A 44,611-nucleotide genomic window follows, 5' to 3' on the forward strand; every position below is an offset into this window, starting at 1 on the left:
AGACGGACTCTCCAAGAAAGAGATCATCCGCTGCCTCAAACGCTACATCGCCCGCGAGCTCTACCAGCTCATCACCACACCAAACGATCACGATCTAGCCGCTTGACATCCATAGGAGCATCCTCTACGGCGCGATCAGCGGCCGGACGTCGCGGCTACTCGGGCGAGGAGCGGAGGTACGTCATGAGGGCCTCGCCGCGCGGGGAGAGGCGGTAGCCGGTCTCCAGGCTTTCGGTGAGGCCGAGGGCCTTGAGACGGCGGACGTCGGCCTTGAAGGGGAGCTTGTCGCGGTCCAGGCGTTCGGCCAGGTCCTGGGCGCGCAGGCCGGGGTGCTCCTCGATGAGGCGGAGGATCCGGCGGGTCCAGGGGCCGCGGCGGCTGCGGGCGTCGACGGTGTCCAGGGCGGTTGTGAGGTCGGCCAGTTCCCGGTCGGTCAGGTCGGTGTTCGCGGCCAGTTCCGATCGGGGGTCGGGGCCGCCGAGGTGGAGCATGACGCGGTGGTAGCCGCCCTGCTTGGTGCTCTTGGACAGGGCGGTGAGGAGGGCCGCGCGGTCTTCGAAGCCCGACCGCACGGCGTCCTCCTCGGTGATCTCCTCGGGGGTCACGGGCGTGACCGAGTCGACCACGATGATCCCCGCCCAGGTGCGCTGGGTGCTCCCCGCGCGGACCCGGGGCTCGGCCCACACCCGGAACACCCGGTCGATCCGTCCGCCCGCGATCCCCTCAAGGACTTCCCGCCTGAACAGCATCGTTCCCTCCCGGATGAGTGGACGTCGTTATCGGCTTGCCGGAGCGGGGCCGGTGAACCGGGCGATGGCCACCCGGCCGTTGCCGAGTGATCGGCTGTGGACGGTGGGGGAACCGAGGCGCCGGGCGAGGCTCAGCAGGTCGGCATCCTGTTCGACGGTGAAGCCCCGCGCGGCCAGGAGTCCGGCCATTGCGGCGGGTGTCCACGTCGAGCGCCATGGTTCGTCCGCGGTGGCGGTGTCGATGCGTCCGAGGCGGGCGACCAGGTTGACCAGGCCCCGGCCGATGCCGGCCCTCAGGGACGGGGTCTGGTAGTTCACCACCAGTACGCTGCCCGGGGCCGACTGGCGCGCCACCACGGTCGCCGTCGCGACCACGTCGGCTTTGCGCAGGTAGGGCACGACTCCTTCCCAGACCCAGACGGTCGGTGCCGTCCGGTCGTGGCCGGCGGCTCCCAGTGCGGCGTCCAGAGGCTCGGTGATCAGGTCGACCGGAGCGAACACCAGCCGCCGCGCCACGGGGGTGAGTTCGGCGGCTCGGGTTCGGGCCTCGGCCTGAGTGGCGGGGTGGTCCGCGGAGAACACCTTCGCCGACTCCAAGGCCGGCAGGCGCCATGGACGGGTGTCCAGTCCGGCGCCGAGCAGGACGACCTGCTGGACGCCCTGGCCCGTTACGGCATCGGCCACCGCCTCGTCGATCATCACCGTGCGGGGGGCCATGATCTCGGCGCAGGCGCGGACGGATTCCGCCGCCCACCGCTCCCGTCCTTCGAGCCGCCGGGTGGTTCCGTCGCGTACCGCGTCCACCGGTCTCAGCTCGTCGGGACCGAGCAGCCGTCTCGCCACCGCGTCGCTGAACCGGCCCACGGCCATGCGGCCGTCCGCCACCGCGCGCCCCTGGCACACGAAGATCGCCGTTCGACTGCCTTGGCCCGGTTTCACAGCACCCCTCTCACCGTCACGGCGTACCCCGAAGAACGTACTCGCCTCGTGGGGGGACGGCCGGGGGGCAGAAGGCGCGGGGGAGGCTGGTGGCGCCGTTCACGAAGCCGGTGCCCTGCGCGGGTTCGCTGTGGCCAGAAATCCATGTCGGACAGATCATTGGTCACCGCTATCACCGTTCCCGATTTCCATCGTCGCTGCTGTGGGAGCCGTGGCGATACGCATCCTGTTAGGGACACCGCGTCCGTCCGTCCACGTCTACATGTTTCGCTGGCCTGCGCCATCAAGGAAAACGCCTGCATTCGGCGCCGCCCGCGGTGGCGGCCTGCGGCGGCGGCTGGAAACGGCCACTGGCGGATAGGGGACAATGCCCGGTCCGCGCGGTTCTCTCCAACTATCCTGGCAGTCGGTCGGGGGCGGTTCACCCCTTGGAGGGTCTCGTGAACACGATCAGGTCTCGGACCCCGGAATCCTCGGTGGACGCCGCTCAGCGGACCGCCAGGATCGCCGGCGTCTGGTTCATCCTCACGTTCGCCTTCTCCATCCCGGCGGCGTTGCTGTACGACCCGGTCCTCAATGACGCGAACTACATCCTGGGAGCGGGCGCGGACGCGCAGGTGCGGCTCGAAGCCCTCCTTGAGATTCTGACCGCCATCGCGAACATCGCCACCGCGGTCGTGCTGTTCCTCCGGCCCGCCCCGCTCATTACCGAAACGGCATCCGGGAGCGCGCGGGAGGCCGACCCGGCGTGACGCGCTGCCTCAGCCGACCCACGATCAAGCGCGGTGATCTGCGCATACCGAGGTCCCGCGGGTCGGGAATCATGAGAGATCCCGGTTTTCGCCCTCTGCTTTGATCGCGCCGCCGACCTCCGCAATCTGCCGATCAGCTGACAAGCTTTTCACATCGCCGTGATCGGGGGATCAACGAACGCGGTCGGGAAGTGCCCGTCCGGCCGATGATTCGGAGAAGAGGCCCGGCTATCGTCCGCAGCACCCCGCCAAAAGCATTCGCCATGCCCGGACGTCCTGAGGCAGCATGGAAGAGCGGCGGCACGGAGGGCGGGGATGGCTGTGCCAGGAGTATGGGGCGGCTCCAGGAACGGCCGGTCGATCCGGCAGCGAGCGATTCTGCTCGCGTTGCGCTATTACTGCGATGTACTGCGCCGCCAGTGGCGTATCGCGCTTCCGGCGCTGACCTTACCGGCGCTCGGCAATACCTGCCTGTTCTACCTGACGCCGCTGATGGTGGCCGCCCTGGTGGGGCACCTGGCCGGCGGCGGGGAAAGCGATCTGGGCGCGCTCCTCCCTTACGTTCTCGGCTTCGCCGGCCTGCTGTCGGCGGGCGAGGCGCTGTGGCGGGCGGGGCTGCACTTCCTCAACCGGACGAACGGCCGCGGCATCGAATCGCTCGGCATCGCCGGCATGGACGAGTTGCTCGCCAAGGACGCCGCGTTCTTCCACGACAACTTCGCCGGTTCGCTGACCAAGCGGATACTGAGTTTCTGCGGCGGCTTCGAGAACTTCGCCGACACCCTCACCTTCTCGGTCGTGGCGAACGTGATCCCGCTGTCCTTCGCCTCGGTGATCCTGTGGCGGTACCACCCGCTCCTGGTCATCGTCCTCGTGGGGCTGATCATCTTCACCGGTTTCGTCGTCGCTCCGCTCATCCGCCGCAGGCAGGCGCTGGTGGACGAGCGCGAGGCGGCCAAGGTGCGGGTGTCGGGGCATGTCGCCGACGTGCTGACCAACATGGAGACGGTCCGCGCGTTCGCCGCCGAGGAGCGGGAGGCCGCCGAGTTCCGCGACCGCATGGCCGAACAGCACCGGCTGGCGCTGCGCTCCTGGGACTACGCGAACCTGCGGGTCGACACGATCGTCGCTCCGATGTCGATCCTGACCAGCGCCCTGGGTCTCCTCGTCGCGGTGGCGCTCCGCGGCGGGCTCGGGGTGGAGGCCATCGTGGTGACGTTCTCGTACTACTCCAACGCGACGCGGATCATGTTCGAGTTCAACCAGATCTACCGGCGGATGGAGAGCACGCTCACGGAGAGCGCGCAGTTCACCGAGTTGCTCCTGGTGCCGCCGACGGTGGTGGACCCGCCCGATCCGCAGCCGCTGCGTCCGGTCGACGCCGCGGTCCGCTTCGAGGGGGTGCGGTTCGCGCACGGGGACGGCCCGCCCCTGTTCGAGTGCCTGGACCTGGCCATTCCCAGCGGCGCCAAGATCGGCCTGGTGGGCCGGTCCGGCGGCGGCAAGACCACCCTCACCCGGCTGCTGCTGCGTCTCATGGACGTCGACGGCGGCCGGATCCTCATCGGCGGCCAGGACATCGCGCGGCTGCGCCAGAGCGACCTGCGCAACCTGATCGCGTACGTCCCGCAGGAACCCGCGATGTTCCACCGGTCGGTGCGCGACAACATCGCCTTCGCCCGGCCGGGCGCCACGGAGGCCGAGATCGTCCGCGCCGCGCGGGCGGCGCACGTCACCGAGTTCGTCGAGAGCCTTCCGGACGGTTTCGACACGCTCGTCGGCGAGCGAGGCGTCAAGCTCTCCGGGGGCCAGCGGCAGCGCGTCGCCCTCGCCCGCGCCATCCTCCGGGATACCCCGCTCCTCCTGCTGGACGAGGCGACCAGTGCGCTGGACTCCGAAAGCGAACTGCTCGTCCAGGAGGCCCTCTGGCATCTGATGCGCGACCGCACCGCGCTGGTCGTCGCGCACCGTCTGAGCACGGTCGTGCGCATGGACCGGCTGGTCGTCCTCGACCGCGGCCGCGTCCTCGAAGACGGCTCCCACCGGGAACTCCTCCAGGCCGGGGGCCCTTACGCCCGTCTGTGGCACCACCAGTCCGGTGGCTTCCTCACCGACGACGCCGCTCTGGACGCGTCGAGCGCCGCCCCGCTCGGCCGGAAGCCTCAGTCGGCGGCCGGCTGACGCCCCGAGTCCGGGAGTGGAGCCAGGGCGCCCGGATGCGGCGCGTCCCGAGCGATCGCGACCGGCGTGCCGGAAAAATCTGGGTGGAGATCCGGGGAGCGGTGTCGGATCGAGGCGGTGGCGTTCGTAGCAGGGGTGAGGCCGCCCACGAGGCGCCCCCGAGGAGAAGGGACCCCGATCATGAAACTGACGACCAACACGCAGGTCTCCGTCGACGGAGTGATGCAGGGCAACGGCGGACGGCACCCCGACCTCGACCCCGGTTTCGAGCGCGGCGGGTGGGCGCGGCCGCTGTTCGACGACGAGTCCTTGGCGTTCGTCAACGAGTTCTACCAGCGCGCCGACGCCTTCCTGTTCGGCCGGCGGACCTACGATCTCTTCGCCGGCTACTGGGGGACGATGGACGCGGGCAGCGGCCCCATCGCTGACGCCTTGAACACCCGGCCCAAGTACGTCGCGTCGAACACGCTCACCGGCCCGCGCTGGGCGGACACGACCGTCCTCTCCGGCGACGTCGCGGCGGCCATCGGCGAGCTGAAGGCCGAGCCCGGAGGCGAGTTGCAGGTGCACGGAAGCGGCGGCCTGGTCCGCTGGCTGCTGGCCAACCGGCTGGTCGACGAGATCAACCTGCTCGTCTGCCCGGTGATCGTCGGCGCGGGCGCGCGGCTGTTCCCCGAAAGCGGCCCGGACGCGGCGCTGGAGCTGGTGGAGTCGCGCGCCTACCCGAAGGGGATAACGCTCCAGGTCTACCGGCCCGCCGGGCGTCCGCGGTACGCGGTCTGAGGCCCCGACCACCACAGGAGTTGAGATGCAGTACCTGGTTTCCGTGATCAACGACAGCGGCGACCTCGCCACCTCGGACGAACAGGTCGCGATCGACGTGTTCAACGACCGGCTCAAGGCCGAGGGGCACTGGGTCTTCGCGGGCGGGCTCGGCGCGCCCGGCACGGCGACCGTCATCGACAACCGGGGCGGGGAGGCGATGCTCACCGACGGGCCCTTCGTGGAGACGAAGGAGTTCATCGTGGGCTTCTGGATCCTGGACGCGCCGGACCTCGACGTCGCGCTCAGGCTCGCCGCCGACGGGTCGCGGGCCTGCAACCGGAAGGTCGAAGTGCGGCCGTTCCTGTGAGCGGCGACGGCGTCCGGGAGGCGATCACCCGGGTCCACCGGGAGGAGTAGGCGCGGGTGGTCGCCTCCCTGAACCGGCGGTTCGGCGACCTCGACATCGCCGAGGAGGCGGCCGCGGAGGCGTTCGCGACCGCCGTCGAGCGGTGGCCGGACGACGGCGTGCCGCCCAACCCCGGCGCCTGGCTGACCACCACCGCCAACCGCAAGGCCATCGACCGGATCCGGCGCGAGAGCAAGCGCGACGACAAGCACCGGGAGGCAGTGATGCTGGACGACGACCCGCCCGGCGGCCCTCCGGACGCCATCGGCGACGACCGGCTCCGGCTGCTCTTCACCTGCTGCCACCCGGCGCTCGCGATGGAGACCCGCGTGGCGCTGACGCTGCGCATGGTCGGCGGCCTGACCGTGCCCGAGATCGCCCGCGCGTTCCTGGTCGGGGAGAGCGCCATGGGGCAGCGGATCACCCGCGCCAAGGCCAAGATCAAGGCGGCCCGGATCCCCTACCGCGTGCCGTCCGCCGATGATCTCCCGGCCCGGGTCTCCGGCGTGCTCGCCGTCCTGTTCCTCGTCTTCAACGAGGGCTACCTGGCGACCGGCCCGGACACCGATCCGGTACGTCCCGGCCTGACCGCCGAGGCGATCCGGCTCAGCCGCCTCCTCCGCGCCCTCATGCCGGACGACGGCGAGGTGGCCGGGCTGCTGGCGCTGATGCTCCTCACGGAGGCGCGCCGCACCGCCCGCGTCTCGGTGGGCGGCGACCTGGTCCCGCTGGACCAGCAGGACCGCGGGTCCTGGGACAAGGCGCTGATCGCCGAGGGCCACCGGCTCGTCCGCGAGCGCCTGGCCGCCCGGGAGGCTCCGGGCCGCTACCAGATCCTCGCGGCGATCAACGCGGTGCACACGTCCGCCCGCGACATGCGCGACACCGACTGGTCGCAGGTCGTCGCCCTCTACGACCAGCTCGTCCACCTCGCCCCCTCGCCGGTCGTCGCGCTGAACCGGGCCGTCGCGGTCGCCGAGCTCGACGGCCCGGAGGTCGCGCTGGCGTCCGTCGACCGCCTCGCGGACGCGTTGGACGGCTACCGCGCCTACCATGCGGCCCGCGCCGACCTGCTGCGCCGGCTGGGCCGCGGCCGGGAGTCGCGCGCGGCGTACGACAGGGCCATCGAACTGGCGGGCAACCCCGCCGAGACCGCCCACCTGGCGCGCCGCCGCGACCAGCTGGGATGACGACCTGCCGCATCGGCCTCGCGACGCGTCAGGAACCCGGGCCGACTGCTCGCGCGGTGCGGCTAGGGACGGGTCCAGTGGTGGTAGGCGTCCAGGTCGACGTTGCTGCCGCAGATGATGGTGACCAGGCGGCGGCCGGCGAAGCGGTCGGGGTCTTCCAGGACGGCGGCGACGCCGAGGGCCGCCGAGGGTTCGACGACCAGGCCCGCGTGCCGCAGCAGCATCCGCATGCCGGTGACGATGGACGCCTCCTGGGCCAGGACGGCATCGTCGGCCACTTGCAGGAGGTCGTCCAGGACGGCGGGGATGGGGTGGCGGCCGGCGACTCCGTCGGCGATGGTGTCGGTGGAGTCGGTGGTGACGACGCGGCGCTGCCGGAAGGAGCGGGTCATCGCCGGAGCGCCCTCGGGCTGGACGCAGATCACGTCGACTCCGGGCGCGAGGGCCTTCAGGACGTGGCCCACGCCGGTCGCCATGGCGCCGCCGCCGAGGGCGATCAGGACGGCGTCGAAGGAGGACGCCCGTTCCGCCAGTTCGAGGCCGATGGTCGCCGCGCCCTCGCAGGTCTCGATGTCCAGGCTGTCCTCGACCAGGCGGATGCCGCGCTCCCGTGCGATGGCGGCGGCGCGCTGCCGGGCCATGTCGAAGTCGCCGTCGACCAGTTCCAGGGCCGTCCCGAGGGCGCGGATCCGGTCGAGCTTGGCGGCGGGCGCCCGGTGCGAGGCCACGACGGTCACGTCCAGTCCGTGGCGGCGGCCCGACCAGCCCAGCGCCCAGCCGAGGTTTCCGGCGCTGGCGCACACCGCCGCCGTCCGGCCGTGGTCGCGCAGCCCGCTCGCGACCAGTTCGGTGCCGCGCCCCTTGAAGCTGCGGACCGGGTTCGCCGTCTCCAGCTTGATGCTCACCGCGCAGCCGAGCGCGCGTCCGAGGGCCTCGCATTCGTACAGGGGGGTGTCGAGGAACATGGGGTCGATCGCGCGGCGCGCCGCGCGAATCCGGTCGAGATCCAAGCGCGTCCTGAGCACGACGTGACAACGTACCCCACGGGCGGCTCGGTGCACGTGCCATGGACCCGGTGAACGTGACGCGCGCGCCCGTCGCACCGCTTACGCTGAAGCCATGCCGGACGACGGGAGTCGGCCCGCCCGGGTCGAGGACGTGCACGAGATCGCCCTCGCCATGCCGCATGTCACCATCTATCCCGGCACCGAGGACAAGCCGGTCTACCAGGTGGGCGGGAAGTCCTTCGTCTTCTTCCGCAACCCGCGCCCCGACGCCGTCGATCCGGAGACCGGGGAACGGTATCCGGACGTGATCGTCTTCTGGGTCGCGTCCGAGGCGGACAAGCGGGCGCTGGTGCTGGACGAGTCGTCGCCGTTCTTCACGACCGCGCATTTCAACGGCCACCTTTCGGTGCTGCTGCGGGCGAGCCGCCTCGGCGAGTTGTCCCGCGGCGAACTGGCGGAGATCATCCAGGACGCGTGGCTGTCGCGTGCGTCGGCCCGCCGGGCCGCCGCCTGGCTCGACGCACACCCTCCCGCGTGAGCGCAGCGGCACTGCGGGGGCGGCTGCGGCACGTCCGCTGGATCGGCGGCGGCAGCGGCGCGGGCAAGTCGACCGTCGCCCGGCGCATCGCCGACCGGCACGGCCTGCGCGTGTACTCGACCGACGACGCGATGCCGGACCACGCCCGCGCCAGCACACCGGAAGAGGCCCCCTACCTGGCCCGATTCAAGGCCATGGGCATGGACGAACGCTGGGTGGCCCGCTCCCCGGAGACGATGCTGGAGACGTTCCACTGGTTCCGGGGCGAGGGCTTCGGCCTGATCGTCGAGGATCTGCTGCGCCTCCCGGCGGACACCGGCGTGATCGCCGAGGGCTTCCGCCTGCTGCCCGGCCTGGTCGAACCGCTGCTCGACGAGCCGGGCCACGCGGTCTGGCTCCTGCCGACGCCCGAGTTTCGGCGTGCCGCGTTCGACGGGCGCGGCTGGGAGATCCCGGGCCGGACCAGCGACCCCGACCGGGCCCGGCACAACCTTCTGGAGCGCGACCGCATGTTCACCGACCGCCTCTCCGCGGAGACCCGGCGCCTCGGACTGCCCGCCATCGAGGTCGACACCACGATGAGCGAGGACGCGCTGGCCGGACGGGTGGCGAGCGCGTTCGGGCTCTGAAAGGGGTGCGGAAGGATCTTCGGGGCAGAATGCCCTGCATGACGCGAACTGTGAACCTGCCTGGTGGTACCGCGCTTCCGCTGATCGGTTTCGGAACCTGGGAGCTGTCGCCCACGACGGCGTACGAGTCGGTGCGCGCCGCCCTCGAGGTCGGCTACCGGCATGTCGACACCGCGACGCTGTACAGGAACGAGGCGGACGTCGGCCGTGCCGTGAAGGACAGCGGCCTCGACCGGGAGCAGGTGTTCATCACCACCAAACTGCGCCCGCAGGACGCGCGCCGCGCCCGCCGCACCCTGGAGTCGAGTCTGCGCCTGCTCGACACCGACTACGTGGACCTCTGGCTCATCCACTGGCCGACCGGCCGGAACGAGTTCGTCTCGACATGGCGGGAACTCCTGGACGCCAAGGACGCCGGACTCGCCCGCAACGTCGGGGTCAGCAACTACAGCCCGGAGCAGATCGACGAGCTGACGGAGGCGACCGGCCGGCAGCCGGCGGTCAACCAGATCCCGTGGAGCCCCGGTCAGCACGATCCCGCCCTGCTGGACGAGCACCGTCGCCGGGGCGTCGTCGTCGAGGGCTACAGCGGGCTGAAGAACACCGACCTGGGGGATCCGGTCCTCACCGGGATCGCCGAGCGGTACGGAGTCACGCCCGCTCAGGTCGTCCTCCGCTGGCACCTGGAGCACGACATCGTGATCCTGCCGAGGTCCTCGCGCCGCGAGCGCGTCGCCGGCAACTTCGACCTGGACGGCTTCAGCCTCAGCAAGGAGGACGTCTCCGCCATCGACGCCCTCGGCCGGTAGTGCGGCGGGGAAGTCGCCTTGGGCGCCCGCGCTACCGGCTCGTCCTCGCGCGCAAGCCCGGCTGACGCGCCCGCGCCGGAGGCGTCAGAAAGTGATGGCCACCTTGCCTCGGGCGTGACCGGGTTCGATGTAGCGCAGCGCGTCGGGGAGTTCGGCGAACGGGTACGTCCGGTCGATGACGGGCTTCACCTGCTCCTTCTCCATGAGCTCGGCCAGGAACCGCAGGTCCGCCGAGTTGGGCTTCCACTGGACGGTGACGATGCGCTGGCGGACGAAGGGCGCGGCCAGGGAACCGCGGAGCACCTGCGCCGCCGGTCCGAGCAGCCCGCCGCGGGCGGACGCGATGCCGCCCACGATGACGAGCGTGCCGCGCGGGGCCAGCGGGCGCCGCAGCCGGGCCAGTGACCGATCGCCGACGATGTCCATGAGCAGGTCGTAGCGTCCCTCCCGCTCGGTGAAGTCCTCGCGGGTGTAGTCGACGACGTCGTCCGCGCCCAGGGAGCGGACGAGGTCGACGTTGCGGGTGCTGCACACGCCGGTGACCTCGGCGCCGAACGCCTTGGCGAGCTGGACGGCGAACGTGCCGATGCCGCCGGAGGCGCCGTTGACCAGGATGCGCTGCCCGGCGGCGATCCCGCCCATGTCCCGGAGCCCCTGCAGCGCGGTGTGCGCGGCCATCGACACCGACGCCGCCTCCTCGAAGGAGAGGCGGGCGGGCTTGCGGGCCAGCCGGTTCTCGGGGACGGCGACGGTCTCGGCGAACGAGCCCAGCTCGACCTCACCGAACACCTCGTCGCCGGGGCTCAGCCCGGTCACCTCCCCGCCCACCCGCGCGACGACGCCGGCCAGGTCGGCCCCGGGGACCAGGCCCGGCTTCGGCCGCCGCAGGCCGATGCTGAGCCGCACCAGCTTCGGGTCGGCTCCCACGTGGCGCCAGTCGTAGGGGTTGACGGACGCGGCCCGCACCCGGACGAGCACTTCGTCCGGGGCGATGCGGGGTTCGTCCATGTCCTTGAGGGTGAGCACGTCGGGCGGACCGTAGCGGTCCCAGCTCCAGGCCTTCATTGCGTCGTCCTTCCGATGGGGGTGCCGCCCGCGGCGGACGAGGAGGAGGCCGCCGCCCCTCTCGTACGCCGTAAAGTTGTCATACATCGTAAGGTAATCATACGGCGTAAGGCAGTCAAGGGCCGCGGCGGAGGAAACCGGTCGGCGACCGGAGGCGACGGAACGTCATGGCCGGGTCAGCCGGCGGCGCGGCGCCGCTCCAGGCCCTCCAGGATCAGGTCGAGCGCGAACTCGAACTCGAACTGGTCGTCGCAGAAGCCCAGCGTGCCGTCCTGGTCGTCGTGGAGGGCGCCCGACAGCATCCAGACGATGTTCGGGAAGCGCCCGGCCATCTGCTCCATCATCTCCGCGGCGGCGGCGTCCGCCGTCCGGGCGCCGTCGGGCTGGAACAGCTCCTGCGTGAAGCCCAGCGCGCGGCTGCCCAGGACGTGCAGCGCGCGGTGCGCCAGGTCGAACGAGAACCCGCCCGCCCGGAGGACGGCGAGGACGTGGTCGAGGTAGGCGATGACGGCCGGACTCGCGTCCGGACGGGACCCGAGCACCTGCGGGGCCCAGCGATGGCGCAGCAGGACCTCCCGGGCGGCGAGGATCCGCGCCCGCAGCGCCGCCTGCCAGTCGTCCTCGGGGGCCGGTGCGTCGACCCCGTCCACCGCGTCCATGATCTCCGCGAGGACCACCTCGACGATGCCGTCGAAGACCGCCTCCTTGTTGGCGACGTGGTGGTACAGCGACATCGCCTCGACGTCCAGCTCCTGCGCGAGCCTGCGCATGGTGAGGGAGTCGAGGCCGTCCCGGTCGGCGAGCCCCACGGCGGCGCGCAGCACCCGCCTCCGGCTCAGCGGAATGCGCGGCTGCTCGGTCAGCTCGTCCGCGCCGGTCCGTGGGGTCATGGATGCATCGTCCTCCGGCCGCACTCTACCCGTACACGGTAAGCCTCCCCCTGGACGGCTTCGAGGACGGTGGTGGTGACGGCGCGCAGGACGTCGTTCGGGCCATGTCCCTGGGTCAGGCCCCGCCGGCCGACGGAGTGCGCTGGAGCTGCTTGCGCGAGGTGATGCCGAGCTTGCCGAAGGTCTTGCGCAGGTGCCATTCGACGGTGCGCGGGCTGATGAAGAGCCGCGCCCCGATCTCGGGGTTGGTCAGGCCCTCCCGGACGAGCCGGACGATCTGCGCTTCCTGCGGGGTCAGCTCCCCGGCGCTCTCGGCGGACTTCCTGCGGACGTGCTCGCCGGTGGCCGCCAGTTCGTGGGCGGCCCGTCCGGCGAAGGCCTCCATGCCCATCGCGTCGAACGACTCGTGGGCGGTGCGCAGCTGCTCCCGGGCGGCCCGCTGCCGGCGCCGGCGGCGCAGCCACTCGCCGTACAGGAGGTGCGCGCGGGCCAGCTCGCCGCGGACGCCGGCGCGCCCGAGCCGGTCGATCGCCTCGCGGTAGAGGTCCTCGGCGGCGGTGTCCTCGCTCAGCAGCGCCCGGCAGCGGGCGTGGACGCCGAGGGCCCAGTCCGTGCCCGCCGGGACCGTCGCCTCGCCGAGCCGCCGGAGCGCGACGGCGCCGTCCCCGGACCCGCCGCCGCGGGCCGCCGCCTCGATGTACTCCACCAGCGCCCACGGTTCGCTGCCCAGCGCCGCCGGACGGTCCGCGGCGGCCTCGGGGACGGCGTCCAGCGCGTCCCGGTAGCGGCCGAGGCCGTTGCACAGCAGCGCCTTCGCCCACGCGCCGACGACCGGGCCGCCGCCCTCGCCGCGGCGCCTCGCCTCCGCCTCGGCGGTCCGCAGCAGCTCGGACAGCGCGGCGGCCCGGCCCTGCCACGCGGCGACCAGCAGGCCGCCGTAGGGCGGGTCGGGTATGCCGGTCGCCTCGGACACCGTCGTGACCTCCTCGACCAGCCCGGCGGCACCGGCCAGGTCGCCCGCGAACACGTCCACGGCGATGTGCTGGGTCAGCGCGAGGGGCAGCGCGGCGGTCTGGCCGGACTCCCTGGCGAGCCGGACGTGCCGGTCGGCGAGCAGCCGCCAGGTCTCGTGGTCCCACAGGGCGGCGGCGGTCACGCCGGCGAGCCAGAGTCGGCGCAGGCCGTCCTCCCCGGACAGGCCGGGGCCGCGGAAGGCCGCCAGCGCGGACCGCAGCGCCGGCGCGGCGGCGGCGAGGCCCTCGCCGATCCGTGCCGCCAGGCCGTCCAGGAGCAGGTCGGCGGGGCGCGGCGGGTCCGGGGGCGGCGGCGCGGACCGGGCGGCCTCGGCCGTCTCCCGCTGCCCGGCGCCGTCGGCGAGCGGGCCCGCGAACAGCGCGGCGCTGATCGCCTCCAGGCAGGTGTCCCGCGCGAGCGGCGCGTCGTGCGGTGCGAGCCGCGCGGCGGCGCTGAGCAGCAGGCCGGGCGCGTCGCGGCCTCGGTCGACGGCGAAGGCGATCTCGGCGCGCAGCAGGTCGACCTCGCCGCGCGGCCGCCGGTCGAGCGGGCCCGCCTCGGCGACCGACAGCAGCCGCAGCGCGGCCTCGGGCGCGCCGGCCCGGTGCGCCGACCAGGCGGCGGCCAGGGCCCGCTCCTGCCGCCGGACGGGATCGGGCGTCAGCTCCACCGCCCGGGACAGGAACGCGGCCGCCGCCGCGAGCCCGCCGCGCGCCCCGGCCCGTCCGGCGGACCGTTCGAGCCCGGCGGCGACGTCCTCGTCCGGGGTCCGCGCGCCCTGCGCGGCGTGCCAGGCGCGGCGGTCGGGGTCGGCGTCCGCGTCGGTGACGTCCGCGAGGACGCGGTGCGTCCCGCGGCGCTCCTCGGGCGTCGCGGCCCAGTAGACGGCCGAGCGGACCAGCGGATGGTGGAACCGCACCCGGTCGCCGATCTCGACGAGCCCGGCCGCCACGGCGGGCGTCGCCGCCTCGATGCCGATGCCGAGCCGGTCCGCCGCCCGCCACAGCAGGACGGGCTCGCCGCCCGGCTCGGCCGCCGCGGCCAGCAGCAGCCGCCGCGTCGGCGGTGGCAGCCCCGCGACGCGCCGCTCGTAGATCTCCTGGACGCGTCCCGCGAGGGCCCCGGCGCCGGGCACGCCGAACCCGCTCGCGAGCTCGGCCGGCGTCGCCTCCTTCGGCAGTTCCAGCAGGGCGAGGGGGTTGCCGTGCGCTTCGGCGACGACCCGTTCGAGGACGCGCTCGTCCCACGGGCCGGCGACGACGGACCGCAGCAGGGCCCGCGCCTCGTCGTCGGGCAGCCCGGCGACCTTCAGCTCCGGCAGTCCCGTCAGCTCGCGGATGCCGCCCGGCTCCCGGACCGCGAAGACGATCGCGACCGACTCGGCCAGCAGGCGGCGCGCGGTGAACGCCAGAGCCTGCACGGACGCGCGGTCGAGCCAATGGGCGTCGTCCACCACGCAGAGCAGCGGCTGCTCCCGGGCGGCGTCGGAGAGCAGGCCGAGGACGGCGAGGCCGACGAGGAACCGGTCCGGCGTCCGCCCGGCGCTCAGCCCCAGCGCCGCGCGCAGCGCCTCGCCCTGCGGGGCGGGGAGGCGCCGGAACCGGTCCGCCATCGGCGCGCACAGCTGGTGCAGGCCGGCGAAGGCCAGCTCCATCTCGGGCTGCACCCCGGTGACGCGGACGATCCGGAACCCCGGCGCCCGGTCGGCCAGGTACTCCAGCAGCGCCGTCTTCCCGGCGCCCGCCTCGCCGCGGATCGCGAGGGCGCGGCTCTCCCCGCTGCGGACGGCCTCCAGCAGGCCGTCGAGTTCGGCGCACTCGTCGCGTCGGCCTCGCAACACCGTCACCACCGCCACTTGGTCAGCCGACCGCCGGGCACCCCGTGCGGCGTCCCCGGCCGTAACGCCCGTGTACCGCCCCCTTCACGAAGCACACAGATCGCCGGGCCCGCGATACCCGCCCATGCCGGCTTCGTGGGAGAACACCGACCTTCCGGGCGCCGCCCTGACCCGGCGTTGACGGTCCGGCGGCGCCCGGCGACCGCTTCCGGGGCACGACATACCTGGTCGGCTCAGGGGCAGTAGTCGTTGGTGACATCCAGCCGGCGGTCGCTCAGGCGGGTGCGCACCGCTCTGGCGGACCGGCTCGGCGGGGGGCGCCGGACCCGCGTCGTGGTCCTGCTGGCGTGCGTGCTCGCGCTGAACACCGCCGACACGGGGGTCGTCGGGGCGATCGTCCATGAGCTGCGGCACGCGCTGGACATCGGCAACACGCAGGTCGGGGTGCTCACGGCGGCGCCGGCGGCGGTGGGGGCGGTCGCGACGCTGCCGGTGGGGCAGTTGACCGACCGGGTGCCGCGGGTGCCGCTGCTGGCGGGCAGCATCGTGCTGTGGAGCCTCGCGATGGTCGTCGGCGGGCTGGCCTCCTCGTACGAGTGGCTGCTGGCGTCGCGGGTGGCGCTGGGCGCGGTGACGGCGACGGCGGGCCCGACGGTCGCGTCGCTGATCGGCGACCTGTTCCCGCCCGGGGAGCGGGCCGGGACGTGGGGGCGGATCCTGGCCGGCGAGCTGGTCGGGGTCGGGTTCGGGCTGATCGCGGGCGGCAACATCGCCGCCGCGCTGAACTGGCGGGTCGCGTTCTGGTTCGTCGCGGGACTCGGGCTGGTGCTGGCCCTGGCGCTGTGGCGGATGCTGCCCGAGCCGGAGCGCGGCGCGCAGGGGTCGGACCCCCGGCACGGGAAGGACGCCGGACGCGGGGAGGACGCCGGACGCGGGGAGGAGCCCGCGCAGCGGCAGGTCGCGAAGGCCGGCATCGCACCTGATCCGCGGAACGTCCTGGACACCGATCCCGAGCGCATGACGCTGCTGGAGGCGGCCCGGCACGTCCTCCGGATCCGGACGAACGTGATCATCATCGTGGCGTCCTCGATCGGCTACTTCTTCTTCGCCGGGCTGCGCACCTTCGCGATGGTCTTCGTGCAGGAGCGGTACGGGCTCGGCCGGGGCGAGCTGTCGGCGTTCATCCCGGTCATCGGGCTGGCCGCGCTCGCGGGCGTGCTCGCCGGCGGCCGGCTCGCCGACCGGCTGGTGCTCCGGGGCGTGGTCACCGCGCGGGTCGTCGTGCCGGGGGTGGCGTTCGCCGCGTCCGCGCTGCTGTTCGTGCCGGGCCTCCTCACCCGGCAGCCGCTGATCGCGCTGCCGCTGTTCACGCTCGCCGCCGCCGCGCTCGCCGCCGCGAACCCGCCGCTGGACGCGGTGCGGCTGGACGTCGTCCACTTCCGGCTGTGGGGGCGCGCGGAGGCCATCCGGACGATCGTGCGCATGGGCGCGGAGGCGGCGTCGCCGGTGCTGTTCGGCTGGCTGTCGGGCCTCCTCGCGACCGGGGACGAGACGGGCGCCGGCCTCGACCAGGCGTTCCTGCTGGCCCTGCTGCCGCTGCTGGTCAACGGCCTGCTGCTGGCCCGGGCCCGGCACAGCTACCCGCGCGACGTGGCGTCCGCGCTGGCGTCCGAGCGCAGGTTCCGGGACGGCCGGCGGTGACCGGGCCTCAGACCGTCCTCAGACCGTTCTCAGGCCGTTCTCAGATCAGGGTCGCGGTCAGGAGTCGTCCTCGGGTGGATCGTTCAGGACGCGGTAGCGGTCGAGGATGCGCTCCAGCTCGCGGCGGTCGCGTTTGGTGGGGCGGCCCGCGCCGCGGTCGCGGCGGCCGACCGGGATGAGGGCCTCGCGCGGCGGCGGGGGCGGGCTCTGGTCGATCAGGCACTCCGCCGCGGCGGGCGCGCCGACCCGCTTGCGGACGATCTTCTGCACGACGACGATCCGCTCCCGCCCGTCATGGCGGAGCCGCACCGTGTCACCCGGCTTGACCGTCGTGGACGGCTTGGCGCGCTCGTCGTTCACGCGGACGTGGCCCGCCCGGCACGCCGTCGTCGCCATCGAACGGGTCTTCAGCAGCCGCACGGACCAGATCCACAGATCGACCCGCACGGACCCCTCGTCGCCCATCCGTCCATGATGTCACCCGGGCGCGGGTGCCCGGTTCGCGCTGATCCAGGCGTCGGCGCGCTCCCACTGCGCGTAGAGCCAGTCGACGCGGGCGTCCCGTCCTTCGGGGACGTCCTCGGCGGGGATGCGCCACCAGCGCGCGTGCACGGGGTCGGTCAGCGGGATGCGCCGCCAGACGTCGCCGACCGTGGCCATGTGGTCGAGGCCGGTGTGCGCGACGAACACGACGTCGGCGGACGGGGCGGAGTCGAGCGCGGCGAGGACCCCGCCGGGGCGGGGCGGCATGAGGTTGCGCATCGCGGCGGCGCGGGTCGCCTCGTCCGTGCGCCGCAGCTTCGTCAGGCGCCGGATCGCGCGGCGCCGCCGTTCCGGGGAGAAGTTGCCGCCCTCCGGGAAGATCAGCAGCGCGTCGCGGGGGCGGAGGCCCTCGGCGAGGCGGCCGATGTCCTCGACCGCGCCGCCGCCGGGCGTCACGAACACGTTCGGCATGCGGTTCGCGGCGATGTCGATGCAGGGATCGAGCTGGAGCTGCGCCTTCATGACCACGCGGGGCAGCCGCCGGTAGTCGGTCAGCAGGTGGTGGACGAGGAGGAGCGCGTCACCGGGCCCGGCGTGCCGGCTGAGGACGATCAGCGGCCGGTCGCCCTGCGCGCCGCCGCCGTCGGTCTCCACGCCCTCGATCTCCACGCCCTCGATCTCCACCCGCAGGCCGAGCCTCCGCTGCGCCACCTCGTACAGGCCGGCGACGTAGCGGCGGATGACGTCGTAGTGCCGGTCGTCGCGGGCGCGGCGGGTGATCCACAGCCGGCCGCACTCCAGGACGGCGGCCGACTCGCGCGTCCCCCAGGCGAGCGCGAACCACAGCAGGCGGCGGGCCCGCCGGCGCTCCCGCCCGATCAGGGACGTCACCGCGTACCCGACCGGAAACAGGACGACGACCAGCAGGGTCAGGACGAACAGGAGCGGCGTGAACACCAGCCGCCGGACGAAGGGGGGAGGCACCATCTCACGCCCGCTCTTTGAGGTACTCCAAGGATGCCTGGTAGGCGCGTTCGATGTGAGCCTGGATCCCGGACATGTTCCGGTACCGCATCTGGGCGAGGTCCACGCCGGCCTTCTGCGACTTGCCTCCCGCCGGGAGGACGTGCACGGTCAGGCCGTCCGGCAGGGTCGCCATCTCCTCGAAGAACCGGTGCCGGCGCGCGATCTCGAACGCGACCATGCCGACCTCCCACGGGCGGCGCGGCGGCGTCAGGCCGCGTTCGATGCGCCCGACGTGCAGGACGTAGATGGTCGTCGCGCCCAGCATCACGGCACGCCCCACCGGGATGCTGTGGACGAGCCCGCCGTCGAAGTAGTGGGCGTCCCCGATGCGGACGGGCGGCAGCAGGCCGGGCGCGGCGCACGAGGCCAGCACCGCGGGCGGCAGCGGCCCGGACGTGAACCAGTGCGCCATCGCCGTCTCGATCCCGGCGGCGACGCACTGGAACGGGACGGCCAGCTCCTCGAACGTCCGGACGGGGAGCAGTTCGTCCAGCATGCGGCGCAGCGGCTCGTTCGAGTGCAGGTGCGTGCCGGAGCGGGCGAGCGTCCACAGCCGGGCGAACATCCGCGCGCCGAACACGTCGCGGACGGAGTCGTCCGACCAGAGGCTGGTGAGGCGCTCGACGGCCGTGTCCGGTCCGGCCGCGACGAACACGCCGTTCAGCGCCCCGATCGACGTCCCGACGACGAGGTCGGGCCGGACTCCGGTCTCCTCCAGTGCCCGCAGCATGCCGACCTCGTGGGCGCCGAGCACGCCGCCGCCCCCGAGCACGAACGCGGTCCGCGGCTCCCGATCCACATCGTCCACGGGGGCAGCCTCTCCCGGAGAAAGCGGGATAAACAGGGGCCGACCGCCCTATAGGGACGGCCGGCCCGCGTCCGGTATGCCGGTCAGTGCCCGTGGTGGGCGGCGGTGCGGAGGCCGTAGCCGTAGGGGAACAGCGGCTTGTAGCCCCGGTCGCCCACGTTGATCGGCTCCTGGCCCTCGCTACGCGGCCACGACACCGGCAGCCTCCCGGTGAAGGCCCGCTTGCCGAACAGGACGTCCGCGACGCCCGCGCCCTCGCTGCCGGGCAGCCAGGACATGACGAACGCATCCATCTCGGACAGCTGGTCGGTGACGATCTGCGGCCGTCCCGCGACGTCGAGGACGACGCATGTCCTGATCGCGGAGCACACCGTGTCGATGTTGGCCTTGTCGGTGTCCGACAGGTTCAGCGTGTGCCCGTTGCCGACGTCGCCGACGCCTTCCGCGTACGGGGTCTCGCCGACCACGACGACGCCGACGTCACTGCCCGACGTGGGCGCCGACGCGTCCTCGCTGTAGGTGACGTGCGACGAGTTCTGCTCGATCCCGTCCAGGATCGTCGTGCCGGGGATGATGTCGCCGGACGACCCCTGCCATGTGACCGTCCAGCCACCGGCCTGGTTGCCGATGTCGTCGGCGTTGGCGCCCGCGACGTAGATCCGCTCGTCCTTGCGCAGCGGCAGCGCGCCGCGCGAGTTCTTCAGCAGGACCTGCGACTTGGCGACCGCCTCGCGCGCGACCGCCCGGTGCTCCGGCGACCCGATCGTCTTGGCGAGGCCGCGGTCGGTGTAGGGGTGCTCGAACAGGCCGAGCTCGAACTTCGCCTTGAGGATGCGGCCGACGGCGTCGTCGATGCGCGACGTCTTCACGCGCCCGGCGTTCACCTCGGCCAGCAGCGTCCGGACGAACTGCGGGGCGCTGTAGGGCTCCATGAACATGTCCATGCCGGCGTTGACCGACGTCCGGACCTGCGTCGCGTAGTCGCCCGGGATCTGGTGGATGGCCTCCCAGTCGCTGATCAGGAAGCCGTCGAAGCCGATCTTCTTCTTGAGTACCTCGGTCAGCAACTCGGTGCTCGCGCTCATCTTCACCGGGTTGCCGACGCCGTCCTCCTTCCAGTCGACGCTGGAGAACGACGGCATGATGCTGCCGACGCCGTACTCGTGCACGGCGGTGACGTACGGCGCGAGGTCGATCCTCGCGAACGTCTTGCGGTCGGTGACGGTGACGCCCTGGTCGATCGTGTACGTACCGCTGGTGGACGAGCCGAACACCGTGTCGCCGTCGCCGGCGTAGTGCTTGGCCGTCGCCAGGACGTGCCGGTTCGTCGCCAGGTCCCGCTTGCGCTCGCCCTGGAAGCCCTCGATGCCGACGGCCATCTCGGTCACCAGGCGCGGGTCCTCGCCGAAGGACTCGTACGTCCGGCCCCAGCGCAGGTCGCGGCTGACGCAGACGCACGGCGCGAACACCCACTGGGGTCCGGTCGCCTTCGTCTCGATGGCCGTGATCCGCTCCTCGTCCCGGACGAGCCGGGGATCGCGGGTCGCGCCCATGCCGATGTTGTGCGGGAAGACCGTCGCGCCGACGAGGTTGTTGTGGCCGTGGACCGAGTCGATCCCGTACAGGAGCGGGATCTTCAGCCGGGTGGCGAGCGCCTTCGACTGGTAGGCGTCCACCATGTCCGCCCAGCCGGACGGGGTGTTGTCGGCGGGCACCGACCCGCCGCCCGAGAGCACCGACCCGAGCGCCAGGCTCGTGATCTGGTCGCGGTCGCCGTCGATGGCGCCGCGCTCGGCCTGGGTCATCTGGCCGACCTTCTCCTCCAGCGTCATCCTGCCGAGCAGGTCGCTCACCCGCTCGGCGACGGGGAGCCGCGCGTCGAGGTAGGCCGGGGACGCGCCCGCCAGCGCGGGCCGCACCGCGACGGCGGACGGGATGGCGGCGATGGTCGCGAGCGCGACCAGTGATCGCCCGATCCGGGTGGCGATGGCGCCTTGGTGGGGGTGTCGCAAAATCGTCCCTCCTGGGTCGCTCCGTGGACGGCGCACGGCCCGGCGGACCGCACGCGGCCGGGCGCGGAGGTCGTGGCTCGCCCGGACGGCCACGACCTCCGCGCTCGGCGACGTCGTCACCCAGGAACCTCCCCCGGCTCCGCGCTACCTGTCAACAAACCTGCCTATTGCGTGGGGGGCCCTGTGAAAACCGTGGAAGGGACCTTGACGGAGACTAAATTCACACGTTGAATCATGTGCCGAAGAAAGCCGGTCGGACGGGTGGGGCCATCACCGCCGCCGCCCGCCCGGGGCTGCCCGCACGCTCCGGCCCGCTCGCTCCCGCTGGAACACTGGCCACACCCGGCCACAGCCGCCGCCCGCCGCCCCGGCCGTCCGACTCGGTCCGACCGCCCCGGCTCGGCGGGCACGCGTGCGAGCGCCCGGGCGGCCGGCGGGTGAAACGGCAGGCCCGGGCGCTCGCTATCCGGTGTGGCGCGTACTCAGGACCGGGTGGTCGGCGGCGGCGGGCCGCGGCGGCGGATCACCGCCCCGCCCGCCGGGGACGAGGGGCTCACGCGGACGGGCGCTCCCCGCGATCGGTCCGCCGCTCGGCCCCCGTCTCCTCGTCGCGGGTGACCTCGATGCGCTCCTTGCGGATCTCACCGCGCACCGTCTGCTCGTCCTGCACCTGCTCGGTCCGGACGTGCACCCGCTCGACGGGGACGGTCTCCTTGGCGATGACCGGGCGCTCCTCGTAGAGGATGATCTCCTGCTCGTCCTCGCCCAGGGTGATCTTCGGATCCGGCTCGCCGCCCACGATCGGCTCGCGGTCGATCTTGATCTCCTCGTGCGAGACCGGCACCGTGTGCTCGACCATCTCCGTCTCGACGAACTTGCGCACCCGGACGCGGCCCGCCTCGTGCCGCTCGGTGCCGATGCGCAGCTGCTCCTCCGACCGGGTGATCTCGGTCATCGGGGCCTCGGCGCCCTCGCGCGCCGACTGCGGCGGCATGGACTGCCCGGACGACGTCCGCTCGGGCCGCACCGCCATCCCGGCGGCGCCCGCCGCGCCCCCGGCGGTGCCCGCCGCGGCGGCCTGGCCGGCGCTGCCGGTCGTGCCAGTCGTGCCGGAGGTGCCGGTCGTGCCCGTCGTCGCCTTGCCCCGGTCCTCCATCGGGGCCGTGTCCCCCTTCATGTCCTCCTTCGCGTCCCCCTTGCCCTCGCGGCGGCCGCCCGGCGGGCGCACGCCGTAGTGGCGGTAGAGGTCCACGATCTGGGCGTGCGACAGGTGCTCGTCCGCGTCGACGTTCGGAGCGCCCTTGATGGTCTCCTTGTCGTACGGGACCTGCAGCATGTCCTGGTTCTTGCGCGAGCCGGCCAGCGGGACGAAGCTCTCCCGCATCCCGAACCATCCGGTGTGCACGGTCACCCACTCCGGGGCGCCGGAGTCGTCGTTGAGGTAGACCTGCTTGATCGTGCCGACCTTCGTCCCGTGGGTGTCGGTCACGCTCATTCCCATGAGTTCCCGCACCTGTGTCTGCGTCTGCACGTTGAACACCTCTGCTTCCCTGAACGCTGCCGCGCGGGCGGGGGCCGGGGGGAGGTGGGTCCCGCACCCGCGTCGCGGCAACGGTGTTCTGTTTGATCCCGAGTTGCCGGATTACATGCTGCTTTTCCGTATGAGGGCGCATTAAACACGTTTACACAGTTATAGAGGACGATTTACGCAATCCTTACGTGCCACCACGGTGGCCCTTTCCGCCATTTCTCCATAAATGCCGCTCGACATGATCGACCGCGCACGAACCCAGCGCCGAGATGGTGATCATTTTAGGTGGCGCCGGTTTCCCTTTCCGCGCCCCACGAAAGACTGCCAAGGACGTTCCCGCACATCGGAGAAACAGTTATGGGCGACTTTCCAGCGGCGGCACGGAGGGCAGTGGCCCTGGCGGCGGCCACGGCGCTCGCAGGCACGGCGCTAGCGAGCACGGGTTCCGGCGGTTCCGCGACGGCCGGGACGGCGCCGCCGCCCAGGCGTCCGCCCGCGTGGTGCAAGCCCGGCGGGACGCTCTCGGCCCGCACGATGCCGCAGCGGGTGAGGATCGCCGACTGCGACCTGCGCGGCCGGATGGTGCGCGGCGCGAACGGGCTCGCGGCGGTCGTCCCGTCCGACGGGACCTCGCTGGTCGCGCACGAGATGCGCACCGACGGCGCCGCCGAGCTGCGCATCCGGGTGAACGCCCGGGCCGGCGAGATCACCATCGGCACGCTCGGCGGGCGGGTGCCGCAGGGCAGGCCGCGCGGCGTCCGGGCCCCGGTCGCCGCCTGCGGGGACGGCGTCCACCGCCTCGAGCCGAGCAGATGGCCGCGGGGCACCACCGTCCAGTGGCGCTACTACGCGGGGACGGCCGGGCTGCCGATGGGCCCCTTCGCCAAGGGGATCGCCAACATGGTCGGCGCCCGCACGGACTGCGGCGCGGGCCGCTTCACCCCGCCGCCGGACGTGCGCGAGCACGGCGCCGGGCGGGCCGCCCACGCCCCGGACATCACCGCCGCCGCCGCCTGCGGGGCCCGGGACGGGGTCAACACGTTCGGGTGGCACGCCATGCCGGGCGCGGCGAGGCAGGTCCTCGCGGCGACCTGCACCTGGTTCCGGGGCCCGACGACGGTCGAGAGCGACATGGCGCTGCAGGCGCAGGGCAAGCGGTGGTGGACGGGCGGCGCGTGCACGGCCGGAAGCTACTCCGCCGAAGCCGTCGCGACGCACGAGGCGGGCCACGTCCTCGGGCTGGCCCACGTCGAGGGCACCGAGCACCAGAACCTCACGATGGCGCCGTCCATCGCGTCCTGCGACGACGACCCCGCCACCCTCGGCAAGGGCGACTACGACGGGCTGATCTCGCTCTACGGCGGACGCTGAACGGCGCGGAGCCGCACCGTGCCGTCCAGCGCCCGGCGTCGAGGTCGGGCCATCGGAGTCAAGCCATCGGAGTCCGGCCCTCGGGTCAGCGCTTGCGCTGGAGCTTGCCGACGACGACGAGGCGGCGCCGGTCCGAGCCCTTCGGGGTGCAGGTGACGAGCGTGACGTACTGGCCGTTCGGCGCGCTGCGCCGCTTGAACGGGACCGGCTCCAGTGCCCGCCGGTCGTCCGGCCTGATGACGCGCTTGATCCGCACCCGGTACAGGTACGTCTTCCCGCCGACGCGCAGGACGATCGGGTCGCCGCGCCGCATCAGGTCGAGCTTGTTGAACGGGTGCAGGTAGGTCGTCCGATGGCCGAGCAGCACCGTGTTGCCGTCGCGGCCGGGAAGGCCCGTCCCCGGGTAGTGGCCGACGGCGCGCCGCAGCACCGCCTGGCCGACGCCCTGCCGGACGTTCGCCTTCAGTCCCATCCGCTTGATCCGGATCTTGCCGATCAGCGCGCCCGTCGCCGGACGCGCCGCCGGACGCGCCGCCGCCGCGGGCGCGGCCGCGATCCGCGCCCGCGCCTGCGGGACGCCGAGGACGGACGCGCAGCAGGACGCGGCGACGACCGCCGCGGCGAGGGCTTTTCGGTCGAGCATGGTTGGTCTCCATCGCGCTGGGGTGCCGATGACAGGGGTAAGGGGCGACACGTCTGCCGCCCCTCTCCCGGGTTCGCCGGCCGCGGATCGTCACCCGGGCCGGCGCGTGCTCAGCTCAGGAACGGCGACCCGATCCGGACGGGCGCCCCGTCGCGGTTCGACAGCTGCGGGCCGAGCCGGCCGGGCTGGACGTCCGCTCCGGGCACCTTGACGATCCTGCCGAGGGTGCCCAGCAGGTCCTGGACGGCGGGCAGGCCATCCGCGGTGCGGTAGTTCGAGCCCGCCACCCGGCGGCCGTCGGCGCGCATCGTCGAGGGCAGCTTCGTGTGCTTGGCGGCCGGACGGTGCTTGGACGGCTTGTAGGGCCTGTGCTTCTCCACCGGCGGCGTCCGCAGGGTCGGCGGCATCTCGTGGTGCCCCTCGTCCCCGACGGAGGCGCCGCCCCTGCACTGCGCCTGCGCCAGGCCGAGCACGCTGACGGCGTTGCCGCACACGTTGATCGGGACGCTGATCGGGATGAAGACCTGGTTGCCGTTCAGCAGCCCGAAGTTGCCGGACGACTTCATGTCCACCCTGCGCTCGGCGGACCGCTTGACGGACGCGCCGCCCTTGCACTGCGCCTCCGCGAGGCCGAGCGCGGCGACGGCGTTGCCGCACACGTTGACCGGGACGCTGATCGGCGCGAACACCTGGTTGCCGTTGCCGATGCCGAAGTTGCCGGACGTCTGCATGTCGACGTCCTTGCCGTGGTGCCGGCCGCCTCCGCCGCCGTCCCAGGCGCCCTCGGACGACCGGTAGCCCGAGTCCCCGTAGCCGTCGTGCGACCGGTGGGACGTGACCTCGGCGCCGCCCTTGCACTGGGCCCGGCTGAGCCCGGCGATGGCGACCGCGTTGCCGCAGACGTCGATCGGGATGCTGATCGGCGCGTACACCTGGTTGCCGTTCAGGACGCCGAAGTTGCCGGACGACTCCATCTTGACCTTGCCGCCGTGGCCGCCGTCGTGGCCGCCGCCGTAGAAGGCGCCGGCGTTGGCGGCGGAGCCGAACGCGGCTCCCATGGCGAGGGCGCCCGCGGCCACCAGGGCGGCGCGGGAGGTGCTCTTTGCCCACATACGCATGATGTGTTGCTCCTGTCTGTTGCATCGGTGGTGATCGCTGCGCGGCACCGTCCGGGTGGGCGCAGCACTGGCAGCGGCCGGGCTCGGCCGTTGCGCATGGAGGAAGGTTCAGAGAGGCGGACGGCGTGTCTCGCGCACGCGGTCGCCGGGGACCGGCCGCTCAGGGCCGGGACGGGGTCGTCCTAGTCGGGGACGACGGACGGGCCGCCCGGCGCGGCGACGTCGGTCAGCGCGGTGCGCTGGAACGTGCTCGCGTCCATGGCGGGCGGCGCCGCCGGGTGGCGGCGGTTCGGCAGGTCGGCGACCGGTGCGAGCGGGTGCCCGCCGGCGGAGCCGCCGCCCTGCGGAACGTCCTGGCCGGGCTGCACGGGACCGTGCGCCGGGGCGCGGTGGTCGCCGCCGCAGCGCGAGCAGTCGCCCGCCTTCCGGTCCGCGGGCGCCGCGGGGCGGGTGGCCGTGTGACGGGTCTCGGAGACCGCGTCCTTGCCGGCGGCCCGGTGGGCGGCCCCGGCCGCGTCGGGCTCCTCGTCCGCGTGCTCGTCCGGCCGCTCGTGGGCGGCCTGCTGCTGAGCGGGACGCGGGTCGGTCACCCGCTGGACGAGCTCGCCGATGACGGGCCGCTGCTGCCGGACGTCCGGAATCTGGACGCGCGGCACGCCGGCCTGGTCGGCGAGGTCGCTCACGTGGCGGACGGCCCGGTCCTTGTCGTCGAACAGGTCGCGCTGCCTCGACCGGACGTACCGCATCGGGTCGTCGCCGACCTCGCGCAGGCCGTCCTCTATCGTGCGCCCGCCGAGCCCGGACGTGACGTGCCCGAGCGTGGCCGGCCTCGGGCCGTCCGCATGGGCGGCGTTCGGCGGCTGCTCCGCCGCGAACGCCGAATCGCTCAAGGCGGAGAGCACGAGCCAGCCCGCGAACGCGAGACCGGCGAGGACGGCGATTCGCAGGAAAAGAGGCATAAGGGCATGCCGCGGCCGACCCTGGAGGCGAATCGCCCCACGCTGGATCGGTACGGAGTGCACGGCCACTTCTCCCTGGTCGCCTTGTCGAGGTCCGGTCGAACGTAGCACCGCGACCGGTGCCCGCAAGGAGCATTTCTTTTTTCCGCGGCGTGTCCGGCCATCATTTACCGCCCCATGAATGGGCGTTTAACCGCGCCAGGCTTTCCGTGCGCTCGACATCCCCTTTGCCGGGCTTGACCATTTCGCCGCCCTCTCACACCGATGCGGGGAGAAGTATGGCGAGCGGTATCCACTGCGCTACATTCGGTGAGCGGCCGGTCACCGGACCGCTCACCGAGGAGCTCTCATGCCCCACCCCTCGTCCGCGATCTCCCGCCTGCGCGCGCCGCGCCGGCGCCGCGCCCCCCGCCGCGAGGCGTACCGCTTCATGACCCGCGCCGACCTGAACCTCATCGTGCTGTCCAGCGTCTCCGCCGATCAGGGCCCGAGGAGGCGACGCGCATGGTCGTCGGCGTGGACGCTGTACTGGCGCTGCCAGTGGGCCATCGCCTCCGCCAGGGCCGAGTACGCGCGCCGCGGCTCGCGCACGATCAGGTACTAGGGCCCGGCCGGAGGCGAATCCATCACCCTCCGGAGGAGGATCTCCAACCCTCGAACGCCGTCCGCCTCCAGGAGGCCGGTGGTCCTCCTGGAGGCGGGCGGGGCGGGTTCCGGCGCCTACCGGTGTGACGCGTCCGATTCCAGGACGTCCGCCAGCCGGGCCGCGGTCGGGCGCGCCCGCGGGGTCCGGCGGATGATGTGGTGGGCGATGCGGCCCGCCGCGAAGCCGGCGCCGTGCACGAAGCGCATGACGGGGCCGAAGGTGGAGGCCGCCGCCAGGCCGGCGAAGTAGAGGCCGTCCACGGACGCCTCGAAGTCCCGGCTGAGGACCGGCGCGCCGAGGCGGGTGGTGACGCGGCCGCGCAGAGCCGGGGCCAGCAGGCCGAGGCGCGCGACGTCGGGGACGAAGCCGGTGGCCGCGATGACGTGCTCGACCTCGGTGACGAGGCGGCGGCCGGTGCGGTCGACGGTCGTCAGCGCGACGCCGTCCTCCAGCTCCACGGCCTTCACCGGGCGGCGGCCCGTCGACACGCGGACCCGGTCGTCCAGCCGGTCGCGCAGCCACCAGGCGCCGGCGGGCGGCAGCGTCTCGCGGACGATCCGCCGCCGGGTCGCCTCCGGCAGGTACCGGACGATGCCCGGCCGCTCGGCCCACAGCCAGGTGCGGTAGCCGGTGCCGAGGCCGGACCGGGGCCCGCCCAGCACCTGGTCGCGCAGCGAGCGGCGCTCCCGGGGGACGGTGTTCCAGTCGAGCTCCTGCCGCCGCGCGATGACGTGCGGGTGCGCGCCCGCGTCGGCCAGCAGGACGGCCGTCTCCAGGGCCGACTGCCCGGCGCCGAGCACGGCGACCTCCTTGCCCGCGAACAGGGTGAGGTCGCGGTGGGCGCTGCTGTGCGAGACGAGCCAGGACGGCATGCCGGCCAGCTCGTCCGGGATGTGGGCGAACGGGCCGACGCCCACCGCGATCACCACGGACCGGGCCGCGATCGACTCGCCGGTGGACAGCGTGACGGTGAAGCCGCCCGCGCCGTCCCGCTCGACGTTCACGACCTTGGCGTCCCGGTCGTCCGCGCGCAGCGGGACGGTCTCGGCGGCGAACCAGCGGCCGTACTCGACGAACGTGTCCAGCGGGATCGGCTGCCCGAGCCCCCAGCCGGGATGCCGGTCGGTGAACCGCATCCCCGGCTGCGGCGCCCCCAGGTCGGACGCGAACGGCTCGGATTTCAGGAACATGCCCTCGGGCATGTTCGCCTCCCAGAACCGCATGGGCTCGCCGATGATCCGGACGCCGAGCCCGAGGTTCTGCAGGTGTGCCGCGGTCGACAGGCCGTAGGGCCCGGCACCGGCGATCACGACGTCGCTGGCCGAGTCGCTCATGTCTCTTTCCCCCGTGTGATTGTGGTGTTACCTGGTGCGGAGCCGTTCGACGGCGCGGAGCACGCTCCGCGCGCCCATCGCGAGGAAGGGCGGCAGGTCGTCCCCGGCGTACCAGGCGAACTCGTCGGCCTCGCGCAGCGGGCGGAGGGCCCCCGCGCGCAGCAGCGGGCGGCCGGCCGCCTGCTGGAGGTAGTGGTTCTCCACCAGCAGGTTGCGGCCGGGCGCCGGGCGCGCGTCCGGGACGCGGCGGCCGGACTGGTCGAGATGCAGGACGCGGGCGAGGTCGAGCCCGTTCCGGTCGGTGAACAGGCGGAACTGCGCCCCGATCCGGGGGTTGAAGTCGAGCAGGTGGTGGGCGCCGGTGCCGGCGTCGAGGCGGAAGTCGAGGTCGACGAGGCCGCGGCAGCCGAGCAGCCGGACGATCCGGACGGCGAGCGCCCGCAGCTCGTCGTTCTCGACCCATTCGCCGGAGACGGTGTGCCCGGCCTGCGGCGGGTGCGCGAGGTGCTTGCGGCCGACCGCGCCGAAAAGGCAGTCGAGGTTCGCGTCGAAGTAGCCCTGGAAGAACCAGTCGCCGCCGCCCGGCGGGACGCGGCGCTGCAGGATCAGCGGGCCGGCGTCGCCGTCCGGGTCGCGGTCGCGGGTGGCGGCGAACAGCCGGTGCAGCTCGCCGAGGGTGCCGGCCACGGTGGTGCTGCGCATGCCCGGGCGGAGCCGCCAGGGCCGCGCCCATTTGGCGATCAGCGGCAGGCCGAGCTCCCCCGCGGCCTCGTCGACCTCGGCGGCCGACGCCGGCGTCCGGCTCGGCGGGTGCTCGATGCCGTGCTTCTCGCACGCCTCCCGGAGCCGGGCCTTGTCGGCGACGCGGCGCGGGACGTCCGGATCCTGGTAGGGGAAGACGAAGCGGGGCCGCAGCGCGTCGGCGTGCTCGGCGACGAAGATCGCGCCGGCGTCGTCCATCGGGACGAGCAGCGTCTCCCGGCCGATGCGCTCGCCGATCGCGCGCAGGTGGCTCAGCAGGCCGGCCGGGTGCTCGGCGGGCGGCGCCCACGGATGCGGGCGGTACAGGTAGCGGGAGCGGGAGGCGGGGTTGGCCCGCCCCTCCATGATCGCGTGGACGGGCACCCCGGCGCGGCCGAGGCTCCTGATCGCCGCGAGGGTCCCGTGGTGGAAGAGGTTGCGGTCGGTGCGCAGCAGCAGGGCGGGAAGGCCGGGATCGAGGCCCGTGCGCGGCGGTGTGCGGGTGTCGAAGAGCATGCGTTCAGGCGCATTCCCAGGGAATGTGGCGCACGGCAACCTTCCTGAAGTAAATTCTGTGCACGTTTCGTCCGTTCGGCTTTTTCGCGGCGGACGTCCTAGGGCATAGGATACGCATGGGAGCTGCGGATATCCATTCAGCTGGGCAGTCGTCCAGGCGGCGCCGGAAAAGGTCGTTTCCATTCTGTCCGGTCCCGCCGCTTCTGGCCGCGTTCGCCGTTCTGATGACGGTCGCGGCGTCGACGGTGATGACCTGGATGCAGCCGCAGGCCCTGCGGAGAGCCCCGTCATATGTTCCGATCGGGGCCTTTCTCGGCTCGGGTCCGGAGGGGGTGGCCCGGGTCGGCCAATTCCAGCGGTGGCTCGGCTCGACGGTCATGGTCGGCCGCACGTACCTGCCGGGGGACGACTGGCACGAAATCGAGGGGCCGCACGGGATGCTCCTGCCGTGGGCCCGCTGGAAGGCGGCCGACCCGCGGCGGCTGCTGGTGATCAACGTGCCGATGATGGCGCCGAACGAGGCGTGGGTCCCGGTGCCGGTGCTCGGCTCGGTGCTGCGCGGCGGCGCGTCCGGCGCGTTCAGCGGCCACTACCGGACCCTGGCGCGGCGGCTGGTCTCGCTGGACGCCGGCGACGCGGTCATCGTCCTCGGCTGGGAGATGAACGGGGAGTCCTACGGCGGGCGATGCGCCCCGGACCCCGTCGCGTGGAAGGCGTACTGGCGGCGGATCGTCGCGACCATGCGCGCGGTCCATGGCGCGCGTTTCCGTTTCGATTTCGCGCCGACGCGGGGCCGCGACGCGATTCCGTGGACGGAGTGCTATCCGGGTGACGACGTCGTCGACATCATCGGGTCCGACAGTTACGACCAGCCCTCCGGAAAGTCGTTCGACGATTTCGTGGACGAGCCGTACGGGCTGCGCGCGCAGGCCGAGTTCGCCGCCGCGCACGGCAAGCCGCTCTCGTTCCCCGAATGGGGCTTGTTCCGCAATTCCGACAATCCCGAATATATTCAGGGAATGCACGACTGGATCATGTCGCACGACGTCGTGTACCAGTCGATCAGCGACTACTGCCCGCACGGCGTCTGGTCGTGCGGCGCCAACCCGCGGTCGTCCGCCGCCTACCGGGAGCTGTTCGGCGGCGTGACGGCCCCGCCGCCGACGTCGAGGGCGCCGTACGCGCCCACCGGCCCGGCCGTGCCCGCGACCCCGGCGACGACGCCCTCCCCCAGCCCGGCGAGACCCGTGTGGACGGGCCCGCCGGCCACCCGCCGCGCGCTGTCCACGGCGTCCTCGGGGGCGCCGCCGCGTCCGGCCACCTCGCGGGTGAGGTCGGCGAGCAGCGCCATCGTCGCGGCCACGTCGTAGTCGGCCGCGGCGGCGGCCGCCGCGTGCCCCTCCCGCTCGGCGGCCGCGGGGGACAGCAGCCGGGCGGCGATCTGCTCGGCGAGCGCCGCGGGGTCCTCCACGGGGACGAGCGCGCCGAGCCCCGGCCGGACGATCTCCGCGAGGCCGGGAACGCCCGTCCCGACGATCGGGCGCCCCATGGCGAGCGCCTCCAGCGCGGTCAGCGGCAGCCCCTCCCACCGCGACGGCAGGGCGACGACGTTCGACGCGGCCAGCCAGTCGCGCGGATCGTCCACCGCCGCGACGAACCGGACGCCGGGCACCCGCCGGCCGCGCAGCCGCGCCAGGTCCTCGCCGTCCCCGACGATCGCGAGCAGCGCGGACGGGCAGCGGGCGGTGACGGCCGGCCACGCCGCGACCAGGACGTCCTGCGCCTTCTGCCGGGTCACCCGGCCGACGCAGACGGCGAGCGGCACACCGGCGGCGAGCCCGAGCCGGATGCGCGCCGTGCGCCGGTCCGCCGGGGCGAACCGGCCCCTGTCCACGCCGTTGCGGACGAGCCGGTACGCGCCGCGCACCCCCGCGTCCCTGCCCTGGCTCAACTCCCCCGCGCCGACGCAGACGAGCGCGTCGCTCCAGCGGGCGGCGAGCCGCTCCCAGCGGCGGCCGGCGGCGGCCTGCCGTCCGGTGGCGGCGAGCCACGACCAGCCGTGCGGCTGGAACAGCACGGGCCGGCCGGCCGGGCGGCGCGGCAGCCGCCCGGCCAGGCCCGCCTTCGACGAGTGCAGGTGGACGACGTCGGGCGCGAACGTCCGGACCACCCGGCGGAGGCCGAGCGCCTCCAGCAGCACGCGCGGCCCGGGGCTGCGCGCGGCGTCCCAGTTCAGCCAGGGCACGCCGGCCGACATGCACCGCTCGGGCAGGTCGCCGCCCGGCGGGCACGCCACGGCGACGTCCCAGCCGCGCCTGCGCTGGTCCAGGGCCGCCTGCCCGACGTAGACGGCGACGCCGCCCGTGTTGGGCTGGCTGACGTGCAGGACCCGCAGCGGCTCAGCCATGGCCTTCCTGCCCGCGGTGCCGCCGGTCCGACAGGTACCCGCGGGTCCGGGCGAGGCCGGCGAACGCGGCGGCCGACGCGGTCCGCGCGAGGACGATCCGCTCGTTCCGCACGGACGTCGGCCGCCACTTCAGCTTGTACGGCTCGTCGCCGCGCAGCAGGCTGACGCCCTGCCGGTGCCGGTCCCGCGCGATGGCGAGGTTCTGGCGCAGCATCATCAGCGACACGTCCACGGCGTCGCGCAGGTCGGGGATCGCCCCGTACAGGTAGGCGCCGACGTACCGGTGGCCGATCAGGACGAGGTCGCCCGCGACGAGCCGGCCGTCCCACCGGTACTGCACGACCTCGGCGCGGCCGTCGCGGACCATCCCGCTCGCCGCCTCGGCCAGATGCCTGCGGAACCGGTCCCGCGTGTGCTCGGGGTTGATCGGGCGGCCCCGCCACTGCCGGGCGTGCAGCTCCAGCAGCGCGTGCACGGCGTCCGCCGCCCGCTCCGCGGGGACGCTCTCGGCGGTGATGCCGCGGACGTCGATCTTGCGGAGCTTGGCGCGCATCTTCCCCGCGGTGCGGCGCGGCAGCCGGGCGAGGACGCCGTCGATCCCGGTGGCCGGGAGTTCGAGGCACACCGACGACGGCGTCCGCCACGTCCGGCGCGGCCACCGCGCGGCGACCAGGTGCGCCGCCGACCCGGGGCGGACCTCGCGCAGGTCGATCGCGCACCAGCCGCGCTCGTCCAGCAGCGCCCGGGTGAGGTGCCGGACGGCGCCGTCCGCGTACACGGGGTCGAGGAGGAAGTCGGTGAAGTCGCTCTGCTCCCCCGCCAGCGGGACCAGCACCGGGAACCCGTAGCGGACGCCCGCCATCAGCGGCGCCGCCGCGACGAGCCGGCCGCGGCACCGGACGAGGACGAGCCGCAGCCGCCCGCGCGCCCCGTACCAGCCCCACCACGCCCGCAGCCACTCGTAGGTCTGGAACGGCGTCGCGGCCGGGCTGCGGTCGTACAGGTCGCGCAGCTCGTCCGCGAGGCCGGCGAGCGCCCGCTCGTCCCGGTGCACCTCGACCGACCATTCGACGGACGTGGCGGGCCGCACGGCCGCGACCGCGGTCATGACGTCACCCCCAGCCGCTCGGCCGCCGCCGGAGCGGGGACGGGCGCCCGCCGGGCCGCGGCGCGGCGCCCCCCGCGCCGCCCGCTCAAGACGGCGGCGCTGAGCCCGGCGAGCAGCAGGCCGGACGCCGTCCCGGCGGTGACGCCCATCGGCAGGTTCGGCGACGACGGCACCGCCGGCGGCTCGGCGAGCGTCATCAGCGCGACGCGGACGCCGGTGTCGGCGCGGTGCCGCGTCCCGTACCGGACGAGCGCGTCGGCGGCGGCGTTGGCGAACGCGGCGGCGTCGCCGGGCGTCCGGGCGCTGCCGGCGAGCCGGATCAGCGGGGTGTCCGGCGACGTGGACGCCTGGATGTGCTCGCGGGTCCCGCCGGGCGCGTGCCGCGGCAGCGGGATCGAGGAGTTCTCGAGGGTCTCCGGCAGCGGCGCGAGCCGCCCGTACGCCTGCGCGAAGCTGACCGCCGCCGGTCCGGCGTCGCCGCCGTCGTCCACGACGAGGACGAACGCGGTCGCGGTGTAGGTGGTCGGCGCGAACAGGGCATACCCGAGCCCGCCGAGGAACCCGGCGAGGACGAGCGCGATGGACAGGCCGAACCGCCGCAGCAGCGCGGTGAGCCGTCCGCGCAGCCGCCGGGCGGCGGCGTCGAGCGCGCCCGTTCGCCTCCTCGGTCCGGCCGGCCGTTTCCCGGCGTTACGTTGCGGCATCATGAGCCCTTTCTCGTAGTTGGACGACCCCTCGGGCGACCGGCTCCGGCAGGTAGAGCCGGGCCAGTTCGGCGGCCTGCGCGGCGATGGCGTAGCGGGCGACGACGGGCGGCACCCGCGTCCGGTCCCGGGGCGCGCGCAGGACGGCCGCGAGTTCCGCGCTCCAGATCCCGGCGTCGGTGGGGAGGCGGCGCGCGCCGGGAGCCTCGCCGGGCGGGAGGTCGTCGAGGGCGGGGCAGGCGGTGTAGCGGACGGGCAGCCCGGAGGCGAGGGCCTCCAGCACACCGAGCCCGAACGTCTCCTGGACGGACGGCGCGGCGAGCACGTCCATCGCGGCGAGCGCCCCGGCGACGTCCGACGTCCCGCCGGTGAAGATCACCGAGGCGCCGAGGCCGTGCGCCTGCCGTTCCAGCGCGTCCCGCATCGGCCCGGCGCCGACGAGCAGCAGCCGGACGCCGTCCAGCCGGGCGACGGCCTCGACCAGCAGGTCGAACCGCTTGGTCGGGACGAGCCGTCCGACGGCGCCGACGACCGGCTCGTCCGGGCCGATGCCGAGCCGGCGGCGGGTCGCGGCGCGGCGGGCGGCGTCGAACGCGAACGCGGCGGCGTCGATGCCGTTCGGGATCACCGCGATCCGGCCGGGTCGCACGCCCCAGCCGCGCAGCCGGGCGGCGACGGCCGGCGACACCGCGACGGTCGCGGAGCCGAGCCGCTCCGTCGCCCGGTACAGCGCCCGGACGCCGCGCGTCGTCGACCGTCCCTCGATGTGCCCGTCGCCGAGCGAGTGCTCGGTCGCGATCACGCGGGCCGTCCCGGCGAGGCGGGCGGCGATCCGGCCGTACACGCACGCCCGGTACAGGTGGGTGTGGACGACGTCGTAGCGGCCGCGCCGGATCAGCCGCGCGAGCCGGGGCAGCGCCGCGAGGTCCCGGTTGCCGCGCATCCCGATCTCGTGGACGGGCACGTCGCTGCGGCGGATCTCGGCGCCGAGCGTGCCGGTCCGGGTGAGCGTCGCGACCTCGCAGGCGACCGGCAGATGGCGCAGCAGCAGGACGAGCTGGCGTTCGGCGCCGCCGTGCTCCAGCCCGGTGATGACGTGCAGGACGCGGGTCACACCCGGCTCCGGCGGCGCAGCTCGTGCCGCAGGAGCTTGGCCCGCAGCCGCAGCGGCCCGTCCCGGTCGCCGACGTAGGCGCGCGGCAGCGCGTGCCGGGACGGCTCCTCGGGGCGGATGTCGCACGCGTGGTCGTATCCGGCGGCGCGCACCGCCTCGACCTCCCGGGCGGTGGCGTGCCCGTACGGGTAGGCGAAACCGGTGACGGGGGCGTCGACGAGCTCCTCCAGGACGGCGCGGCTCTCCTCCAGCTCCTCGCGCAGTTCGGTGTCGTCCGTGCCGGGGAGGGACACGTGGTGGCGGCCGTGCGAGGCGACCTCCATGCCCGCACCGGCCACGGTGCGGATCTGGTCGGCCGTCATGAGCGGTTTGCGGGGGCCGTCGTCCCACGCGTTGTAGGTGCCGATGCGTCCGGACACGACGTACACGGTCGCGCCGAACCCGTACCGCAGCAGCGCGGGGACGGCCCGGGTCGCGAAGTCGGCGTAGCCGTCGTCGAACGTGAGCCCGACGAGGCCGCGCGCCCGGCCGGCGGCGTGCGCGTCCAGCAGCTCGCCCATGCCGACGCCGCGCAGGCCGCGCGCCTTCAGCCAGGCGAGCTGGCGCTCGAACCGCCCCGGCGACACCGTCACCAGGTGCGGGTCCTCATCGAAGTGGTCGACCGAGTGGTACATCAGCACCAGCGGCACCGGCCGGACCTCCTCCGCCGGCCGGTGCGGCTCGCTCGTCCTGGTGGGTCGGGTCGTTCTTGCCGGTTCTGTCGGCTGGCTCACTGGTCTCCCCCGATTCGGTCCGGCCGCGCACGCTGCGGCGCGACCGCAAAGCGATCCATGGAGCAACGTGGTCGGGTCCCGCGAGGACGGTCAGGACCGCGAACACGGCGGTGGTCACGAGCCCGCCCACGGCGAGCTGGACGAGCGCGGGCGCCCCGGCGGAGGCGTGCGCGGTGAGCATCCCCGCCGCGCACGCCCCGGCGGCGGCGAGCACCAGCCGGGACACGTCGGCGGCGATCCGGCGCGGCGGGACCGGCGCGATGCCGCGGCGCAGCCCGGCCAGCAGCAGCACGGCGGCGAGCGTGATCCCGGCGGCGTTGGCGGCGGCGAGCGCGAGCGTCCCGCCGGACGCGGCGAACGCGCCGCCGATCGCCGCGGTGACGGCGAGGCCGAGGCCGAGGACCCGCGCCGGACGCCAGGTCGGCCGCCGCTGCGCGAAGAACGCGCGGGCGGCGAGCCCGACCGCCGACTGCCCCCACAGGCCGAGCGCGTACACCCGCATGATCGACGCGGTGCTCTCGGTGTCGGCCGCGGTGAACTCGCCGTGCTCGAACAGCACCCTGATGACCGCGGGCGCGAACGCGACGAGGAACGCGGTCGCGGCCAGCACCATCGCGCTCGCGACCACGAGGTCCTGCCGGATGCGGCGCGCGACCTGCCGGGTGTCGCCGTCCGCGGAGGCCCGCGCGAGCCTCGGGAACGTCACCGTCACGATCAGCAGCGACAGCACCATCGGCACCTGCGCGACCTTCTGCGCGTAGTTCAGGTGCGAGATCGACCCGGCGGCCAGCTCCGACCCGAGGAACCGCTCGACGAACACCTGCGCCTGACGCGTCACCGTGTAGACGACGACGGGCGCGACGGCCGCGAACCCCAGCCGCACGTCCACCTTCCCGGACGTGGCGGGCGCGCCGCGCAGGCAGCGCGCGAAGGCCGGGACCTGGATCGCGACCATCAGCATGCTGCCGACGGCGACGCCGACCGCCGCGCTGGTGATCCCGAGGAAGCCGGACAGGCCGCCGATCAGCGCGAGGATGCCGACGTTGTAGGCGAGGTAGATGGCGGCGGGCGGGCCGAACCGGTGGTGGGCGCGCAGGGTCGCGCTCATGAAGCCGGCGACGCCGAACGTCACGACGGTGATCGCGGTCAGCCGGACGCACCGGACGGCCGGCCCGTCCGATCCGAGGCCGGGCGCCAGGACGTCCACGACGACCGGGGCGGCGACCGCGAGGGCGAGCGTGACGAGCGACAGCCCGAGCACCATGCGCGGCAGCATCGAGCCGGCGAGCGGGCGCAGCCCGTCGCCGCGCGCGAGCAGCCGGGTGACGACGGGCACCATGAGCAGCGCCATCGCGTCCTCGATGAGCAACGGCGACACGGTCTCCGGGATCGTCCAGGCGACGAGGAACGCGTCGGTGCTGCGGCTGGCGCCGAACATGTGCGCCATCACGAGGTCGCGGACGAAGCCGAGCGCGGTGCCCGCGGCGATGAGCACGCCCGACAGCGCGGCGGCCCGTCCGACGGAGTTCATCCCGGCGCCGGTCATCCGCGCACCGCCCCGAACGCGCGCGCCGCGACGGCGCCGATGACGATGGCGACGAGCGCGCACGTCGGCCCGCCCAGATCCGCGTACAGGAAGTTGATCAGCAGGAACGCCGCCAGCGCGGTGCACGCGAGCCACAGCGGGTCGCGGACGCCGCGGCGCCTCCACAGCCCGGCGAGGAGCGCGGCGATCAGCGCGCCGAACCCGGCGAGGCCGGCGACGCCCTGCTCGGACAGGAACAGCAGGTACTCGTTGTGCGGCGAGAGCAGCGGCTGCCGCACGTACCCGTTGACCGGGTCGGCGGTCTCGCTGCCGGACGACAGCTCGATCGTCGCGTAGGTGTCGCGGTAGGCGGGGAAGTTCTTCACGCCGACGCCGGTGACGGGATGGTCCTCCCAGATCCGGACGGCGGCCGCCCACAGGTTGTACCGGTCGTCCACCGACCGGTCGGGGTCGCTGACCGAGGCCGCCATCGACTTCGAGCGGTCGATGACGGCCCGCCCGCCGCCGCCCGCCACCGCCGCCAGCAGCACCAGCAGGGCCGCGCAGCAGGTCAGCACCTTGACGGCCGTCCACCGGTCGAACAGCACCAGGGCGAGGACGGCGGCGGCGCCGAGCGCGATCCACGTCCCGCGGCTGAGCGCCAGCGCGAGCGCGGCGGCCAGCACGACCAGGCCGGCCAGCGCGGCCGGGACGGCGGCGGCGCCGCGTCCGGGCGCGCTCAGCGCGAACGCGGTCAGGACCAGGAACGCGAACCCGACGACGATCGACATCGCCATCACGTCGAGCGCGCCGAACGTGCCGACGGCCCGGATGTTCTGCCCGTCCATCGACGCGCCGTTGCCGGTGAGCGACTGCCAGATCCCGTACGCGGCTTCCGCCAGCCCGAGCCCGATCAGCGACCAGCACACGATCGCGAGGTCGCGGCGGTCCCGGACGAGCAGCACGACGGCCAGCGGCACCAGCACGAACACCTGCAGGTCGCGGACGAAGCCCGCCATGCTGGTCCCGATGTCGGCCGAGTGGACCGTGCTGATCCCGAGCCCCGCCACCAGCGGCGCGAACGCCCAGAACGCCGGGCGCGGCATCTCCGTCCGCCCCGTCACCAGCAGGAACGCGGCGACGACGACGAGCGCGCCGCTCGCGACGTCCCCCGCGGTCACCTGGACGCCGGGCCCGAACGCCGCCCCGCCCGGCGGGATCCCGATGCTCGCCACCGCCGCCGCGACCAGCCAGCTCGGGCGGGGCGGGATCCGGTTCGGGCGCCGGTGCAAGGTGACCGGCTCGGCGAGCACCGTCATCCGGCGTCCCGGCAGAGCATCGCCCGCGCGGTCAGGAGCAGGATCCTCAGGTCGCCCGTGAACGACCAGTGGTCGATGTAGTGGTTGTCGAGCCGCGCCCGAAGCTCGATGGACGTGTCGCCGCGGAACCCGTGGATCTGCGCCCAGCCCGTCATCCCCACCTGGACACGGTGCCGCAGCATGTAGCCGGGGCACGTGCGGGCGAACTGCTCCACGAAATGGGGACGCTCCGGACGCGGCCCGACGAGGCTCATGTCGCCGCGCACCACGTTCCACAGCTGCGGCAACTCGTCCAGCGACGTGTTGCGCAGGAACCGGCCGACCCGCCCCATCCGCGCATCGTTCTTGACCGTCCAGCAGGTGTCGGACTCCTGCTCGTCCGCGGGCTTCAGCGTCCGGAACTTCAGCAGCACGAACTCCTCGCCGCCGCGTCCGATCCGCCGCTGCCGGAACAGCACGCCGGGGCCGCCCTCGACCCGCACCGCGAGCGCGCACGCCGCCAGCAGCGGCGCGGCCACGACCAGCAGCACGCACGCCACCGCGAGGTCGAGCGCCCGCTTGGCGCGCCGGGCGGCCGGGTCGCGCAGCCGCCACTCGACCCGCGCGCACGGCAGCCCGGCGAGGTAATCGCGCCGCACCGCCGCCACCGGCACCACGTCCGACGGCGGCTGGACGAGCAGCGTCTCGCACGGCAGCCCGAACGAGATGCGCAGCACCGCGTCCAGCTGGTCGGGGTGGACGTCCTCGGCGACGACGACCAGCGTGTCGACCGCGTGCGCCTCGACGAGCGCGGGCAGATCGGACGTCTCCCCGAGCACCGGCGTCTCCCCGAGGACGGCCGTGGAGCGCCCCGCCGCCACCTGCCCGACCGCCGACAGCCCGAACTCGCCGCGGTCCCGCAGGATGTCGACCATGTGCGCGGCGGTCCCGCCCGTCCCGACGACGAGCGCGGGACGCGGCCGGGCGCGGCGGCACCGGTAGGTCCGGACGGCGGCGTTCAGGAAGGCGCGGAAGCCCAGCGACGTCGACGCCGACACCGCCACCGTCCACAGCAGCGCCACCGCCGGATGCGGCAGCAGCACCGCCGCGACCGCCGCGACGGCGAACGTCCGGGCGAGCAGCGGGGGCGCGTCGGCGAGCAGCGACGGGCTGCGGCGCGTCCGGTAGAGCCCGCCCGACGCGTTGCACGCGACGACGGCGAGGGCGGCGAAACCGGCGAGGAGGCCGCCCCGTGACATGGACACGCCGACGGCCATCCCCCAGCCGTCCACCACGGCGACGCACGCCGGGCCCAGGCCGGCCAGGGTCCGGGCACCGCGCCCGGCCGGCACGAGGACGGCGAGGTCCGCCGGCACCAGCTCCGCGGGGCCTGCGCCCGAGTCGATGGAAGGACTCAGCCCCTGGGCTCTCATCGCGTGTCCCCTTCACAGCCAAGAACTCACCGGGAGGTGACTCCGCGGGGCCGTCCCGGGCGGCCACGCTCCAGCATCGCAACAGGTCAGCGAGCCGGCCGCTGCTTTTAACCACCCTCACCACAGTCTTGATGAGAAGATCGACGGAGCGCCCCGAGCGTCAGCGGACCACGAAAGATCCCCCGAATCGGCCACCTGAGGCGAACCTTCGGGGGACGATGGACGTCTTAAGTGATCGGACGCCGCCACCGGCCGTCCCGCCCTCCGGACGGGACGGGAATAAGGGCCGTTCCGTAAGCGATCTTGTTGCCGTCCCGTGACGCGCGGGACCGGCGGGCAGTTGAGGGAGAACGGTGCGAGGTAAGGCGTTGGTTTTGGCGCTGGTCCTGGGACTGGCGACCGCGTGCGGCGGCGGTGACGGGCAGACCGGCGGGACGACCGCGAAGGGCGGCGAGGACGGCACCCCCCAGGTGACGATCACCCCCGCGAACGGCAACGGCAAGGCCCGCCCCGACCAGGGCGTGACGGTCACCGCGGCGGGCGGCACCCTCGGCGACGTCTCCGTCAAGCTGAAGGGCGCCGACGTGCCCGGCACCCTGTCGGCCGACAAGACCAAATGGCGCTCCACCTGGACGCTGCAGCCCGGCGGCCGCTACCAGGTGTCGGCGACGGCGACGTCCGCGAAGGGCAAGACGACCACTGCGACCAGCGCGTTCCGCACCAGCCGCGCCGTCGCCCTCACCCGCGTCAACAACGTCGTGCCCAGCGAGAACGAGACGGTGGGCACCGGTATGCCGGTGTTCGTCCAGTTCAACAAGGCCGTCCCGGAGAGGGCCAAGCCCGCCATCGAGCGCGCCACCGAGATCTCGTCCACCACGCCGACCGAGGGCGCCTGGCGGTGGCTCAGCGCCGGCGAGTCCTTCAACGGCCTCCCCTCGATGGTGTTCCGCCCGAAGAACCCGTGGAAGCCGCGGCAGCGCGTCACCGTCAAGGTCCACTACGCGGGCCTGAAGATCGGTTCCGACGTCTTCGGCGACCGGGACGTCACCCGCACCTTCAAGGTCGGCGACTCCCACACCATCAACATCAACGCGAACACGCACCGGCTCGTCGTCAAGAAGAACGGCCGCACCGTCCGCACCTGGGGCGTCAGCCTCGGCGCCGGCGGCGACGTCCAGCGCGACGGCGTCGACCACCTCCTCACCACCAGCGGCGTCCACCTCACCATGGACCACGTCCGCCTGGAGCGCATGCGCCCGCCCGGCAAGAAGAAGGGCGACCCCGGCTGGTACGACGAGAAGGTCCCGTGGGCGACGCGCATCTCCAACAGCGGCGAGTACATCCACCAGAACATGGACGACCCGTCCTGCCTCGGGAACCGCAACTGCAGCCACGGCTGCGTCCGCTCCCCCGCCTCCGACGCCCAGTGGTTCTTCCACTGGTCCTACCGCGGCGACCTCGTGAAGATCACCGGCACCAAGCGCAGCCTCCAGTGGACGAACGGCTGGGGCTACTGGCAGCTGCCCTTCGCCAAGTGGGCCCAGGGCAGCGCCCTGGGCAAGACCGTGACCACCGCCAAGTCCTGACGCGCCGCCCGCGGGTAGTGCGCCGATGGGGGACGTGGGGCACCCTGGGCTCTGGGCGAGAACGCCCCATCGGCGACGAGGCCAGGGGCGGAGGCGCACTGTGGGATGTCGCGTGACGCTGCGCCGGATGCGGGCCGCGGACGAGGACGAGTTCCTCCGGCTCGCCGGGCAGAGCACCGGACTGCACGCCGACTGGGTGCGGACGCCGACCGACGCGCTGGCGTTCCGTGAGTACCTGGACCGCTTCGCCGACCCCACCGCCGGCGAGGCCCTCCTCATCGAACGCGTCGACACGGGCGCCATCGCGGGCCACGCCACCCTCACCGGCATCGTCCGCGGCCCCTACGACCGCGCCGTCCTCGGCTTCGCCGCCTTCGCCCCGAGCGCGGGCCGCGGCTTCATGACGGAGGGCGTCGGCCTGACCGTCCGCTACGCCTTCGGCCCCCTCGGCCTGCACCGGGTCGAGGCGGACGTCCAACCGGGCAACGAACCGTCCCGCCGCCTCGTCCAGCGCCTCGGCTTCCGCCGCGAGGGCTTCTCCCCGGCCTTCATCAACATCCGCGGCATCTGGCGCGACCACGAACGCTGGGCCCTGACCGCCGACATGACCACCAGCCTCCCTCCCTGCGACCCGAACGTCCTCCCCTGAAGGGGATGCGGGTCGAAGCCGCTATCGAGGCGGCGATTTGGCGGGTCAGTGTGCTTGGGAGAGCGCCGTGATGAACGGCTCTCGGATGCGCGGGTCGCAGTTCGCGGCCTCCAGAGCGGCCTTTTCCTTGGCTGGATCGACGCCGACCAGGTAATCCCGGCCGGGGCCGCAGGCCAGTGGCATGTCCGACCTGCCATCCCAGGGCGCGTCGCTGGGAAAGGTGACGTCGATGACCACGTCGCGCCCGCCGAGGGCGATGATCAGGTAGCGGTGAACGTCGATCAGCCCTCCGTCCTGCACGGCAGCCGCCGGGATCTCACCGAACCGGTGCCGCACCATGGTGCGCTCGGCGCGGTAGACGCGGTGGACCAGGCGGGGAGTCAGATCAGGCCAGCGCTCACTGATCAACTCGGAGAGCAGAGCATGCTTGGTCGAACACGTACCGATCCAGTCAATGAGGACACCGGCGACCGTACGATCGCGCGGCCGGCCGTACGGGATGGCCTGGACCGCCGCGACGACGTCGTGCAGGCCGCTATCGGCAGGCAGACCCGCTCGCTCCAGGAACCGCTCGAACAACGGCACTTCCATCACCCGCCCAAGCTGGGTCGGCCACTCTCGCGCGCGATCCAGTGTACGAGCCGTCACCGCCAGACGATTCTGGCGACCAGGGTGAGGAAACCGTGGCGAATGTCGTCACGGTTTCCAGCGAATACGCAGGCGACAGAATTTTCAGCAGCCGGAGGCCCGACGACACACCCCGCACTAACCGACGCACCGGGACGGGGGGATCGCCCACGATGCGAGCACCTCCCGGCATCCGACGTGTTCCCCATCGCTGCGGAGGACGCCTCGTCAGGCAATGTGTCGGACAGTCACGCAGAAGACCCACCGCGAGTGATCGCGATGGGCCTTTGACGTGGGAGCCGCCTATCGGAATCGAACCGATGACCTATTCACTACGAGTCTGAAGAACAAGATCCAGACCCGTCCGCCGACCTGATGGGCAGACCTCCCGGACGCCCCCTGGGTTCGCCCCTCGTCCAGGCCGGTCCAGACCTGCCGTTAGCACCTGCGTTAGCAACCGGCCTCACAGGGCCCTGGCCATCCGAGGGCAAGGGGACCCGGCGCACAGGGCCGGCCACGGCCCGAACCCCGGAAGCCCCGCGGCAGCACCTTGACTTCAAGTTCAACTCGCCCCCCGCGCCAGCAGATTTACAGTCCCACCGTCGAACTAGCCTGACCTGCGCTTTCGTCGGCGCGGACGTCAAGCTCGGCGCGTATTCGGCACACGACCGGATCCGTAAGGACCGACGGGCGACACGTGGACTACTCGAAAGGCTCCGCCCGCCAACTGACATGAGGTTCGCAGCCGCCTCGCTGGCCGAACGCTCATGCCCGCTCCTGCTCACCTCGATGCCCCCAAAGAACATTGATCCGCTCGGCGCACTCGGCGATGTCCTCGCTCGATACCTCAGCCATAGGCCCAGTATCCATCCGCCTGAATGCCCGCGCCGACCGTTCCGGAGGGTGCGCCCGCGCGAACGGGGAGACGGCGTGAAAGACAGTTTCGCGCGGGTGTGCCCTCCGGCCCGCGGGGGCTGGGGGCCGCCGCTTCACGCCCGCTCCGTCCTCTCCTCAGGCTTTGGCGGCATCAAGGCAACCACTTCGCGCACGATTCGGCACAGTGTTGGGTGTAGCCTGCTGGCTAGCATCAGCCAGTCTCACTTTGACCGAGGTGACATCTTGATTCAGCCTTCTGCCGCCAGTTCTCCGGGCCTGGCCGCATTCAACGCTCGCACCGATTTGGCCAAGTATGACGACAATGCATTGCTGTTGTTTGCGCTTCAAATTGGCCTGGAAGTTGAAGATATTGATAGTATCGCAACGAATTCACTAACCGATGGAAGTGACGACAAAAAGTGTGACCTCGTTTACGTGGACCGCGATAGTGGCCGCGCCATTGTCGCACAAGGATACTATTCCCGCAAGGAAAGGTCAGAAGCGCCAGCCAACAAGGCAAGTGACCTAAACACGGCAGCCGCTTGGCTGCTGGGGACTGATTCAACAGTTGTGCCTGAGAGGCTTAAGCCAGCACAGAGCGAACTTCATGAGGCCATTTGTGCTGAGGAAATCCGTCGAATCGAGATTTGGTTTGTCCACAATCTTCCCGAGAGTAAGAACGTAAAGGAGGAACTGGAGGTCGCCAGAAGGACGGCACGCGCACACCTTGACCCTTTTTCATCCTCGGGTGAGCTCGTAGTTCTGTAGGACGGCGATGGCCTTGACCAGGTGGCCGGCCTTGCTGGGGCTGCAGCGCAGCTTGCGGAGGATTCGCCATGATTTGAGCTGGG

General features: G+C 73.2%; 39 protein-coding genes and 2 pseudogenes. 15 read left to right on the forward strand and 26 right to left on the reverse strand.

What is annotated here, in order from left to right; translation table 11 throughout:
* Positions 1–155: 155 nt before the first annotated feature.
* A complete protein-coding gene (locus tag SM611_RS36390) occupies positions 156–749 on the reverse strand; it encodes a hypothetical protein (RefSeq protein ID WP_371954960.1) in 594 nt (197 codons plus the stop codon).
* A 27-nt stretch (positions 750–776) separates the two neighbouring features.
* A complete protein-coding gene (locus tag SM611_RS36395; RefSeq protein ID WP_371954961.1) occupies positions 777–1,688 on the reverse strand; it encodes a class I SAM-dependent methyltransferase in 912 nt (303 codons plus the stop codon).
* Positions 1,689–2,164: 476 nt separating this feature from the next.
* Between SM611_RS36395 and SM611_RS36400 the strand changes: the two genes are divergently transcribed.
* From SM611_RS36400 to SM611_RS36420, 5 genes are all read left to right on the forward strand, one after another.
* Entirely contained in the window at positions 2,165–2,440 is a 276-nt protein-coding gene (locus SM611_RS36400; RefSeq protein WP_371954962.1) for a DUF4386 family protein, read from the forward strand.
* Positions 2,441–2,755: 315 nt separating this feature from the next.
* Positions 2,756–4,621, forward strand: coding sequence for an ABC transporter ATP-binding protein (locus tag SM611_RS36405; RefSeq protein WP_371954963.1), 1,866 nt, complete (start codon positions 2,756–2,758; stop codon positions 4,619–4,621).
* Positions 4,622–4,801: 180 nt separating this feature from the next.
* A complete protein-coding gene (locus SM611_RS36410; RefSeq protein ID WP_371954964.1) occupies positions 4,802–5,404 on the forward strand; it encodes a dihydrofolate reductase family protein in 603 nt (200 codons plus the stop codon).
* A 25-nt stretch (positions 5,405–5,429) separates the two neighbouring features.
* Positions 5,430–5,753 (forward strand): YciI family protein, encoded by a 324-nt coding sequence (locus SM611_RS36415; RefSeq protein WP_371954965.1) that lies wholly within the window; start codon positions 5,430–5,432, stop codon positions 5,751–5,753.
* Positions 5,754–5,809: 56 nt separating this feature from the next.
* The gene (locus SM611_RS36420) at positions 5,810–6,982 is read left to right on the forward strand and encodes an RNA polymerase sigma factor (RefSeq protein WP_371954966.1); all 1,173 of its coding nucleotides are present in this window, start codon (positions 5,810–5,812) and stop codon (positions 6,980–6,982) included.
* A 62-nt stretch (positions 6,983–7,044) separates the two neighbouring features.
* Here SM611_RS36420 and SM611_RS36425 read toward each other — a convergent pair whose 3' ends face one another.
* Entirely contained in the window at positions 7,045–8,007 is a 963-nt protein-coding gene (locus tag SM611_RS36425; RefSeq protein WP_371954967.1) for a threonine ammonia-lyase, read from the reverse strand.
* 94 nt (positions 8,008–8,101) lie between these two features.
* On the opposite strand from SM611_RS36425, the gene SM611_RS36430 reads away from it, so the two are divergent.
* From SM611_RS36430 to SM611_RS36440, 3 genes are read left to right on the forward strand one after another with little or no spacing between them, the layout of a single operon-like run.
* A complete protein-coding gene (locus tag SM611_RS36430; RefSeq protein WP_371954968.1) occupies positions 8,102–8,527 on the forward strand; it encodes an MmcQ/YjbR family DNA-binding protein in 426 nt (141 codons plus the stop codon).
* Entirely contained in the window at positions 8,524–9,156 is a 633-nt protein-coding gene (locus tag SM611_RS36435; protein ID WP_371954969.1) for a hypothetical protein, read from the forward strand. Before SM611_RS36430 ends, SM611_RS36435 begins: the two co-directional genes overlap by 4 nt.
* Before the next feature lie 38 nt (positions 9,157–9,194).
* A complete protein-coding gene (locus SM611_RS36440; RefSeq protein WP_371954970.1) occupies positions 9,195–9,965 on the forward strand; it encodes an aldo/keto reductase in 771 nt (256 codons plus the stop codon).
* A gap of 84 nt (positions 9,966–10,049) precedes the next feature.
* Here the strand turns inward: SM611_RS36440 and SM611_RS36445 are convergent, their stop codons facing one another.
* The 3 genes from SM611_RS36445 to SM611_RS36455 all read right to left on the reverse strand — a co-directional run bounded on the left by SM611_RS36445 (position 10,050) and on the right by SM611_RS36455 (position 14,771).
* Entirely contained in the window at positions 10,050–11,030 is a 981-nt protein-coding gene (locus SM611_RS36445) for an NAD(P)-dependent alcohol dehydrogenase (RefSeq protein ID WP_371954971.1), read from the reverse strand.
* Positions 11,031–11,206: 176 nt separating this feature from the next.
* Positions 11,207–11,920 carry a TetR/AcrR family transcriptional regulator C-terminal domain-containing protein gene (locus SM611_RS36450; RefSeq protein WP_371954972.1) on the reverse strand — a complete coding sequence of 238 codons (714 nt, stop codon included), beginning with the start codon at positions 11,918–11,920 and terminating at the stop codon, positions 11,207–11,209.
* Positions 11,921–12,035: 115 nt separating this feature from the next.
* Positions 12,036–14,771 (reverse strand): helix-turn-helix transcriptional regulator, encoded by a 2,736-nt coding sequence (locus SM611_RS36455; protein WP_443112156.1) that lies wholly within the window; start codon positions 14,769–14,771, stop codon positions 12,036–12,038.
* 282 nt (positions 14,772–15,053) lie between these two features.
* Here SM611_RS36455 and SM611_RS36460 point away from each other — a divergent pair, with 282 nt between their 5' ends.
* Positions 15,054–16,472, forward strand: coding sequence for an MFS transporter (locus SM611_RS36460; protein WP_371954973.1), 1,419 nt, complete (start codon positions 15,054–15,056; stop codon positions 16,470–16,472).
* A 57-nt stretch (positions 16,473–16,529) separates the two neighbouring features.
* Here the strand turns inward: SM611_RS36460 and SM611_RS36465 are convergent, their stop codons facing one another.
* The 5 genes from SM611_RS36465 to SM611_RS36485 all read right to left on the reverse strand — a co-directional run bounded on the left by SM611_RS36465 (position 16,530) and on the right by SM611_RS36485 (position 22,332).
* Positions 16,530–16,937: an RNA-binding S4 domain-containing protein gene (locus SM611_RS36465; RefSeq protein ID WP_371954974.1), complete on the reverse strand. Its 408-nt coding sequence runs from the start codon at positions 16,935–16,937 to the stop codon at positions 16,530–16,532.
* Positions 16,938–16,949: 12 nt separating this feature from the next.
* Entirely contained in the window at positions 16,950–17,942 is a 993-nt protein-coding gene (locus SM611_RS36470) for a 1-acyl-sn-glycerol-3-phosphate acyltransferase (protein WP_371954975.1), read from the reverse strand.
* A gap of 1 nt (position 17,943) precedes the next feature.
* On the reverse strand, positions 17,944–18,789 hold the full coding sequence (locus SM611_RS36475) for a patatin-like phospholipase family protein (protein WP_371954976.1): 846 nt from the start codon (positions 18,787–18,789) through the stop codon (positions 17,944–17,946).
* Between the two features lie 83 nt (positions 18,790–18,872).
* Positions 18,873–20,801 carry a glycoside hydrolase family 3 protein gene (locus tag SM611_RS36480; protein WP_371954977.1) on the reverse strand — a complete coding sequence of 643 codons (1,929 nt, stop codon included), beginning with the start codon at positions 20,799–20,801 and terminating at the stop codon, positions 18,873–18,875.
* A 553-nt stretch (positions 20,802–21,354) separates the two neighbouring features.
* The gene (locus SM611_RS36485) at positions 21,355–22,332 is read right to left on the reverse strand and encodes a DUF2382 domain-containing protein (protein WP_371954978.1); all 978 of its coding nucleotides are present in this window, start codon (positions 22,330–22,332) and stop codon (positions 21,355–21,357) included.
* 390 nt (positions 22,333–22,722) lie between these two features.
* Here SM611_RS36485 and SM611_RS36490 point away from each other — a divergent pair, with 390 nt between their 5' ends.
* Positions 22,723–23,703 carry a matrixin family metalloprotease gene (locus SM611_RS36490; RefSeq protein ID WP_371954979.1) on the forward strand — a complete coding sequence of 327 codons (981 nt, stop codon included), beginning with the start codon at positions 22,723–22,725 and terminating at the stop codon, positions 23,701–23,703.
* An 85-nt stretch (positions 23,704–23,788) separates the two neighbouring features.
* Here SM611_RS36490 and SM611_RS36495 read toward each other — a convergent pair whose 3' ends face one another.
* The 3 genes from SM611_RS36495 to SM611_RS36505 form a co-directional block, all read right to left on the reverse strand.
* Positions 23,789–24,346, reverse strand: coding sequence for a class E sortase (locus SM611_RS36495; protein ID WP_371954980.1), 558 nt, complete (start codon positions 24,344–24,346; stop codon positions 23,789–23,791).
* A 110-nt stretch (positions 24,347–24,456) separates the two neighbouring features.
* Positions 24,457–25,464, reverse strand: coding sequence for a chaplin family protein (locus tag SM611_RS36500; protein WP_371954981.1), 1,008 nt, complete (start codon positions 25,462–25,464; stop codon positions 24,457–24,459).
* A 182-nt stretch (positions 25,465–25,646) separates the two neighbouring features.
* On the reverse strand, positions 25,647–26,423 hold the full coding sequence (locus tag SM611_RS36505) for a hypothetical protein (protein WP_371954982.1): 777 nt from the start codon (positions 26,421–26,423) through the stop codon (positions 25,647–25,649).
* A 349-nt stretch (positions 26,424–26,772) separates the two neighbouring features.
* Here SM611_RS36505 and SM611_RS36510 point away from each other — a divergent pair, with 349 nt between their 5' ends.
* On the forward strand, positions 26,773–27,027 hold the full coding sequence (locus SM611_RS36510; RefSeq protein WP_371954983.1) for a hypothetical protein: 255 nt from the start codon (positions 26,773–26,775) through the stop codon (positions 27,025–27,027).
* Positions 27,028–27,143: 116 nt separating this feature from the next.
* On the opposite strand, the gene SM611_RS36515 is transcribed toward SM611_RS36510, so the two are convergent.
* Positions 27,144–28,403 carry an NAD(P)-binding domain-containing protein gene (locus SM611_RS36515; protein ID WP_371954984.1) on the reverse strand — a complete coding sequence of 420 codons (1,260 nt, stop codon included), beginning with the start codon at positions 28,401–28,403 and terminating at the stop codon, positions 27,144–27,146.
* A gap of 27 nt (positions 28,404–28,430) precedes the next feature.
* The gene (locus SM611_RS36520) at positions 28,431–29,660 is read right to left on the reverse strand and encodes a carboxylate--amine ligase (protein WP_371954985.1); all 1,230 of its coding nucleotides are present in this window, start codon (positions 29,658–29,660) and stop codon (positions 28,431–28,433) included.
* A 659-nt stretch (positions 29,661–30,319) separates the two neighbouring features.
* Between SM611_RS36520 and SM611_RS36525 the strand changes: the two are divergent.
* Positions 30,320–30,553, forward strand: a pseudogene (locus SM611_RS36525) (glycosyl hydrolase); the annotation flags it as partial.
* 230 nt (positions 30,554–30,783) lie between these two features.
* Here the strand turns inward: SM611_RS36525 and SM611_RS36530 are convergent.
* From SM611_RS36530 to SM611_RS36565, 8 genes are read right to left on the reverse strand one after another with little or no spacing between them, the layout of a single operon-like run.
* Positions 30,784–32,067, reverse strand: coding sequence for a glycosyltransferase (locus SM611_RS36530; RefSeq protein WP_371954986.1), 1,284 nt, complete (start codon positions 32,065–32,067; stop codon positions 30,784–30,786).
* Positions 32,060–33,175, reverse strand: a complete 1,116-nt coding sequence (locus tag SM611_RS36535; protein ID WP_371954987.1) for a GNAT family N-acetyltransferase — start codon at positions 33,173–33,175, stop codon at positions 32,060–32,062. The genes SM611_RS36530 and SM611_RS36535 overlap by 8 nt, the downstream gene beginning before the upstream one ends.
* Entirely contained in the window at positions 33,172–33,882 is a 711-nt protein-coding gene (locus SM611_RS36540) for a Wzz/FepE/Etk N-terminal domain-containing protein (protein WP_371954988.1), read from the reverse strand. Before SM611_RS36540 ends, SM611_RS36535 begins: the two co-directional genes overlap by 4 nt.
* Positions 33,866–34,993, reverse strand: a complete 1,128-nt coding sequence (locus SM611_RS36545) for a glycosyltransferase (protein WP_371954989.1) — start codon at positions 34,991–34,993, stop codon at positions 33,866–33,868. Before SM611_RS36545 ends, SM611_RS36540 begins: the two co-directional genes overlap by 17 nt.
* A complete protein-coding gene (locus SM611_RS36550) occupies positions 34,990–35,682 on the reverse strand; it encodes a polysaccharide deacetylase family protein (RefSeq protein ID WP_371954990.1) in 693 nt (230 codons plus the stop codon). The genes SM611_RS36545 and SM611_RS36550 overlap by 4 nt, the downstream gene beginning before the upstream one ends.
* Complete coding sequence (locus SM611_RS36555) at positions 35,639–37,312, reverse strand: lipid II flippase MurJ (protein ID WP_371954991.1); 1,674 nt, start codon at positions 37,310–37,312, stop codon at positions 35,639–35,641. Before SM611_RS36555 ends, SM611_RS36550 begins: the two co-directional genes overlap by 44 nt.
* Positions 37,309–38,610, reverse strand: coding sequence for an O-antigen ligase family protein (locus SM611_RS36560; RefSeq protein WP_371954992.1), 1,302 nt, complete (start codon positions 38,608–38,610; stop codon positions 37,309–37,311). Before SM611_RS36560 ends, SM611_RS36555 begins: the two co-directional genes overlap by 4 nt.
* The gene (locus tag SM611_RS36565) at positions 38,607–40,022 is read right to left on the reverse strand and encodes a sugar transferase (RefSeq protein ID WP_371954993.1); all 1,416 of its coding nucleotides are present in this window, start codon (positions 40,020–40,022) and stop codon (positions 38,607–38,609) included. The genes SM611_RS36560 and SM611_RS36565 overlap by 4 nt, the downstream gene beginning before the upstream one ends.
* Positions 40,023–40,396: 374 nt before the next feature.
* Here SM611_RS36565 and SM611_RS36570 point away from each other — a divergent pair, with 374 nt between their 5' ends.
* Both SM611_RS36570 and SM611_RS36575 read left to right on the forward strand, forming a co-directional pair.
* Positions 40,397–41,608, forward strand: coding sequence for a L,D-transpeptidase (locus tag SM611_RS36570; RefSeq protein WP_371954994.1), 1,212 nt, complete (start codon positions 40,397–40,399; stop codon positions 41,606–41,608).
* A gap of 112 nt (positions 41,609–41,720) precedes the next feature.
* Complete coding sequence (locus tag SM611_RS36575; RefSeq protein ID WP_371954995.1) at positions 41,721–42,257, forward strand: GNAT family N-acetyltransferase; 537 nt, start codon at positions 41,721–41,723, stop codon at positions 42,255–42,257.
* A 45-nt stretch (positions 42,258–42,302) separates the two neighbouring features.
* On the opposite strand, the gene SM611_RS36580 is transcribed toward SM611_RS36575, so the two are convergent.
* Complete coding sequence (locus tag SM611_RS36580) at positions 42,303–42,851, reverse strand: hypothetical protein (protein WP_371954996.1); 549 nt, start codon at positions 42,849–42,851, stop codon at positions 42,303–42,305.
* 1,152 nt (positions 42,852–44,003) lie between these two features.
* Here SM611_RS36580 and SM611_RS36585 point away from each other — a divergent pair.
* The gene (locus SM611_RS36585) at positions 44,004–44,528 is read left to right on the forward strand and encodes a hypothetical protein (protein ID WP_371954997.1); all 525 of its coding nucleotides are present in this window, start codon (positions 44,004–44,006) and stop codon (positions 44,526–44,528) included.
* On the opposite strand, the pseudogene SM611_RS36590 reads toward SM611_RS36585, so the two are convergent.
* Positions 44,499–44,611: pseudogene (locus SM611_RS36590) on the reverse strand (IS5/IS1182 family transposase); the annotation flags it as partial. The gene SM611_RS36585 and the pseudogene SM611_RS36590 overlap by 30 nt on opposite strands.

It is taken from the genome of Actinomadura monticuli, from assembly GCF_041463655.1.
Lineage (GTDB): Bacteria > Actinomycetota > Actinomycetes > Streptosporangiales > Streptosporangiaceae > Spirillospora > Spirillospora monticuli.

Excerpts from the sequence above, each read along its gene's own strand:
- SM611_RS36390 (WP_371954960.1), bottom strand. The coding sequence starts at position 749 with ATGCTGTTCAGGCGGGAAGTCCTTGAGGGGATCGCGGGCGGACGGATC.
- SM611_RS36405 (WP_371954963.1), top strand. The coding sequence starts at position 2,756 with ATGGCTGTGCCAGGAGTATGGGGCGGCTCCAGGAACGGCCGGTCGATC.
- SM611_RS36410 (WP_371954964.1), top strand. The coding sequence starts at position 4,802 with ATGAAACTGACGACCAACACGCAGGTCTCCGTCGACGGAGTGATGCAG.
- SM611_RS36415 (WP_371954965.1), top strand. The coding sequence starts at position 5,430 with ATGCAGTACCTGGTTTCCGTGATCAACGACAGCGGCGACCTCGCCACC.
- SM611_RS36430 (WP_371954968.1), top strand. The coding sequence starts at position 8,102 with ATGCCGGACGACGGGAGTCGGCCCGCCCGGGTCGAGGACGTGCACGAG.
- SM611_RS36440 (WP_371954970.1), top strand. The coding sequence starts at position 9,195 with ATGACGCGAACTGTGAACCTGCCTGGTGGTACCGCGCTTCCGCTGATC.
- SM611_RS36445 (WP_371954971.1), bottom strand. The coding sequence starts at position 11,030 with ATGAAGGCCTGGAGCTGGGACCGCTACGGTCCGCCCGACGTGCTCACC.
- SM611_RS36450 (WP_371954972.1), bottom strand. The coding sequence starts at position 11,920 with ATGACCCCACGGACCGGCGCGGACGAGCTGACCGAGCAGCCGCGCATT.
- SM611_RS36465 (WP_371954974.1), bottom strand. The coding sequence starts at position 16,937 with ATGGGCGACGAGGGGTCCGTGCGGGTCGATCTGTGGATCTGGTCCGTG.
- SM611_RS36470 (WP_371954975.1), bottom strand. The coding sequence starts at position 17,942 with ATGGTGCCTCCCCCCTTCGTCCGGCGGCTGGTGTTCACGCCGCTCCTG.
- SM611_RS36495 (WP_371954980.1), bottom strand. The coding sequence starts at position 24,346 with ATGCTCGACCGAAAAGCCCTCGCCGCGGCGGTCGTCGCCGCGTCCTGC.
- SM611_RS36500 (WP_371954981.1), bottom strand. The coding sequence starts at position 25,464 with ATGCGTATGTGGGCAAAGAGCACCTCCCGCGCCGCCCTGGTGGCCGCG.
- SM611_RS36505 (WP_371954982.1), bottom strand. The coding sequence starts at position 26,423 with ATGCCTCTTTTCCTGCGAATCGCCGTCCTCGCCGGTCTCGCGTTCGCG.
- SM611_RS36510 (WP_371954983.1), top strand. The coding sequence starts at position 26,773 with ATGCCCCACCCCTCGTCCGCGATCTCCCGCCTGCGCGCGCCGCGCCGG.
- SM611_RS36515 (WP_371954984.1), bottom strand. The coding sequence starts at position 28,403 with ATGAGCGACTCGGCCAGCGACGTCGTGATCGCCGGTGCCGGGCCCTAC.
- SM611_RS36520 (WP_371954985.1), bottom strand. The coding sequence starts at position 29,660 with ATGCTCTTCGACACCCGCACACCGCCGCGCACGGGCCTCGATCCCGGC.
- SM611_RS36530 (WP_371954986.1), bottom strand. The coding sequence starts at position 32,067 with ATGGCTGAGCCGCTGCGGGTCCTGCACGTCAGCCAGCCCAACACGGGC.
- SM611_RS36535 (WP_371954987.1), bottom strand. The coding sequence starts at position 33,175 with ATGACCGCGGTCGCGGCCGTGCGGCCCGCCACGTCCGTCGAATGGTCG.
- SM611_RS36540 (WP_371954988.1), bottom strand. The coding sequence starts at position 33,882 with ATGATGCCGCAACGTAACGCCGGGAAACGGCCGGCCGGACCGAGGAGG.
- SM611_RS36555 (WP_371954991.1), bottom strand. The coding sequence starts at position 37,312 with ATGACCGGCGCCGGGATGAACTCCGTCGGACGGGCCGCCGCGCTGTCG.
- SM611_RS36560 (WP_371954992.1), bottom strand. The coding sequence starts at position 38,610 with ATGACGGTGCTCGCCGAGCCGGTCACCTTGCACCGGCGCCCGAACCGG.
- SM611_RS36565 (WP_371954993.1), bottom strand. The coding sequence starts at position 40,022 with ATGAGAGCCCAGGGGCTGAGTCCTTCCATCGACTCGGGCGCAGGCCCC.